Consider the following 41,584-nt stretch of genomic DNA (forward strand, 5'->3'; position numbering starts at 1 on the left):
GCTTGTCAGCGGGGTCCCCTGCGCGCCTCGATCCGGCGAGGCCGCTCGCAATGCGCGGCTGCGCCGCGCTGACGCTCGCTGAGCAGCGCGAACCGGGAAAGGTTCGCGCTGCCCCCTCGCCGGCTCTGCGGTGCTCGGCGCGCTCTAAAGGCCGTCTCCGCCCCCCCGCCACCCGATCCTTCCCCCGTGGTTGCCGCATTCGACTGATCAAAGACACTCCCGTGCAGCCAACTGCTTGAGCGTCGTCGCTTACGGCTCGACCCGCACCCACTCGGTCGCGCGGCCTTGGCCCTCCCGCTGAAGGCGGCCTTCTTCGCGGAGGCGGTGGAGGATGGTGCGCAATTGCTGCGGCTGGCGGTCCGGGAAGCGCTGGCGCAGCATGGCCATGGTGAAGCGCTCGGGCATTTCATGGAGGACTTCGCGGCGCACCGCCAGGGCCCAGCCGCCGCGCCCGCCGGCACCGCTTTGGTAGCGGCCGTAGGCTTCGGCGACCGCGGGCGGTGCCGGGTCCGCCAGCCGTGTGGCGACGGCTCGGAAGAGGCCGTGGCACCACTCGTTGGCCTGTTTGCGGTTGCCCGCGAAGACCACGGGCAGTTTTGGGTGCAGGGCCTGGATCTCGGCCACGACCCGGGCTGTGTGGGCGGCTGACCAGGGGGCGACCCGCTGCGGGTCGAGGAAGTCGCCGTAGGTGGCTTCGACCACCAGTGCGGGATGGGGATAGGTCGCCAGTTCCGCCAGCTGCTGGTGAAGGATCTGGATCTGGCCGAAGTCGGTCAGGAGGTTGTCGAAGGTCTTGCGCTCGACCACGGCCTGGATCTGCCCGTCACTCTCCAGCGCGTAGTCGCCGGCCGGGAGGCTCTCGCGTCGCGTTTCGGCACCCGGAAAGCGCCACGGGTAACGCTCGGCGCGGTCGATCAGGGCGGTGATCGGATAATCGCCGAAGAGCTGGGTTCGGCCGCGGGTCTTGTGGGCCCGGACGGCGCCCTGGGTGCGGAAGAAGATCTGTTCGTAGTGCCCGGGCTTGTTCTTGTACGGCTTGGTCAGGAACAGGAAGTCGCAGCGCCGGCGCTTCTGCCGGTCGAGCACCAGCGCGAGCTTCTTGCCGAAGCGATTGAGCGAAACCACGGGGACGTGCTCGAGCTCCTCGGGGGTCTCCTCCGGCGGGTCCTGCTCACGCAGGCAGAAGACGTGCCCCTGCGGGCCCGGCCAGCGATCCTTGGCGCGCAGGGCGAGGATGATCCCGTCGTGATCGCTCTCCAGGGTGATCCGGTACGGGAATTTCTCGCTCTGCGTCTGCTGTACGCGCCAGTAAGTGGCCATGTTGCAAGCATAGCGCGAGCGGGTGCGCGTCGACCATGGCGCGTCGGGGCATGCCCTTGGGCTGCTGAGGTCGGTTGGCCGGTCCCCCTGTGGCGTTCGAAGGTCGCCCCCTGACGCCGGTTGGCCGCTCCCCGGTGGCGGCCTTTAGAGCGCGCCGAGCACCGCAGAGCCGGCGAGGGGGCAGCGCGAACCTCTCTTGGTTCGCGCTGCTCAGCGAGCGTCAGCGCGGCGCAGCCGCGCATTGCGAGCGGCCTCGCCGGATCGAGGCGCGCAGGGGACCCAGCCGACCGGCGGGGCGCGATCTTCGGCCGCCACCGCGGACCGGCATCCCGACCGGGGAACAGCCACCTGACCGGGGAACAACCACCCAAGTTTTGCCACCCCACAGAGGACACTCCGGCGTATCGCGCTTGCCCACGGAGTGGACCGATCTCATAATCGTTCTTCATGGAAAAACGCTCAGAACAACGCTTTTCAGGGGCTGTAACCATCTTTCGTGGGCTACGGCTTCCTGAGCGTGCTACGCCAGTAGGCTATGCCGCGCTGATCGATGCATACGACCTGCAGGTCCCGTGGCCGCGAAAGCTTCGAGCTGCCGCCGAGCGCCACAGGGTCTACAGCGAGGGCGGCTGGGAACTGCTGACACCGCGCCACCGCCCGCCCGCGACCCTTGAAAGCCACCTGACCTTCGCGCTTAAGCACGAAGGTCTCGATCTCGCTGTGCTGAAGCGACTCTTCCAAACGGTCGGTCCGGAGCCAATCGCGGGATGGGTCCGCTCCAAGCCGACGGGGTCATATGCACGAAGGGTCTGGTTCCTTTACGAGTGGCTGCTCGGGAGCCGATTGCCGCTGAGCGAAGCCACGCGCGGGAACTACGTCCCCGCAGTGGATCCCACCCTGCAGTGGGCGGGCACGGGTAAGGTGTCGAAGCGTCATCGTGTGCGCAACAATCTCCCGGGGACCCCGTCGTTCTGCCCTCTCGTTTTCCACACGGATACACTCCGCGAGATGGTCGATCGCGACCTGGCCCTGCGGGCTCGCAAGGTACTGGATGAGGTGCCCCAGCATATCCTCTCGCGCACGGCGGCCTTCCTGCTCCTGAAGGACTCGCGCTCGAGCTACGCCATCGAAGGCGAGAAACCGCCGCAGGATCGTATCCAGCGCTGGGGCCGGGCCATCGGGGAGGCCGGGCGACACCCGATCGATATCGAGGAGCTGCTTCGCCTCCAGTCCCTTGTCATCGGCGATGCCCGGTTCGTGAAACTCGGTCTACGCACTGAGGGCGGTTTCGTCGGCACTCGAGAGCATCCCGGCTTACGCCCGCTGCCCGAGCACATCAGCGCGCGGCCGGAGGACTTGCCCGATCTGGTCTCCGGCATGATCGCATTCGATCAAGAAGCGGCCAGCGCGCTTGACCCGGTGATTGCTGCGGCCGTGCTCGCCTTCGGCTTTATCTACGCGCATCCGTTTGAGGACGGCAATGGGCGGATCCATCGCTACCTGATCCACCATATGCTCGCCGAGCGCGGTTTCAATCCGCCGGGGGTGGTGTTTCCTGTTTCGGCCGTCATGCTCGAAGAGATCGACCGTTACCGGCACGTCCTGGAAGACTACTCTCGGCGCTTGCTCCCGGTGGTTGACTGGCAGCCGACAGAGGGTGGCAACGTCGAGGTGCTCAACGATACCGCGGACTTTTACCGCTTCTTCGATGCAACCCCTCACGCAGAGTTTCTCTACCGCTGCGTGCATCGCACCATCGAGCGCGACCTGCCGGAAGAGGCGCGTTTCCTGCGCCGGTACGATTCCTTCTGCCGTCGCGCAGAACAGATCGTGGACATGCCGGATACGACGCTGGATCTGCTTTTCCGCTTTCTTCAGCAGAACGAGGGACAGCTCTCCAAACGAGCCCGCACCAGGGAGTTCGCGCAACTAACCGATGACGAGGCCGCCGCCGTGGAACGGATCTATCGCGACCTGTTCACGGCGTCCTAAACCCCGCCGAAAGGCGGGGCGCGATCTTCGGCCGCCACCGCGGACCGGCCTCCCGACCGGGACCTCCTGACCGGGTAGCGGCCGTAGCTCAACTGGCGGTCGCCAGCTCCTCCTCCGGCTCCTCCACCGGCGCCGACTCCGCCGACGAACCATTGCGGTAATGGACCAGCTTCCAGTACCCGAAGAAGTACGCCGGATGCACCCCGAGGCACTCAAAGCCCGGGCGCTGCGGCAGATCATCCAGCTCCATGTCCGTGCGGAACCCGAGCAGCTTCGACAACGGCCGAATCGTCTTCTCGAACCCACGAACCACCGGATGCTGCGAGGCGAAGTGATTGATGATGAAGATCTCGCCCCCGGGCCGGCAGACCCGACGGCACTCATCCACCAATCGATCCGGGTTCGGCACTACCGAGGCGACGTACATCGCCACCACCACATCGAACGAATCGTCCGGGAAATCCAGCGCCTCGGCATCCATCTCGTGGAGCGACTCCACGTGCTCCAGCCCCTGCTCTGCCACCCGGCGATGGGCGATATCGAGCATATCCGGGCTGACATCGACGCCGACGATGGAGACATCCCGCCGGTACTCCGGCAGCGAGATCCCCGTCCCGACCCCCACCTCGAGGATGCGCCGGTCCGGCTCGGCGTTGAGATACTGCATCGTGAACTTGCGCCCCGGCGCGAAGATGCGCCCGAAAAAGCCGTCGTAGTACCGCGCGTAGCGCCGGTACGCGTTGCGGATCGAAGAGAGATCCATGACTCCGCTCACCTCCAGGAAATCGGTTCGGGTATCGCCATCGCACCGGCTCAGGCCGTGGCGCGCAGCGCCTCCGCAAAGGTGTCCACCGCCCGGTCGACCTCCTCGCGGGTGACGATCAGCGGCGGCAGCCAGCGCACGATCTGCCCCTGCGGCCCGCAGCGGATCATCAGCACGTCACGCTCTTCCATGGCCTTGAGTACCCGCGCGGCGCGATCACCATCCGGGCGCCCCTGCTCGTCCACCAGCTCGGTGCCGTGCATCAGGCCCATGCCCTGGACGTGGGCGATGGCCGGCTCCTCGGCACACAGGGCGTCGAGCCGGCGGCGCAGATGCGCACCCTGGTCGCGGGCGTTCTCCACCAAGCCCTCTTCCTCGATGACCTCCAGCGTCGCCAGCGCGGCGGCGCAGGCGACCGCGTTGCCGCCGTAGGTGCCGCCCTGGGAGGCCGGCCAGCCGCGCTCCATGATCGCTTCCGGCGCGGCCACGGCCGAGAGCGGGAAGCCACTGGCCAGCCCCTTGGCCGTGACCACCACGTCGGGCTCCACGTCGAAGTGGCTGTGGGCCCAGAAGGCCCCGCTGCGCCCGTAGCCGCTCTGCACCTCATCGGCGATGAGCAGCATACCGTGGCGATCGGCCCGCTCACGCAGCCCCTGCATGAAGGTCCGCCCGGCCGGGATGTAGCCGGCCTCGCCCTGGATGGGCTCGACGAAGAAGGCCGCCGACTCCGCCGGGCTCGACTGCGTGGCCAGGATGTGGTCGAGCTCACGCAGGCAGAACTCGGCGGTCTCCTCGTCGTCCCAGCCGTAGCGCCGGGCATTCGGGAACGGCGCGAACACGGTGCCGCCCATCATCGGCTGCACGCCGGCGCGCAGGCCCACGCTCGAGGAGGTCATCGAAAGCGAGCCCATGGTACGTCCATGGAAGCCGCCCTGGAAGACGATGATGTTGGGCCGGCCGGTGGCCTGGCGGGCCAGGCGCAGGGCGGTCTCGCACGCCTCGGTGCCAGCATTGGAGAAGAAGATACGGTCGATCGCGCCGGGCATGATCTCGCCCAGGCGCTCGGCAAGACGGACCATAGGCGGGTGGCGGACGATGGCGTACTGGCCGTGGACCAGGGTGGCGGCCTGGCGCTGGGCCGCTTCGACCACCTTGGGGTGGCAGTGTCCGGTGGCGGTGACGCCGATGCCCGAGGTGAAATCGAGGTAGCGGCGCCCGTCGGTGCCGATGATGTAGGCACCCTCGCCGCGTTCGGCGACAACCTCGCTGGACTGCTTGAGCAGCGGGGAGATAGCTCCGGTCTTGTGCGCGTCGCTCATGGTGCGTGTCCTCCGCTCGGCCGTTCCCGGCCGTTGACTGCAGGGCCGCCGCAGCGACGGCCCCCTGTGGACCAAATTAGTACGCCGCGGGCGGTTCCGCGCTGCGCCCCGGCAGCTGAAGCAGGTCGATATGCGCGCCCTCTTCGGGAGTCTCGACGCCAAAGTCGCGGCTGCGCAGGGCCTCGGCGAGGCTGTCCATGGCGCCGGACTCGCCGTGAACCAGGGCCACCCGCGGCCCATTGGCGAAGTGCTCGGCCCAGGCGATCAGCTCCGAGCGCCCGGCGTGGGCGGAAAGCCCGCCGACGGTGTGCACGGTGGCGCCGACGCGCACCGGTTCGCCCCACAAGGTCAACTCCCTGGCGCCGTCGACCAGCGCGCGCCCGGGCGTGCCCTGGGCCTGGAAGCCGACCATGATCACGTTGCAGTTGCGCCGCCACAGGTTGTGCTTGAAGTGGTGGCGGATGCGCCCGCCGTTGCACATCCCTGAGCCGGCGATGATCAGCGCCCCGGACTGGACCCGGTTGATGGCCATGGAGTCTTCGGCCTGCGGGGTCAGGCGCAGGTTGGGCAACTGGAAGCGGTGGTTCTCCGGCTCGGCGTAGAAGGCGGCGGTCTCGGCGTCGTAGAGCTCCGGGAAGCGGGCGTAGACCTTGGTGGCCTCGATGGCCATGGGGCTATCGAGGAAGACGCTCCAGTCGCCCAGTTCCCACTCCTCGTAGTGCCGGGCGAGGATGTAGAGCAGCTCCTGGGTGCGCCCGACGGCAAACGCCGGCGCCAGGATGTTGCCGCGGGAGGCGCGGGCATTGCGGATGATCTCGCCGAGTTCGGCCCAGGTCTCCTCCCAGGAGCGGTGGTCCCGGTCGCCGTAGGTGCTCTCCATGACCAGCAGGTCGGCGTCGCCGACCTGTGCCGGGTCGCGGAGGATCGGCGCGCCGGCATGGCCGAGGTCGCCGGAGAAGACCACCTTGCGGCGCTCGCCGCCGGCCTCGAGCCACATCTCGACGATGGCCGAGCCGAGGATGTGCCCGGCATCGCGCAGGCGCACGGTGACGCCGGGCACCGGCTGCCACGGTTCGTCGTAGGCGTGGCCGACCAGGGCGTCGATGGCCTGCTCGGCATCCGCCACGGTGTAGGTGGGCTCCACCGGCTCGTCGTGGCGGCGGCGGCGTTTCTTGTTCTCGATGGCGGCGTCGCGCTCGGCGAGGAAGGCGGCGTCGCGCAGGAGGATGTCCACCAGCGCGGCCCCGGCGCTGTGGGTGTGGATTGGCCCCTGGTAGCCGGCGGCTCGTAGCAGCGGCAGGCGACCGCTGTGATCCAGATGGGCGTGGGTGAGGATCACGGCGTCGAGGCTGCCCGGATCGAAGGGGAACGGCGCTCGGTTGCGTGCCTCCTGCTTGCCCCCGCCCTGGATCAGGCCGCAGTCGATGAGCACGCGGTGGTCACCGACCTCGAGCAGCATGCAGGAACCGGTCACCTCGCGGGTGGCCCCGTGGAAGTGCAGTCGCATGGACTCAGCCTCCGTCTACGCGGACGGCGCTCCGGCCGTCCGGATGCGTTGCGCCACGGCGCGGCCGACGTCGGCGCAGCCGCGCCCGCTCATGCCGTGCTCGGCGATGTCGTCGGCCACGGCGCGGTGGAGCTGCACGGCGGCACGGGCAGCCTGCGGATCGACCTCACCCATCCATTCCAGCATAGCGGCGGCGGTCAGCAGCATGGCCGCCGGGTGGGCGCGGTCGCCACCGGCGATGTCCGGGGCGCTGCCGTGGGTGGGCTCGAAGAGCGGCGGCACGCTGCGGTCGGCGGGGTTGAGGTTGGCCGAGGGGGCAACGCCCATGCCGCCGGCGAGCACTGCGGCTAGGTCGGTGAGGATGTCGCCGTGGAGGTTGCTGGCCACGACCACGTCGAACTGCCACGGCTGGCTGACGAACTTCATGCAGCAGGCGTCGATGAGCTCGTGGTGGGTGGCGATCTCCGGGTAGTCGGCGGCGACCTCGGCGAAGACCTCGCTCCAGAGCTCGCCGGCGTATTGCACGGCGTTGCGTTTGGTGACCACGCAAACGGCGGCGTCCGCACCGCCGTCACCGGCCGCATAGCGCGGCGCGCGCAGCCCCTGACGGCGCTCCTCGGCCCGCCGGGTGGCCCGCTCGAAGGCGTGGCGGATGATGCGCTCGGTACCGGCGCGGGTGAAGACCTCGAGCTGGGTGGCGGTCTCGCGGGGGGTGCCGGCGGCCAGCCGGCCGCCCTGGTCGACGTATTCGCCTTCGCTGTTCTCGCGGATGACGAGCAGATCGGTGTGCAGGGCGCGCGGGTCGGACAGGGGCATGGGGGCGCCGGCCATGGGCACCGCCGGGCGCTCACAGGCCCAAAGATCGAGCCCCTTGCGCAGCTGCAGCAGCGGCGCCAGCGAGACGCCATCGGGCAGCAGGTAGCGCCCCGGATCGTCGGCAGGCCCGGGGTCCCCGAGGGCGCCGAGGAGCAATGCGTCGTAGCCGACCAGTTGCTCGCGCCAGTCGGCGGGCATCATCTCACCGTGAGCGCGGTGCCAGGCGTGGGCGGGCCAGCCCAGCTCGGTCAGCGCCAACCGGGGCCCGGGGAGGGCCTCCAGGGCGTGGCGGGTGGCGGCCATGACCTCCGGGCCAATCCCGTCGCCGGGCATCACGGCGACCTGCCAAGTCTCCTGGTTGCGTTCCATGGCGGCCCTCCCCGGGCGTTGCCGTCCGCTTCCGCTCAGGGCAGCAGATGCGCCACCGCGTCGCGCTCCTCGGCGAGCTCGGCGGCGGTGTCGTCCATGCGTGCGCGGCTGAACTCGTCCACGGACAGCCCCTGCACGATCTCGTAGTCCCCGCTCCGACAGGTCACCGGGAAGGAGTAGATGAGCCCGGGCTCGATGCCGTAACTGCCATCGGAGGGCACGGCCATGCTCGTCCACTCGCCCTCGGGCGTGCCCAGCGCCCACTCGCGCATGTGGTCGATGGCGGCACTGGCAGCGGAGGCGGCGCTGGAGGCCCCGCGAGCCTTGATGATCGCCGCGCCGCGCTGCTGCACGGTGGGGATGAACGTGTCCTTCACCCAGGCGTGATCAACCTGCTCGCCGGCCGGAGTCCCCTGGATGGTGCAGTGGCTGATATCCGGGTACTGCGTCGCCGAGTGGTTGCCCCACACGGCCAGGCCGTGGATCTCCGTGGAATGGCAGCCAACCTTGTTGGCGAGCTGCGCCAGCGCGCGGTTGTGGTCGAGGCGGGTCATGGCCGTGAAGTTGCGCGGGTCAAGATCCGGCGCGTTGCGCTGGGTGATCAGCGCGTTGGTGTTGGCCGGGTTGCCCACCGCGAGGACCTTCACGTCGCGCTTGGCCACGGCGTTCAGCGCCTGACCCTGGGCCGAGAAGATCGCCGCGTTGGCCTCGAGCAGATCCTTGCGCTCCATGCCGGGGCCGCGGGGCTTGGCGCCGACGAGCAGGACGTAGTCGGCCTCGCGAAAGGCCTCCTCGGCGCTGTCGGTGGCGACGATGCCGGCGACCAGCGGGAAGGCGCAGTCCTCGAGCTCCATCACGGTGCCCTGCAGCGCCTCTTGGGCCTGCGGGATCTCAAGCAGCTGGAGGATCACCGGCTGATCCTTGCCGAGCATCTCGCCGGCGGCGATGCGAAAGAGCAGGCTGTAGCCGATCTGGCCGGCCGCCCCGGTCACCGCGACTCGCACGGGTGTCTTCATGGCTCTCTCCTCGATCCGTTGTAATGCCCGCCGGGCCCTGCCTGCCGACCCGGGCCGGGGGGCCGATTGTAGCAGAGGCTAGCCGCGCGCCCGCCAGTCCAGCACCGCCCCGGGCCCCTGGGCCAGGCGCTGCGCCGCGGAGCCGCTGTTCACCGCCACTTCGACCAGGCCCAGCGCGTTGACGTACCAGAACGCCGTGCCTGCGGGGACGTCAGCGAACTTCGCCGCCCGCGCCAGGCGCTCGCCGCCGACAACGAGCTCCGCCTGGTCCGGCGCGGTCTCGCCACGCCGGCCACTGATCAGATTACCGAAGCCGTCGGTGTAGATCAGGGCGTCCCAGTCCCGCGGCCACCTGTGGCCGACCCAGGTCTCCACCGCCTCCGACCCACGCGGCGGCCGGTCCGTAACCGCCACCTCGGCGGCGGCATCGGCGAAAACGTCGCGGCCGTGGAACGTCGCCGGGGTGCCCGGCGGTGGCGGCGGCAGGCAGTACGCTTGGACATCCGCGAAGTCGCGCGCCGCGACAGCGAACAGCCCGTTGTCCGGACCGATCAGCCAGCGTCCGTCGGCGCGCAGGGCCAGCCCGCCGCGCTCCGTGCCGACACCGGGGTCGACCACGGCTAGCACCACCGCGTCCGGTGGCAGGTACTTGAGGTTGGCGGCAAGCAGGTAGGCGGCACAGTCCGGGCGGAAAGCCGGAGCGTCGTGCATCAGGTCAACGACCTCGGGGGCCGAGTCGAAGGCCTGGCGCAGCCGTGCATGGAGGTGGCCCACATAGGGCCCGAGGTGGGTGTAATCCGTGAACAGGAAGACGGCACCGGGGCGAGCACGCTGGTTCACCCCGGTGCGCAAGGCGTTACGCCTCGGCCGTTTCCTCGGCGTCCTCTTCCGACTCACGCCGGGCGGCGATCGCCTCTTCCCGGTCGACGAGTTGGACGAGGGCCATCGGCGCGCCGTCGCCCTTGCGGAAGCCACAGCGCAGGATGCGCATGTAGCCGCCCGGGCGCTCCTTGAAGTGCGGCCCCAGCTCCTCGAAGAGCTTGGTGACCATCTCCTTGTCGCGCAGCCGTGCAAAGGCCAGACGGCGGTTCGCCGTGGTGTCTTCCTTGGCCAGGGTGATCAGCGGCTCGGCGACACGCCGCAGCTCCTTCGCCTTGGGCACGGTGGTGCGGATCTCTTCCTCGCGGAAGAGCGCGGCGGCGAGGTTCTTGAACATCGCCTTGCGGTGCGAGTTGTCACGGTTGAGGTGACGTCCGGCTTTACGATGGCGCATGACGTTGATCCTTTGACAGTTTAGCCGGCGATACGGGCGCGGTCCCCGAGGGACGGCGGCGGCCAGTTATCGAGTTGCATGCCCAGCGACAGCCCGTGCTCGGCCAAGGTGTCCTTGATCTCGTTGAGCGACTTCTTGCCGAGGTTCGGCGTCTTGAGCAGCTCAACCTCGGTGCGCTGGACCAGGTCGCCGACGTAGTGGATGCTCTCCGCCTTGAGGCAGTTGGCCGAGCGGACGGTGAGCTCCAGGTCGTCGATCGGGCGCAGCAGGACGGGATCGATCTCCGGCTCCTCCTGCTCTTCGCCGGCCTCCAGCAGCCCGCCTTCGAGGTCGATGAAGACCGAAAGCTGATCACGCAGCAGGCTGGCGGCGAACTTGACCGCCTCCTCGGGCGTGACCACGCCGTTGGTCTCGACATCGAGGACCAGCTTGTCGAGGTCGGTACGCTGCTCGACACGCGCACTCTCGACCGCGTACGAGACGCGGCGCACCGGGCTGAAGCTCGCATCCAGGGCCAGGTGGCCGATGGTGCGGGTGTCCTCTTCTTCGCGCGCGGTGACCGGCAGGTAGCCACGCCCCCGCTCGATCTTCAGCGACGCCTTGAACGGCTGCTCGTGCGTGATCGTAGCGATGTGAAGATCCGGGTTCTTGATCTCCACGTCGTGGTCGGTGGCGATGTCCGCCGCCGTCACGGCGCCTGGCCCCTGCTTCTCGACGCTGAGCGTCACCGAGTCGCGCTCGTTGAGCCGCACGGCGAGATCCTTGAGGTTGAGCAGGATATCCACGGTGTCTTCGTGGATGCCCTCGACCGCCGTGTACTCGTGCTGGACGCCCTCGATCTCCACCTCGGTGACCGCGGTCCCGGGCATCGACGAGAGCAGCAGCCGCCGCAGGGCGTTGCCCAGCGTATGGCCAAAGCCCCGCTCCAGCGGCTCCAGGACGACCTTGGCACGGTTGTCCGAGAGCGGCTCGATCTCGACCGAGCGCGGCTTGAGAAAGTCCTTCAGGTACCCCTTCATGGACGACACCTTGCAGTTGCGGCTGTTACTTCGAGTACAGCTCGACGATCAGCGATTCGTTGATTTCCTGAGACAGATCGGCGCGGTCCGGGGCCTGCTTGAAGACGCCTTCCATCTTGGTGGCGTCGACGTCGACCCAGGGCGCCCAGCCGTTCTGCTGCGCCAGCTCGAGGGCGGCCTGAATGCGCAGCTGGCTCTTGGCCTTCTCCTTGACGGAGACGGTGTCGCCCGGCTTGACCTGGTACGACGGGATGTTAACCACCCGGCCGTTGACCAGGATGCCGCGGTGATTGACCAGCTGCCGCGCCTCCGCGCGGGTGCTGCCAAAACCCATCCGGTAGCAGACGTTGTCCAGGCGGCTCTCGAGCAGCTGCAGCAGCGCGGTGCCGGTGGCGTCCTTACGGCGGGCGGCTTCCTTGTAGTAGTTGCGGAACTGCCGCTCCATGATGCCGTACATGCGACGGACCTTCTGCTTCTCACGCAGCTGAAGGCCGTAGTCGGACATGCGGCCGCCGCGGCGCTGCCCGTGCTGCCCCGGGGGCTGCTCGAGCTTGCACTTGGTGTCGATGGACCGGACGCCGCTCTTCAGGAACAGGTCGGTTTTCTCGCGGCGCGCCAGTTTGCACTTGGGACCAATATACTTCGCCATGGCGAGCGCTTCCTCCTCAGACCCGCCGCTTCTTGGGCGGCCGGCAACCGTTGTGCGGGATGGGCGAAACGTCGGAAATGTTGGTGATCCGGTACCCGACCGCGTTGAGCGCACGCACGGCGGACTCGCGCCCGGGGCCAGGCCCCTTGACGCGAACCTCCAGGTTCTTGAGACCGTAATCCTGCGCGGCACGCGCGGCGGTCTCCGACGCCACCTGGGCAGCGAAGGGCGTGCTCTTGCGCGACCCCTTGAAGCCGCTGCCGCCGGCGCTCGCCCAGGACAACGCGTTGCCCTGCCGGTCGGTGATGGTGATCAGCGTGTTGTTGAAGGTCGCGTTGATGTGCGCGACACCATCACTGACTGTGCGCTTGACTTTCTTCTTGCCGCCACCGCGGCTGGATGCCTTCGCCATAGGTCTCTGTTCCCGTGTTCGCTCCGAACGCGGTGCCGATCCGGCCCACGCGTTGAATGTTGCCTACCCGATCAGCGGCTGGCGGGGCCCCGACGCGGACCCTTGCGCGTACGCGCGTTGGTCTGCGTCTGCTGCCCACGCACCGGCAGGCCGCGGCGGTGCCGCATGCCCCGGTAGCAGCCGAGGTCCATCAGGCGCTTGATGTCCATCGCCACCGAGCGGCGCAGATCGCCCTCGATAACGTAGTTGCCGACTTCCTGCCGCAGCGCCTCGACCTCGGCGTCATTGAGATCGCGGACGCGCCGGTCATGCGGCACGCCGGCCGCTTCACAGATGCTCAGGGCACGCGTGCGGCCGATCCCGTAGATCGAGGTCAGCGCGACCCACGCGTGCTTGTGTGTCGGTATGTTGATTCCTGCGATTCGGGCCATGGGGCCAACTCTCCCGTGATTCGCGCTTGTTGGGTGCCGGGTCGATCCGCCGGTGCTCGCCGGTCCGGATTCAGCCCTGGCGTTGCTTGTGCCGCGCCTCCGTGCAGATGACCCGCACGGTCCCGCGCCGCTTCACGATCTTGCAGTTGCGGCAAATCCGCTTGACCGATGCCCTGACTTTCATGGTCGTCTCTCCAATACTCCGAGCGCGGCCGCTCACGGGCGACCCAAAGGCGCGAAAGGATACCAGTCCGCGCGCCCGGATGCCACCCCGCAGCCAGTTTTATCGATTCAGCGCAGCATCCCGCCGCCAGGCCGGGTGTGCCCCTTGAGGTTGGCCTTCTTCATCAGCGGCTCGTACTGGTGCGAGACCAGGTGCGACTGCAGCTGCGCCATGAAGTCCATGACCACGATGACGCTGATCAGCAGCGAGGTGCCGCCGAAGTAGAACGGCACGTTCCAGTACAGGATCAGGAACTCCGGCATCAGGCAGACGGCGGTGATGTAGAGCGCACCGACGAAAGTGAGCCGGCTCTGCACCTGATCGATGTACCGGGAGGTCTGCTCGCCGGGACGGATCCCGGGGATGAACGCCCCCGACTTCTTCAGGTTGTCGGCGGTGTCCCGCGAGTTGAACACCAGCGCCGTGTAGAAGAAGCAGAAGAAGATGATCGCCGCGGCGTAAAGCGCCACATAGATCGGCTGCCCCGGCGAGAGCGTCGCGGCGATGTCGCCGATAAAGCCCAGCCCCTCGGCATCGCCGAACCACTGCCCGACCGTGGCCGGGAAGAGAATGATGCTCGAGGCGAAGATCGGCGGGATCACGCCCGCCATGTTCAGCTTCAGCGGCAGGTGGCTCTGCTGCGCGGCGTACATCTTGCGCCCTTGCTGGCGCTTGGCGTACTGCACGGTGATCCGCCGCTGCCCCCGCTCGATGAAGACAATGAACGCGGTCACCGCCGCGGCCATGATCAGCAGCAGCAGGATCGTCGCGGTACCCAGCTCGCCGGTACGCTGCAGTTCGAGCGTGCCACCCAGCGCGCCGGGCAGGCCGGCGACGATGCCGGCGAAGATGATGATCGAGATACCGTTGCCGATGCCCCGCTCGGTGATCTGCTCACCAAGCCACATCAAGAAGATCACGCCGGTGGCCAGGGTCACCGTGGAGATAAATACAAACGCCGGCCCGGGCATGGCGGCCACACCCTGCCCCTGCAGCGCGATACTGATGCCGATGCCCTGGAAGGTGGCCAGCCCGAGCGTGCCGTAGCGCGTGTACTGCGTGATCTTGCGCCGGCCGGCCTCCCCCTCCTTCTTCAGCCGCTCGAGCGACGGCACCACCGCCGTGAGCAGCTGCATGATGATCGCCGCCGAGATATAGGGCATGACGCCGAGGGCGAAGATGGAGAGTCGCTCCAACGCCCCGCCGGCGAACATGTTGAACATCTCCAGGATGGTGCCGCGCTGCTGCTCGACCATCTGCTCGAGCGCCGCCGGATCGATACCCGGGATCGTGATGTGGGTACCGATGCGGTAGATGATCAGCGCGAGCAGTACGAAAAGCAGACGCTGACGAACCTCGGTGAGACGTCCCATCCCACCGAGGGCCCCTGCGGCACCACCTGGACGTCCCAACTTAACCCTCCTCGACGACTTGGCCGCCGGCCGCCTCGATCGCCTTGCGGGCGCCCTGGGTCACCTTGACGCCACGCACGGTCACTGCGCGGTCGATGGTGCCCGAGGCGATAACCTTGACGTAGCGCATGTTCTTGCGCACGACGCCGGCCTTGTGCAGCGCCGAAAGGTCCACCGTATCACCGTCGACGCGGGCGATCTCGTGGAGGCGAACCTCCGCGGTACGCAGGCTTTTCTGCGAGGAGAAGCCGTACTTCGGCACCCGGCGCTGCAGCGGCATCTGGCCGCCTTCGAAGCCGACCTTGTGGAAGCCGCCACTGCGGCTGTGCTGACCCTTGTGACCGCGACCGGCCGTCTTGCCCAGGCCGCTGCCCGCACCGCGTCCGGCGCGCTTGGCCTCCGGCCGGCTGCCCGGGCTCGGCGACAGTTGATTGAGCCGCATTTACGCCTCCTGAACTTCCAGCATATAGGACACCTTCCGGATCATTCCGCGATTCTCCGGGGTGTCGTCGACCAGGACGGTCTGGTGCATCCGGCGCAGGCCGAGGCCGCGCACGCACTGGCGGTGCTTCTGCAGCCGGCCGTGGACGCTGCGCCGCAGCGTTACCTGGAGCTTCTTCTGGTTAGCCATGATCAGCCCGTAATCTCTTCGACACTCTTGCCCCGCCGGGCAGCGACTGCCTCGGGGGAGTCCATCGAGGCCAGCCCGTCGACCGTGGCGCGCACCACGTTGATCGGGTTGCGCGAGCCGACCGACTTGGCCAGCACGTCCTGCACGCCGAGCACCTCGAAGACCGCGCGCATGGCGCCGCCGGCGATAATGCCGGTACCCGGCGAGGCCGGCTTCATGAAGACCTTGCTCGACCCGTGGAAGTGGGTCACCGGGTAGCGCAGGGTCGGGCCATCCAGCGGCACGGTGCGCATCCCGCCGCGCGCCCGCTCCATTGCCTTCTGGATCGCTGCGGGGACCTCGCGGGCTTTGCCGTAACCGAACCCGACTCGCCCCTCGCCGTCACCGACCACGGTCAGCGCCGTGAAGCCGAACTGGCGGCCGCCCTGGACCACCTTCGCCACGCGGTTGATCGTGATCAGCTTTTCGCGGAGCCCGTCCGCGCCGGTTTGTTCACCGTTCGCCATAGCTTCTTAGCCCCTAGCCTAAAACTTCAGTCCGGCTTCACGCGCGGCCTCGGCCAGCGCCTGCACGCGGCCGTGGTACTGGTAGCCGGCACGATCGAATGCCACCTGCTCGACGCCGGCCGCCTTGGCGCGCTCGGCGATCAGCCGGCCCACCTCTTGGGCGGCGCTCACGTTGCCGGTCCCCTCGCTGCGCTGACGCAGGGAGGGCTCCACCGTGGAAGCAGCCGCCAGGGTCTTCGCGCCGTCCGGCTGCTGCACCTGTGCGTAGATATGGCGCGGCGTGCGGTGGACCGAGAGCCGGTAGGCACCGGCGTCGCGGATGCGCCCGCGGCTCTTGCGCGCGCGCCGCATGCGTGCTGTGTTCTTGTCCATCTTCGTCCCCACCGCCTACTTCTTCTTGGCTTCTTTGAGGACCACCCGCTCGTCGGCGTAGCGTACACCCTTGCCCTTGTAGGGCTCCGGCGGGCGATAGCCTCGGATCTGGGCGGCCACCTGGCCAACCTGCTGCTTGTCGGCGCCCTTGACCACGACCTCCGTCTGCGAGGGGCACTCGATCGTTACGCCCTCGGGGATCTCGTGGTACACCGGGTGCGAGAACCCGAGCGTGAGGTGCAGGGTGTTGCCCTGGACCTGCGCCCGGTACCCGACGCCCTTGAGTTCGAGGCGACGCTCGAATCCCTCGCTGACGCCGATCACCATGTTGCTCACCAGGGCCCGCGTCGTACCGGTCAGCGCCACCGCGCGGGTGCTCTGCTGCCGGGGCTCGAAGGTGAGCGTGCCGTCCTCCTGATTCAGAGAAACCAGGCGGTGGCAGCGCCACGCCATCTGGCCCTTGGGGCCCTTGACCTGAATGTCGTTACCCTGGAGCGTCACCTCCACGCCGGAGGGGACCTCCACGGGTGCCTTTGCGACTCTCGACATGATTGCCCGTCCTGTCTAGAAGACCCAGCAGAGTACCTCGCCGCCGTGCCCCTGCGCGCGGGCCTGACCATCGCTCATCACGCCCTTGGACGTGGAGATAATGGCGGTGCCCAGCCCGTTGCGCACGCGCGGCAGCTCGTCACGACCGCGGTAGACCCGCAGACCCGGCCGGCTGTAACGCTGGATTTCGCGGATTGCCGGCTGACCCTCGTGGTACCGGAGCGTGACCTCCAGGACCGGCTTTTTCTCTTCCCCGACCTCGCGGTAACCCTCGATGTAGCCCTCCTCTTGGAGGACGGCGGCAATCGCCCGCTTGAGCTTCGAGGACGGCATACGCACGTCCGCCTTCTCGGCGTGGTGCGCGTTCCGTACCCGGGTCAGCATGTCGGCAATGGGATCGGTCATGCTCATCGTCTATCCCCTTACCAGCTCGAGAGGGTCAGGCCCGGGATCTCGCCGTTCATGGCCGCCCGACGCAGCTCATTGCGGGCCAGCCCGAACTTGCGGTAATACCCCCGCGGCCGGCCCGACTTGGCGCAGCGGTTACGCTGGCGCACGGGGCTGGCGTTGCGCGGGATCTGCTGTAGCTTGAGCTGCGCTTCGAAGCGCTCCTCGACGCTCGACTCAGGGCTGTCGATGATCGCCTTGAGCCGCTCGCGCTTGGCAGCGTACTTCTGTGCCAGCTTGCGGCGCTTTCGGTCGCGCTCAACCATGGAGTTCTTGGCCATCTGCGCTGCTCCTCTGGACGTTAGGTCCGGAAGGGGAAGCCGAACCCTTCGAGCAGGGCCTTCCCTTCCGCGTCGGTGCGAGCGGTGGTGGACACCGTGATGTCCATGCCGCGCACCCGATCGATTTCGTCGTAGTCGATCTCCGGGAAGATCAGCTGCTCCCGGATACCGAGGTTGTAGTTACCGCGCCCGTCAAACGACCGCGGCGAGAACCCACGGAAGTCGCGGACCCGCGGGGCCGCCACGTGGATGAAGCGCTCGAGGAACTCGTACATCCGCTCGCGGCGCAGCGTGACCTTGCAGCCGATCGGCCAGCCCTCACGGATCTTGAAGCCCGCCACGGACTTGCGCGCCCGCGTGACGATCGGCTTCTGCCCGCTGATCTTGGCCAGGTCCTCCTGCGCGGCCTCCAGGATCTTCTTATCCTTGGTGGCCTCACCCAGCCCCATGTTGATCACGATCTTCTGCAGCTGGGGCACCTGCATCACGTTCTGGTACCCGAATCGCTCCTGCAGGGCCGGAGTGACCTCTTCCTGATAAAGCTTTCGCAACGTCGCCATTCCAGCCCCCTCAGGCGTCAATCAGCTGCTGGTTGGACTTGAAATAACGCACCTTGCGATCCCCCTCCCAGCGGACGCCGACGCGATCGGCCTGCTCCGTCTCGGGGTTGTAGATCGCCACATTCGAGATGTGGATCGGTGCCTCTTTCTCGATAATCCCGCCGGTGGTGCCCTGCATCGGGTTCCCGCGCGTGTGCCGCTTGACCATGTTGACGTTCTCGACGACAACGCGGTCCTTGTCGGGGATCACCCGGGACACCCGGCCACGACGCCCCTTGTCTTTTCCGGCGATGACGATGACCTCGTCGCCCGTACGAATCTTGCGCATGATGACCTCGCCTACAGTACTTCGGGCGCCAGGGAAATGATCCGCATGAAGCGCTCGTTGCGCAGCTCACGGGTCACCGGGCCAAAGACACGCGTGCCGATCGGCTGCAGATTGTTGTTCAGCAGCACCGCCGCGTTGCCGTCAAAACGGATCTTCGACCCGTCGGCCCGGCGCACGCCTCGCTTGCTGCGGACGACTACAGCGTTGTAGACCTCGCCCTTTTTGACGCGCCCCCGCGGGATCGCGTCCTTGACGCTGACCTTGACGATATCACCAATCCCCGCATAGCGGCGCTTGGAGCCGCCCAGCACCTTGATGCACTGCACCTGCCGGGCGCCGCTGTTGTCCGCCGCTTTGAGGAGGCTTTCCATCTGGATCATGACGCTTCACCCGCTCTTGTTCTTGCTCGCCCCCTTGCGGGGCACTTCCGCGCGCTTAGCTCGCGGCCCGCTCCAGCACCTTCACCAGCCGCCAGGTCTTGTTCTTCGACAGCGGACGGCACTCCTGGATGGAGACCCAGTCGCCTTCGCGCCCCTCGTTTTGCTCATCGTGGGCGTGGAGCTTGGTCGACCGCCGGATGAACTTGCCGTACAGCGGGTGCTTCACGCGGCGCTCGACCAGCACGGTGAGGGTCTTGTCCATCTTGTTGCTGACCACGCGCCCGTTCACGGTGCGGGTGTTTTTCTCTTCACTCATGCCTGCCGCTCCGCACGCTTACGCTCGTTGAGCACGGTCTTGATGCGCGCGACGTCGCGGCGCACCTTGCCGAGCTGATCGGTCCGGGCCAGCTGACCGCTGGCCTTCTGCATCCGCAGATTGAACTGTTCCTTGCGGCGCTCGAGCAGCTCGTTCTCGAGTTCCTCGGTTTTCTTTTCGCGCAGCTCGCTCGCCTTCATCACATCACCGTCCGGTTCACGAAGGTGGTCTTCACCGGCAGCTTCGCCGCCGCGCGCCGGAAGGCCTCGCGGGCGACTTCCTCGGACACGCCCTCGATCTCATAGAGGACGCGACCGGGCGCGATCGGCTCGCACCAGTGATCCACGTTGCCCTTGCCCTTGCCCATCCGGACCTCGAGCGGCTTTTCAGTGACCGGCTTATCCGGGAAGACCCGGATCCAGATCTTGCCGCCCCGGCGGATGTAGCGGTTGATCGCACGCCGCGCGGCCTCGATCTGCCGCGAGGTGATGGGTCCGCGAGTGGTTGCCTTGAGGCCGAACTCGCCGAAGCTCACGCGATCACCGCGGGTCGCGAGGCCCGAGCAGCGGCCCTTTTGCTTCTTGCGGTACTTGGTCCGTTTCGGCTGTAACATCGCTTACGCGCTCCCGTCCGCTCAGCCCTGGGCAGCCGCGGCGCGCTTGACGCGCTCGGCAGGGGCCCCTTCGTTGTCGGTGTCGATGATCTCGCCCTTGAAGATCCAGACCTTTACACCGATGACGCCGTACGTGGTCATCGCCTCCGCAAAGCCGTAGTCGATGTCCGCACGGAGGGTGTGCAGCGGCACGCGGCCCTCGCGATACCACTCGGTCCGGGCGATCTCGGAGCCGTTCAGCCGCCCCGAAACCTGCACCTTGATCCCCTGGGCGCCGACGCGCTGGGCGTTGCCGACAGCCCGCTTGAGGGCCCGCCGGAACATGACGCGGCGCTCCAGCTGCCCGGCGATGCCCTCGGCCACCAGGTTGGCGTCGGCTTCCGGCTTGCGGATCTCCTCGATATTGATGTGCACCGGCACGCCCATCCGGGCCGCCACCTCACCGCGAAGCCGATCGATGTCCTCACCCTTCTTGCCGATCACGATGCCCGGGCGGGCGGTATGGATCGTAACCAGGGCGTTCTTCGCCGGGCGCTCGATCTGGATGCGACTCACGGAGGCGTTCTTCAGGCGCTCACGAATGAACTCCCGCACCTCCAGGTCGGTGTTGAGGTACTTGCCGAAGTTCGCGCTATCGGCGTACCACATGGAACGCCAGTCTTCGGTGACGCCCAGCCTAAACCCCGTGGGATGGGTCTTGTTTCCCATGCCGGCCTCTCTCGCTTGATCCGCTTCAGTCCTCGGCGACCGCCACGGTAATGTGGCTGGTCCGCTTGAGGATTCGGTTGGCACGCCCTTTGGCGCGCGGCTGAATTCGCTTCATCGTCGGGCCCTCATCGACCATGATCCGCGCTACGCGCAGCTCGTCGATGTCGGCACCATCATTGTGCTCTGCGTTCGCAACCGCCGACTCGAGCACCTTACGCACGATCTCCGCGGCCTTGCGCGGGCTGTACTCGAGGGTCCGCAGCGCGTCGTCCACCGGCAGCCCGCGAATCTGATCGGCAACAAGCCGGGCCTTTTGCGGCGAGACACGCGAGAAACGCAGTTTTGCTTGGGTCTCCATGGCGCGCTCCCGTTATCGCTTCGACTTCTTGTCCGCGGCGTGGCCGCGGAAGGTACGCGTCGCCGCAAACTCGCCCAGCTTGTGGCCAACCATGTTCTCGTTGATCAGCACGGGAACATGCTGGCGCCCGTTGTGGATGGCGATGGTGAGCCCGACCATATCCGGCATCACCACCGAGCGACGCGACCAGGTCTTGATCGGCCGCTTGCTGTTGTTGGCATTCGCCTCTTCCACCTTCTTCAGCAGGTGGTGGTCGATGAACGGCCCTTTCTTGGTCGAGCGTGGCACGATTCTTTACCCCTCAACGCTTCCGTCGGCGCACGATGTACTTATCGGTGCGCTTGTTCTTGCGGGTCTTATGCCCCTTGGTAGGCATACCCCACGGCGAGACCGGGTGACGCCCGCCTGCGGTGCGGCCCTCGCCGCCGCCGTGCGGGTGATCAACCGGGTTCATGGCGACACCACGGACGGTCGGACGCACGCCCAGGTGGCGCTTGGCGCCCGCCTTGCCGAGGTTGCGCAGGCTGTGCTCGGCGTTGCCAACCTCGCCCACCGTCGCCATGCAGTCGGCGGGAACGCGGCGCATCTCGCCTGAGCGAAGGCGCAGGGTCGCCATACCGCTTTCGCGGGCGACGATCTGCACGCTGGCACCGGCTGAGCGGGCGAGCTGCGCCCCCTTACCGGGCTTGAGCTCGACGCAGTGCACCTGCGTACCGACCGGGATGTTGCGCAGCGGCAGGGCGTTGCCCGGCTTGATGGCGGCGTCGCGCCCGCTCTGGATCGGCGAGCCAGGTTCAACGCCACGAGGCGCGATAATATACCTTCTCTCGCCGTCTTGATAAAGGACCAGAGCGATATTCGCGGAACGATTCGGGTCGTACTCGAGTCGTTCGACCTTGCCCGGCACCCCGGTTTTGTTCCGCTTGAAGTCAATCAGGCGGTAGCGCTGCTTGTGACCACCGCCACGATGGCGCGTGGTGATGCGGCCGTCGCTGTTGCGCCCGCCGGACTTGGTCTTTTGCACCACCAGGGGCTCATAAGGCCCACCCTGGTGCAGCCGGGCGTCTTTCGTCTTGACGACGAAGCGCCGGCCCGGAGACGTCGGCTTGCTCTTGACTAGTGCCATGACTGGCTCTCCTTACTCCCCACCGAGGAAGTCGATGTCCTGTCCCTCGGCGAGGGTGACGTATGCCTTCTTCCAATCCCGGCGGCGGCCACGGATCATGCCGAAGCGCTTGCGCTTGCCCTTGGCGTTGACCGTGCGCACGCCGGTGACTTGCACATCGAACAGCTTTTCGACGGCGGCCTTGATTTCCTTCTTGTTGGCGTCGGGCGCCACCTGGAAGACCACCTGGCCGGCGCCGTCGGCGATGACCGTGCTCTTCTCGGAGATGTGCGGGCCACGAAGCACGGTATAGAGTCTTTCCTGGTTCATGACAGCCACTCCTCGACACGGCGGATGGCGGACTCGGTGATCACCACCCGCTCGGCGCCGACCAAGCTCGCCGGATCGACGCCGGCGGCGTCAACCACGCCCAGGCGCGGCAGGTTACGGGCGGCAAGTGCGAGGTTGGTATCGATCTCGTCGACCACGATCAACCCCTCGCTCACGCCGAGCCCGTCCAGGCGCGCCTTGAGCGCCTGGGTCTTGGGCGCGTCGACCGTCAGCTGCTGGACGACCACCAGGCGGTCCTGGCGGGCCAGCTCGGACAGGATCGAGCGCATGGCGCCCCGGTACATCTTGCGGTTGACCTTCTGCGAGAAGTCCCGCGGTTTAGCCGCGAAGGTCTGGCCGCCGCCGCGCCACAGCGGGCTGCGGATGGTGCCGGCACGCGCGTTGCCCGTGCCTTTCTGACGCCAGGGCTTCTTGCCACCGCCGGCGACCTCGCTGCGCGTCTTCTGTGCCTTGGTCCCGGCACGCGCCCCGGCGAGGTGGGCGGTAACCACCTGGTGGACGAGCGATTCGCGGAACGGCGCGTCGAAGGTCTGATCCGAGACCTCGAGCTGGCCTGCCGCTTCGCCCTTTTCGTTACTGAGCTTGAGCTCCATGGCTCCCCCTGTCACCTCTTACGCCTTGCTCGCCGGACGGACGATCAGGTCGCTGCCGACGGCCCCGGGGACAGCACCCCGGATGAGCAGCAGGTTGCGCTCGCTATCCACGCGCACGACCTCCAGGTTCTGGACGGTGGCGCGCCGATTGCCCATCTGCCCGGCCATCTTCTTGCCCTTGAACACGCGCCCGGGGCTCTGGCACTGGCCGATGGAGCCCGGGACCCGGTGCGACTTCGAGTTGCCGTGGGTGTTGCGCTGGGCCCGGAAGTTATGTCGACGCACCGTACCCGCGAAGCCCCGGCCCTTGCTGGTGCCAGTGACGTCGACCTTCTGGCCGGCCTCGAAGCTGCCCACTTCGATGGAGGCACCGGCCTCCGGCAGCTCCTCGTCCGTGGCGCGCTGGCCCTTGTCCAGCCGGAACTCCCACACGCCGCGGCCGGCCTCGACCCCGGCGCGGGCGAAATGCCCCGCCTCGGGCTTGCGCACGCGCTGCGGCTTGCGCCGGCCGGCGGTCACCTGCACGGCGCGGTAGCCGTCACTCTCCTCGGTCTTCACCTGGGTGACGCGATTCGGGTCCGCCTCGACGACGGTCACCGGGATCGAGCCCCCTTCTTCGGTAAAAACACGCGTCATGCCGCGCTTGCGACCGACGATTCCAATTGCCATCGTCCGCGTCTCCTCAAAATCTCTCTGCCCGGATCTAGCTCACCGGGAACGAATAGACTCCGGCGGGCGCACGGCGCGCAGCCCCTGCGGGGCGGCCCGCCGCTTGCCGGCCGGAGCGCCGGTCACCGCCGGTCGTTGTCGATACGGCGGCTCGACGTGTCAGTAGAGCTTGATCTGAACGTCGACACCGGCGGCCAGGTCGAGCTTCATCAGCGCGTCGACCGTCTTGTCCGTCGGGTCGATGATGTCCATCAGCCGCTTGTGGGTGCGGATCTCGTACTGGTCCCGCGCGTCCTTATTGACGTGCGGCGAGGTCAGCACGGTAAACCGCTCCTTCTTGACCGGAAGCGGGATGGGGCCACAGACGTGGGCCCCGGTCCGCTTCGCGGTATCCACGATTTCCCGGGCGGACTGATCGATCAGACGGTGATCGAACGCCTTCAGCCGGATCCGGATACGCTGGTTCTGTGTTGCCGCTGCGGTCGCCATGGCTACTTTACTCGATGATCTTGGAGACGACGCCGGCGCCGACGGTGCGGCCGCCCTCGCGGATCGCGAAGCGCAGGCCGTCCTCCATGGCGATCGGGGCGATCAGCTGAACCGTCATCTTGACGTTATCGCCCGGCATCACCATCTCGGTGCCCTCCGGCAGCGTCACCGTACCCGTGACGTCCGTCGTCCGGAAGTAGAACTGCGGACGGTAGCCGTTGAAAAACGGCGTGTGCCGGCCACCCTCGTCCTTGCTCAGGACGTACACCTCGGCCTCGAAGTGCGTGTGCGGCGTGATCGACTTCGGCTTGCACAGCACCTGGCCACGCTCGACGTCGTCGCGCTTGATCCCGCGCAGCAGCGCACCGATGTTGTCACCCGCCTCGCCCTGGTCGAGCAGCTTGCGGAACATCTCGACGCCGGTGCAGGTCGTCTTGCGCGTCTCGGTGATGCCGACGATCTCGACCTCTTCACCGACCTTGATCACACCGCGCTCGACCCGGCCGGTGACCACCGTGCCGCGACCCGAGATGGAGAAGACGTCCTCGATCGGCATCAGGAAGTCGCCGTCAACCGGACGCTCCGGCTGCGGGATGTGCTCGTCCATGGCCTCGACGAGCTTGATGATCGCCGGACGCCCCATCTCCGAGTCGTCGCCCTCGAGCGCCTTCAGCGCCGAGCCGGTGACCACCGGGATGTTGTCACCGTCGAAGTCGTAGTCGCTCAGCAGCTCGCGGACCTCCATCTCGACGAGCTCGAGCAGCTCGGCGTCGTCGACCATGTCGGCCTTGTTCAGGAAGACCACGATCGCCGGGACACCGACCTGACGGGCGAGCAGGATGTGCTCACGCGTCTGCGGCATCGGGCCGTCGGCGGCGGAGACCACCAGGATCGAGCCGTCCATCTGCGCCGCGCCGGTGATCATGTTCTTCACGTAGTCGGCGTGACCCGGGCAGTCGACGTGGGCGTAGTGGCGGCTCTCCGACTCGTACTCCACGTGCGCGGTGGCGATCGTGATGCCGCGAGCACGCTCCTCCGGCGCGTTGTCGATCTGATCGAACGCGCGGGCGTCGCCGCCGTGAGCTTCCGCCAGGACCTTGGTCAGGGCCGCAGTCAGCGTCGTCTTGCCATGGTCCACGTGACCGATGGTGCCGACGTTGATGTGCGGCTTCTTACGCTCAAACTTTTCCTTGGACACGCCACACCTCGTTTATCTTGTACGGTCTCTCGTCTGAAACTGAACGGCGACGTACGCTTACGACGCCTTCTTGATCACTTCATCGGCGATGCTCGCCGGCGCCTCGTGATACTCCTCGAACTCCATCACGTAGGAGGCACGCCCCTGGGTGTTGGAGCGCAGGTCCGTCGCGTAGCCGAACATCTCCTTCAGCGGCACCTGGGCACGGATCTGCTTGCCGTTGGGGATGTCCTCCATCTTCTGCACGGTGCCACGCCGACGGTTGAGGTCACCGACCACGTCGCCCATGTACTCCTCCGGCGTGACCACCTCGACCTTCATCACGGGCTCGAGCAGAACCGGATCCGCCTTCATGAACCCTTCGCGAAAGGCCATGGAGCCGGCGATCTTGAACGCCATCTCCGAGGAGTCGACATCGTGGTAGGAGCCGTCGTAGAGCTCCACGGCCACGTCGACCACCGGGTAGCCGGCGAGCACGCCCTCTTCCATGACCTCGCGACAGCCGTGGTCGACCGACGGCACGTACTCCTTGGGCACCACGCCGCCGACGATCTTGCTCTCGAAGTTGTAGCCGTCGCCACGCTCCTGCGGCTTCATGCGGATGTGCACGTGACCGTACTGGCCGCGGCCACCGGACTGGCGCACGAACTTGCCTTCCTGCTCGACCTGCTTACGGATGGTCTCGCGGTAGGCGACCTGCGGCGCGCCGACGTTGGCCTCGACCTTGAACTCCCGCTTGAGGCGGTCGACGATGATATCCAGGTGCAGCTCACCCATGCCGGAGATGATGGTCTGCCCGGACTCCTCGTCGGTGCGCACGCGGAAGGACGGATCCTCCTGCGCCAGCCGGCCGAGGGCCTGGCCCATCTTCTCTTGATCACTGCGCGTCTTCGGCTCGACGGCAACGGCGATCACCGGCTCGGGGAACTCCATGCGCTCGAGCGTGACCTTGTTGCTCGGATCGCACAGGGTGTCACCGGTGGTGACATCCTTCAGGCCGACAGCGGCGGCGATGTCGCCGGCGCGGACCTCCTTGATCTCCTCGCGCTGGTTGGAGTGCATCTGCAGCAGACGGCCGATGCGCTCCTTCTTGCCCTTGACCGGGTTGAAGACCGCGTCGCCGGAGCTTAGCACGCCGGAGTAGACGCGGAAGAACGTGAGGTTGCCGACGTACGGATCGTTGGCGATCTTGAACGCCAGCGCCGCGAAGGGCTGATCGTCGCTGGACTCGCGGGTGACCACGGTCTCTTCGTCATCGAGCACACCCTCGATGGCCGGGACCTCGTTGGGCGCCGGCAGGAATTCGATGACGGCGTCGAGCAGCGTCTGAACGCCCTTGTTCTTGAACGCCGAGCCGCACATGCACAGCACGATCTCGGTGTTCAGGGTGCGCTGGCGCAAGCCACGCTTGATGTCGTCGTGGGACAGTTCCCCTTCGTTGAGGTACTTGTCCATCAGCTCTTCGTCCGCCTCGGCGGCGGCCTCGACCATCTCCTCGCGGGCGGCCTCGGCGTCGGCCCTGAGCTCTTCCGGGATCTCCCGCTCGGAGTAGGTCATGCCCTGCTCGTCGCGGTCCCAGTAGATGGCGGACATGCGCAGCAGGTCGATGATGCCCTCGAACTGGTCCTCGGCGCCAATGGGCAGCTGGATCGGCACCGCCTGGGAACCGAGCCGCTCGCGGATCTGGCTGACCACACGCGAGAAGTCGGCGCCAGCGCGGTCCATCTTGTTGACGAACGCCATGCGCGGCACGCCGTACTTGTTGGCCTGGCGCCAGACCGTCTCGGACTGCGGCTCCACGCCACCGACGGCACAGAACACGGCGACGGCGCCGTCGAGCACCCGCAGCGAGCGCTCCACCTCGATGGTGAAGTCGACGTGACCCGGGGTGTCGATGATGTTGATCCGGGTCTCGGGGTACTGCTGGTCCATGCCGCGCCAGAAGCAGGTGGTCGCGGCGGACGTAATGGTGATGCCACGCTCCTGTTCCTGGGACATCCAGTCCATGGTCGCCGCACCGTCATGGGTCTCACCCATCTTGTGCGAGACACCGGTGTAAAACAGGATGCGCTCGGTGGTGGTGGTCTTGCCGGCATCGATGTGAGCGGCGATGCCGATGTTCCGATAGCGCTCGATGGGTGTCTTGCGTGCCACGGTGGAATACCCCGTTTTGAAGCGTGTTTCTGCGTTTACCAGCGGTAGTGCGAGAAGGCCTTGTTGGCCTCGGCCATGCGGTGCGTGTCTTCACGCTTTTTCACGGCCGTCCCGCGACTCTCCGCCGCCTCAAGCATCTCGTTGGCCATGCGCGCGGCCATGGTCTTCTCGCCGCGCTTGCGGGCCGCCTCGAGCAGCCAGCGCATGGCGAGGGTCTGGCGCCGCTCGGGGCGGACCTCGACCGGGACCTGATACGTAGCGCCACCGACGCGCCGGGACTTGACCTCGACCCGCGGCTTGACGTTCTCGAGCGCGGTCTCCATGACCTCGATCGGATCGTCGTGCTTGGCGCCGATGCGCTCCAGGGCCCCGTAGAGGATTCGCTCGGCCACCGAGCGCTTGCCGTCGCTCATGACCATGTTGACGAATTTGGTCAGGACCTCACTCCCGTACTTGGGATCGGGCAGGACCTTGCGCTTGGGTACTTCTCGTCTCCTAGGCATGACTGAGTCCCGTTACTTCTTCTTCGGGCGCTTGGCGCCGTACTTGGAACGACCCTGCCGGCGCTTGTCGACACCCGCCGTATCCGCGGCACCGCGGACGACGTGGTAGCGCACACCAGGCAGGTCCTTGACACGCCCGCCACGAATGAGGACGACCGAGTGCTCCTGGAGGTTGTGACCCTCACCACCGATGTAGGAGGCCACCTCGTAACCGTTGGTCAGACGCACACGCGCCACCTTCCGCAGCGCGGAGTTCGGCTTCTTCGGCGTGGTGGTGTAGACGCGAGTGCATACGCCGCGCTTCTGAGGACTCGCCTCCAGCGCCGGCACACTGCTCTTCGCGGTGCGCTTGGTGCGACCTTTGCGCACCAACTGGTTCACTGTCGCCATAGGGTTTTGCGCTCCGTACCGACCCAAAAACGACAGGCCGGATGGCCGGCCTGTCGAAGACGCGGCATTCTAGGGTGATCCCGCGCCCTTGTCAATGACACGCCCCGGGACCACCCCGGGGCGCACGGCTTGCGTTGCGGTTGCTCGGGGCTATTCGGCCTCGGGCCCGGCCTCCTCGCCGGAGGGACCGGAGGAATCCGCGCCTTCGCCCTGACCGAGCGAGGCGAAGACCTCCTCGGCCTGCTGCTCCGGCGTCGCCACCGGACCGGGGGCCTCCTGGCGCCGCGCGGCGTGGTAGGCGAATCCGGTGCCCGCCGGGATGAGCCGGCCGACGATGACGTTCTCCTTCAGGCCACGCAGGTCGTCTCGGATGCCGCGGGTCGCCGCCTCGGTGAGCACCCGGGTGGTCTCCTGGAAGGAGGCCGCCGAGATGAACGACTCGGTGGACAGCGACGCCTTGGTGATGCCCAGCAGCGACGGCTCCCATTGGGCCGGCTGCTTGCTCTGCGCCTCGAGCCGCTCGTTCTCTTCGAGCAGCTTGGCCCGGTCGACCTGCTCGCCCTTGAGGTAGAGCGAATCGCCCGGGTCGGAGACGATGGTCTTGCGCAGCATCTGGCGGACGATCACCTCGATGTGCTTGTCGTTGATGCCCACGCCCTGGAGGCGGAAGACGTCCTGGATCTCCTGGACGATGTACTCGGCAAGCTTGGTCACGCCGAGCAGCCGCAGGATGTCGTGGGGGTTGGGCTCGCCATCGGCGATGGTCTCGCCCTTCTCCACGTGCTCGCCCTCGAAGACGGTGACGTTCCGCCACTTGGGGATGAGCTCCTCGTGGGTCTCGCCGTCGGCCTTGGTGATGATCAGCCGCTGCTTGCCCTTGGTCTCCTTGCCGAAGCCGACGGTGCCGGAGGCCTCGGCGAGGATCGCCGGCTCCTTGGGCTTACGCGCCTCGAACAGGTCGGCCACCCGCGGCAGACCGCCGGTGATGTCACGGGTCTTGGACGCCTCCTGCGGGATGCGCGCCAGGGCGTCACCCACGCGGACTTCGGCGTTGTCCTCCAGCGAGACAATGGCACCAGCCGGCAGGTAGTAGTGGGCCGGGATCTGCGTGCCGGCGATGTTCAAGTCGTTGCCGTCGCCGTCGACGAGCTTGATCATCGGGCGCAGGTCCTTGTAGGCGACCCGCTCCTCGGTGACCTTGCCGTTGGCGTCGGTGACCTGGCGCTTGTGCTCGCCGGTCCCGCGACTCTTCGGATCGGTGACCACGAGGCTCGACAGGCCGGTGACCTCGTCGACCTCACGCTGCACGGTGACCCCCTCGACGAAGTCGTGGAAGCGGACGTACCCGTCCACCTCGGTGACGATCGGGTGGGTGTGGGGGTCCCAGTTGGCCACCACCTGGCCGGCCTCGACGGGATCCTCGTCGCCGACGCTCAGCACGGCGCCGTAGGGGATCTTGTAGCGCTCGCGCTCGCGGCCGTACTCGTCCATGACGGTGAGCTCGCCGGAGCGAGAGACGGCCACATAGCTGCCGGAGTGGTGCTGCACGGTCTTGATGTTGTGCAGCCGCGCCTTGCCGGTATTGCGCACCTCCACCTGGGAGACGGCGGCCGCCCGCGAGGCGGCACCGCCGATGTGGAAGGTGCGCATGGTCAGCTGCGTGCCAGGCTCGCCGATGGACTGCGCGGCGATGACGCCGACGGCCTCGCCGATGTTGACGCCATGGCCACGGGCCAGGTCACGGCCGTAGCACTTGGCGCAGACGCCGTGGCGGGTCTCGCAGGTGACCGCAGAGCGGACCTTGATCTCGTCCACACCCATACGCTCAAGGCGCTCGACCCAGTCCTCGTCGAGCAACGTGCCGGCCTCGACGGCGATCTCGGTGCTGCCGGGCACCGCCACGTCCTCGGCCACGACGCGGCCGAGCACCCGCTCGGCGAGGGTCTCGACGACGTCCCCGCCCTCGATGATCGGGGTCTGCACGAGGCCATCGGTGGTGCCGCAGTCTTCCTCGGTGACCACCAGGTCCTGCGAGACGTCCACCAGGCGGCGGGTCAGGTAGCCGGAGTTGGCCGTCTTGAGCGCCGTATCGGCCAGGCCCTTCCGGGCGCCGTGGGTGGAGATGAAGTACTGCAGGACGTTGAGGCCCTCGCGGAAGTTGGCCGTGATCGGCGTCTCGATGATCGAACCGTCGGGTTTGGCCATCAGGCCGCGCATGCCGGCGAGCTGGCGGATCTGCGCGGCCGAGCCACGGGCACCGGAGTCCGCCATGATGAAGATGGAGTTCAGGGACTTCTGCTCGGTCTCGTTGCCCTCGGCATCGATGACCGTCTCCTTGCCCATCTTCTCCATCATGGCGCCGGCGACCTGGTCGTTGGTGTGCGCCCAGATGTCGACGACCTTGTTGTAACGCTCGCCGCTGGTAACGAGCCCGGAGGCGTACTGGTCCTCGATCTCGCGGACCTCCTCCTCGGCCGAGCGCAGGGCCTCCTCCTTGTCCGTAGGCACCTCCATGTCGTCAACGCCGATGGAGACGCCGGCCTTGGTGGAGTAGAAGAAGCCTGTGTACATCAGCTGGTCGGCGAAGATGACCGTGCCCTTGAGGCCGACGCGGCGGTAGCAAGCGTTAACCAGCCCGGAGATGCCCTTCTTGTCGAGCTCGCGGTCGACGGCCTCGAAGGGCAGGCCGTCAGGGACGATGTCGAACAGCAGGGCACGCCCGATGGTGGTCTGCCGGCGTTGAACGCGCTCGACCAGCTCGCCGGTGTCGTCGAAGACGCGCTCGCGGACGCGCACCTCGATCCGCGCACCGAGTTCGGCGGCGCCGGTCTGGTAGGCGCGGTGGACCTCTTCGACACCGGACAGCCGCATCCCCTCACCGCGGGCGTTCACGCGCTCGCGGGTCATGTAGTAGATGCCCAGCACCACGTCCTGGGAGGGGACGATGATCGGCTCACCCGAGGCCGGCGAGAGGATGTTGTTGGTGGACATCATCATCGCCCGCGACTCGAGCTGCGCCTCGAGCGACAGCGGCACGTGCACCGCCATCTGGTCGCCGTCGAAGTCGGCGTTGTAGGCGGTGCATACCAGCGGGTGGAGCTGGATGGCCTTGCCCTCGATGAGCACCGGCTCGAAGGCCTGGATGCCGAGGCGGTGGAGCGTCGGTGCGCGGTTGAGCAGCACCGGGTGCTCGCGGATGACCTCGTCGAGGATGTCCCAGACCTCGCCGGTCTCGCGCTCGACCATCTTCTTGGCCGCCTTGATGGTGGTGGCCAGGCCGCGGCGCTGCAGCTTGGAGAAGATGAACGGCTTGAACAGCTCCAGCGCCATGCGCTTGGGCAGGCCACACTGGTGCAGGCGCAGCGTCGGGCCGACCACGATCACGGAACGGCCGGAGTAGTCGACGCGCTTGCCCAGCAGGTTCTGCCGGAAGCGCCCCTGCTTGCCCTTGATCATGTCGGCCAGGGACTTGAGCGGGCGCTTGTTGGTGCCGGTGATCGCCCGGCCGCGGCGGCCGTTGTCGAGCAGGGCGTCGACGGACTCCTGGAGCATGCGCTTCTCGTTGCGCACGATGATGTCCGGTGCGGCCAGCTCCAACAGCCGCTTGAGGCGGTTGTTGCGGTTGATCACCCGCCGGTACAGATCGTTGAGATCCGAGGTGGCGAAGCGACCGCCGTCGAGCGGCACCAGCGGGCGCAGGTCCGGCGGCAGGACCGGCAGGACGGTCATGATCAGCCACTCGGGCTTGTTGCCGGACTCGAGGAACGCCTCGAGCAGCTTGAGCCGCTTGGACAGGCGCTTGATCTTGGACTCGGAACCGGTGGCCTCGATGTCGTCACGCAGCCGGCGCGCCTCGGCCTCCAGGTCCATGCCCTTGAGGATCTCGAGCACCGCCTCGGCACCCATGCGGGCGTCGAACTCGTCGCCGTGCTCCTCGACGGCCTCGAGGTACTGCTCGTCGGTCAGCAACTGCCCCTGCTCGAGCGGGGTCATGCCGGGCTCAATGACGATGTACGCCTCGAAGTAGAGCACCCGCTCGACGTCGCGCAGGGTCATGTCCAGCAGCAGGCCGATGCGCGACGGCAGGCTCTTGAGGAACCAGATGTGGGCCACCGGGCTGGCCAGGTCGATATGCCCCATGCGCTCGCGGCGCACCTTGGCGACGGTCACCTCGACACCGCACTTCTCGCAGACCACGCCCCGGTGCTTGAGCCGCTTGTACTTGCCGCACAGGCACTCGTAGTCCTTCACCGGGCCGAAGATCTTGGCGCAGAAGAGCCCGTCGCGCTCCGGCTTGAAGGTGCGGTAGTTGATGGTCTCCGGCTTCTTGACCTCGCCGTAGGACCAGGAACGGATCATCTCGGGCGATGCCAGCCCGATACGGATCGCGTCGAAGTCCTCCAGCTGAGCACCCGGCTGCTTGAAAAGGTTGAGAAGATCTCTCATGTCTGCTGCCCGCTCGCGCGTTGATCTCAGGTCGCCGCCGCTAGCCCGGCGGCTCGGACCCCGGGGCATCGGCCCCGGGCATCTGAATCGGTACGCCAGCGCTCAGGCGACGTCCGGCCACGGCCCCCGAAGGTCACCGCGGCCGCCGCACGCCCGGCGCTGAGCGCCGCTGTCAGTCGTCCCTCTCCAGTTCGATGTTGATGCCCAGGGAACGGATCTCCTTGACCAGGACGTTAAACGACTCCGGCATACCGGCCTCCATGCGGTGGTCCCCGTCGACGATGTTCTTGTACATCTTGGTCCGGCCACTGACGTCGTCGGACTTGACGGTGAGCATCTCCTGCAGGGTGTACGCCGCACCGTAAGCCTCCAGGGCCCAGACCTCCATCTCGCCGAAGCGCTGACCACCGAACTGCGCCTTGCCGCCCAGCGGCTGCTGGGTGACCAGCGAGTACGGCCCGGTGGCGCGGGCGTGAACCTTGTCGTCGACCAGGTGGTTGAGCTTGAGCATGTACATGTAGCCCACCGTCACCGGCCGGTCGAAGGCATCGCCGGTGCGCCCGTCGTAGAGCGTGGTCTGACCCGACTCGGGCAGGCCGGCGAGCTTCAGCCAGCGCTTGATCTCCGCCTCGTTGGCGCCGTCGAACACCGGCGAGGCCACGGGCACGCCGCCGCTCAGGTTGCGGCAGAGCTCATGGAGTTCGGCCTCCGTGAGCGTCTCGAGTTCCTCCTTGCGCCCGGAGGCGTTGTAGATCTCGGAGAGGTAGCCGCGCAGCTCCTCGGCCTGGGCCTGCTGCTCGAGCATCTGCCCGATCTGGTGGCCGAGCCCACGTGCCGCCCAACCGAGGTGGGTCTCGAGCACCTGCCCGACGTTCATCCGCGACGGGACACCGAGCGGCGACAGGACGACCTCCACCGGCGTGCCGTCGTCCATGAAGGGCATGTCCTCTTCGGGGACGATCATGGAGATCACGCCCTTGTTGCCGTGGCGGCCGGCGAACTTGTCGCCGGGCTGCAGGCGGCGCTTGACGGCCAGATGGACCTTGACGGTCTTGAGCACGCCCGGAGAGAGGTCGTCACCGGCCGTGATCTTCTCCTTCTTCTCCTGGAAGCGACGCTCGAAGCGGTCGTTCTGGGTCTCCAGCTGGTGGCGCACGGCCTCGAGCTGCTGGTTGACCTCCTCGTCGCGCATGCGGATCTCGAACCAGCGCTCACGCGGCAGGTCCTGCAGATACGCCTCGGTGACCTCGGCGCCGCTGCCCAGCCCCTTGGGACCGCCCTCGGCAACCTTGCCGACGAGCAGCTTCTCGAGCCGGGCGTAGGCGTCGTCCTCGAAGATGCGCTTCTCGTCGTCGAGGTCCTTGCGCACCCGGGCAATCTCCTCGCGCTCGATGGCGCGGGCGCGCTCGTCCTTCTCGACGCCGTCGCGGGTGAAGACCTGGACGTCGATGACGGTGCCGTCCATGCCGGTGGGCACACGCAGCGAGGTGTCCTTCACGTCGGAGGCCTTCTCACCGAAGATCGCCCGCAGCAGCTTCTCCTCCGGCGTCAGCTGGGTCTCGCCCTTGGGCGTGACCTTGCCGACGAGGATGTCACCGGCCTTGACCTCCGCACCGATGTAGACGATGCCCGACTCATCGAGGCGGGAAAGGGCCGACTCGGAGACGTTGGGGATGTCGGCGGTGATCTCCTCACTGCCGAGCTTGGTGTCCCGGGCGACGCAGGTCAGCTCCTCGATGTGGACGGAGGTGTAGCGATCCTCCTTGACCAGCTTCTCGGAGATGAGGATCGAGTCCTCGAAGTTGTAGCCATTCCACGGCATGAAGGCGACGAGCATGTTCTGGCCCAGGGCCAGCTCGCCCATGTCCGTGGACGGCCCGTCCGCCAGGGCGTCGCCCCGGGCGACGTGATCGCCGACGTGTACCAGCGGCTTCTGGCTGAAGCAGGTGTTCTGGTTGGAACGGGTGTACTTGGTCAGGCTGTAGATGTCGACGCCCGGCTCGCCCGGGGTGGTCTCGTCGTCGTCGACGCGCACGACGATCCGGCTCGAGTCGACCTGCTCGACGACGCCGCCGCGCTCGGCGGTGACGATGACGCCGGAGTCACGGGCGACGGTGCGCTCCATGCCGGTGCCCACCAGCGGCTTGTCGGCACGCAGCGTCGGCACGGCCTGGCGCTGCATGTTCGCACCCATCAGCGCGCGGTTGGCGTCGTCGTGCTCGAGGAACGGCACCAGCGAGGCGGCCACCGACACGATCTGGCGCGGCGAGACGTCCATGTACTGGACGCGGTCCGCCGTGGCCATGGTGAACTCGTTCTGGTGACGGCACGAGATCAGGTCGTCGGCAAGGTGGCCGTTCTCGTCCACGCGGGCGTTGGCCTGCGCGATGACGTAGCGCGACTCCTCGATCGCCGAGAGGTACTCCACCTGATCGGTGACCTGACCGTCGACGATTTTGCGGTAGGCGGTCTCGAGAAAGCCGTAGCGGTTGGCCTGGGCGTAGACGGCCAGCGAGTTGATCAGGCCGATGTTCGGCCCCTCCGGCGTCTCGATCGGGCAGACGCGACCGTAGTGGGTCGGGTGCACGTCACGGACCTCGAAGCCCGCCCGCTCGCGGGTCAGGCCGCCGGGGCCCAGTGCCGAGATGCGCCGTTTGTGGGTCACCTCGGAGAGCGGGTTGTTCTGGTCCATGAACTGCGACAGCTGCGAGGAGCCGAAGAACTCCTTGATGGCCGCGGCCACCGGCTTCGCGTTGATCAGCTCCTGGGGCATCAGCCCCTCGCTCTCAGCCAGGGAGAGGCGCTCCTTGACGGCACGCTCGACGCGCACCAAGCCGACTCGGAAGACATTCTCGGCCATCTCACCGACGGAGCGCACGCGGCGGTTGCCCAGGTGGTCGATGTCGTCGACCTGGCCGTTGCCGTTGCGGATGTCGATCAGCTCGCGGAGCACGTCGAGGATATCGGAGCTCTCGCCGTAACGCTCGAGCAGGTCAGCGGCGTCCTTGTCCTCGTTGCCGAGGCCCGCGAAGTACTTGCCGTCGAAGAGGATGCCCGGGCCACGGACCTCGTCGCGGCCGACGCGCAGGTTGAACTTCATCCGCCCCACCGGCGACAGATCGTAGCGGTCGCTGGTGAAGAACAGGGTGTGGAAGAGGTTCTCCGCGGCGTCCTTGGTCGGCGGCTCGCCGGGACGCATCATGCGGTAGATCTCGACCAGCGCCTCCATCTGGCTGCGGGTGGCGTCGGCGGCCAGGGTGGTGGACATGTACGGGCCGCGGTCGAGGTCGTTGACGAACAGCGTCTCGATCTCGCGGATGCCGGCGTCGAAGAACGACTGGGTGATCTCCGGCGTCAGCGTAGCGTTGGCCTCGGCGAGGAGCTCGCCGGTGGCCGGGTCGACGACGTCGTGGGCGAGGATCTTGCCGGTGAGGTAGTCCTCGGGCACCTCGAGCTGCTCGACGCCGGACTTCTGCAGCTGCTTGACGTGCCGCGCAGTGACCCGCCGGCCCGACTCGACGATGGTCTCGCCGCCGGCGACGATATCGAAGCTGGCGGTCTCGCCGCGCAGGCGCTCAGGCACCAGATCGAGCACGACCTTGTTGCCGCTGCCCAGGTGGAAGCGGTCGGTATCGAAGAAGGCGTAGAGCATCTCCTCGGGCGTGTAGCCGAGGGCACGCAGCAGGATCGTCGCCGGCAGCTTTCGCCGGCGGTCGATGCGCACGTAGATCGTGTCCTTGGGGTCGAACTCGAAGTCGAGCCAAGAGCCGCGGTACGGGATGACGCGCGCCGAGAAGAGCAGCTTGCCGGAGGAGTGGCTCTTGCCCTTGTCGTGGTCGAAGAAGACACCCGGCGAGCGGTGGAGCTGGTTGACGATCACGCGCTCGGTGCCGTTGACCACGAAGGTGCCGGTGGAGGTCATCAGGGGCATCTCGCCCATGTAGACCTCCTGCTCCTTGATGTCCTTGACGCCGCCGCCCTCCTTGTCATAGAGCGCCAGACGCACCAGCATGCGCAGCGGCGCGGCGTAGGTCAGCCCACGGCTCTGGCACTCCTTGACGTCGAACGGCGGGTCGCCGATGCGGTACGAGACGTACTGCAGTTCGGCGTTCCCGGAGTGGCTCTGGATCGGGAAGACCGACCGGAACGCGCCCTCGAGGCCTACCTCGGTGTCGCGCTCGTCTTCGCTGACCTCGTCCTGCAGGAACTGCCGGTACGAGTCGACCTGGGTCGCCAGCAGGTAGGGGACATCGAGGATATTCGGGAGCTTCCCGAAGTCCTTGCGGATGCGCTTCTTCTCGGTGAACGAATAGGCCATCGGGCTTCCTCAGCGCTTGAGCAGCTTCTCGAACCAGACCGCGGATTCCCGCGGACAGCGTTGCCAAAGGGACCGCTCCGGGCGTAACGTTGCCTTGTCAGGCGCCCCGAAGGGTCTCTGCGTTATTCGGTGATGCAGTATCAACAGGCGAAGGCCGGCGGCCTCCCGGCCGCCAGCCCGCGCTTACATCCGCTTGGACGGTTGCTCGGTCCAGCTCACTTGAGCTCGACGCTCGCCCCCGCCTCTTCCAGCTTGGCCTTGATGTCGTCGGCCTCTTCCTTGGAGGCGCCTTCCTTGATCGGCGCGGGGCAGCCCTCGACGACCTCCTTCGCCTCCTTCAGGCCCAGGCCGGTCACGCCGCGCACGGCCTTGATGACGCCGACCTTGTTGTCGCCGTGGGAGCTGAGGATCACGTCGAACTCGGTCTGCTCCTCGGCGGCGGCGCCCTCGTCGCCGCCACCACCGCCGGCAGCGGGCGCAGCGGCCACGGCCGCGGCCGCGGTGACGCCGAACTTCTCTTCCATCGCCTCGATGAGCTCCACGACCTCCATGACGCTCATGTTGGCAATGGACTCAAGGATCTCGTCTTTCGAAGCGGCCATCTGTGTCTCTCCTATTCAGTAATCAGCGAGTGGACCCCTGCGGGTCCGGTGGCGTATGGCCAGGTCAGGCAGCCTGCTTGGCGTCGCGCACGGCGGCCAGGGTCCGCACCAGCTTGCCCGGCACCTCGTTGGTGGTGGTGGCGAGCTTCTGGACCGGGGCACGCATGGTCGCCATGAGCTTCGACAGGGCCTCATCGCGGGTCGGCAGGCTGGCCAGCCGCTCGAGGTGCTCGGCACCGTACAGCGTGCCGCCGAACGCCACGTTGCGCACGACCAGCGCCTCGTTCTTCTTGCGGTAGTCGCGCACCAGACGCGCCGCCGCACCCGGGTCGTCCTGCGAGAACGCCAGCAGGAGCGGCCCGTAGAAGCCCTCGGTCATGCATTCAAAGTCGGTGCCGGCCACTGCCCGCCGGGCCAGGGTGTTCTTGACCACGCGGAGGTAGACGCCCTGCTCACGCGCCTGGGCGCGCAGCTCGTCCATCTCCCCGGCAGTCAGGCCCCGGTACTCGGCGGAGACCGCGGTCAGGGCCTCTTGGGCCACCGCAGCCACCTCCTGCACCATCGCCTTTTTCTGCTCCAGACTCAGTCCCATCGTCTGTCTCCTGGGAAGGTTGATCTCCTCGGAAGTCGCCTCCCGGGAGCCGATGGTGCGCACCCCGTGGTTGGGATACGCGAATCGACTCTCTCGAGTCGGCTTCACGGTGGCGAAGTGCAGGCTCCTCGCTTGCGCCACCGTCTACGCAGGCGGGTCTCCCCTTTAAGCCCCGCAGGGCACCGGCGGTCTCGGACGGCTGTCGCTGTCAGACAGCCGGGCCGGCCTCCGTGCCGGCCAGGTCCGGCGGGCCGCAGCACGGCCCGCCAAGGTTCCGGATCACACTCCGAGGGTGCCCTTATCGACGCGGACACCGGCGCCCATGGTCGAGGACACGGTGACCTGCTTGATGTAGACACCCTTGGAGGTGCTCGGCTTGAGCTTGTTCAGGTCGGCCAGCAGCGCGTCCAGGTTCTCGCGCAGGGCCTGGTCGTCGAAGTTGGCGCGCCCGATCGCGGAGTGGATCACGCCCCCCCGATCGGTGCGGTAGCGCACCTGCCCGGCCTTGGCGTTGCGCACGGCGCCTGCGACGTCGGCGGAGACGGTGCCGGTCTTCGGGTTGGGCATCAGCCCGCGCGGGCCGAGGACCGGACCGAGCTTGCCGACCACCCCCATGGCGTCCGGCGAGGCGATCACCACGTCGTAGTCGAGCTCGCCGCCCTGCATGCGCTCGGCCAAGTCGTCCATGCCGACGGCGTCGGCACCCTCGGCCTGCGCGGCGTCGGCGTTCTCGCCCTGGGCGAAGACGGCCACGCGCATCGACTTACCGGTACCGTTGGGCAGCACCGTGGAGCCGCGGACGATCTGATCCGACTTGCGAGGATCGACGCCGAGGTTAACCGCAACGTCGATGCTCTCGGGGAAGCGCGCCGTGGCCAGCTCCTTCACCAGAGCCAGCGCCTCGTCCACCGGATAGGCTTGGCTGCGGTCCACGCGCTCGCGAATCTGCTTCTGCCGCTTGGTCAGCTTGGCCATGGCTTAGACCCCCTCCACGTCGATGCCCATGCTCCGCGCGGTACCGGCGATGGAGCGCACCGCCGCGTCCATGTCGGAGGCGTTCAGGTCCGGCCACTTGGTCCGGGCGATCTCCTCGAGCTGATCGCGCTGGACGGTGCCGACCTTCTTGGTGTTCGGCGTGCCCGAGCCGCCCTTGGCGCCAATGGCCTTGAGCAGCAGGATCGCGGCCGGCGGGGTCTTGGTAACAAAGGTAAAGCTGCGATCGGAGTAGACCGTGATCACCACCGGGATCGGCAGGCCGGCCTCCATCTCCTGGGTCTGGGCGTTGAACGCCTTGCAGAACTCCATGATGTTCAGGCCGTGCTGACCGAGAGCGGGACCCACCGGCGGGCTCGGGTTGGCCTGCCCGGCAGGGACCTGCAGCTTGATATAAGCTTCGATCTTCTTCGCCATGCTTGCGTGCTCCTGTCACGGGTGCGAACGCCGGGTGAGGGCTCCCCGTGGGGTGAGACGCGCCGGTCGGCGCGTCGCGGTTACGTTTTCTCGACTTGGCTAAACTCGAGCTCGACGGGCGTGGAGCGGCCGAAGATCAGCACCGCAACACGCAGGCGGCTCTTCTCGTAGTTGACCTCTTCCACGGCGCCGTTGAAGTCGGTGAAGGGACCGTCGGTGACCCGCACGATCTCGCCGACCTCGAAAAGAACCTTGGGGCGAGGCTTCTCCGCGCCCTCCCGGACCCGGCTAAGGATCTGCTCGGCCTCGCGATCGGAGATGGGCGCGGGGCGATCGGGCCGCCCGCCAATAAAGCCCATGACCCGAGGCACCTCTTTAACCAGGTGCCAGGTGTCGTCGTCGAGCTCCATTTGCACGAGGACGTAGCCCGGGAAGAACTTGCGCTCACTCTTGCGCTTCTGCCCCTCGCGCATCTCGACGACTTCCTCGGTGGGCACGAGGATCTCACCGAACTTGTCCTCCATGCCCGCGCGCCGTATGCGCTCCTGAAGGGAACGCTGGACCTGCTTTTCAAAGCCCGAGTAGGCGTGGATTACATACCAGCGCAGTGCCATGGATCAGCCTCCGTGGCCGGTGATCATGCCGACCAGCCAAAGCAGGAGCAGGTCCATCAGCCAGAGGAAGATCGCCACGATGATCACCACCGCGGCGACAATCAGCGTGGTCTGCAGGGTCTCCTGCCGGGTAGGCCAGACGACCTTGCGCACCTCCTGCTTGGCCCCCTGGGCGAACGACCAGACGTTCCGCCCCTGCGCGGTGGTGGCAAGGATGGCGACGGATACGCCGACGACGGCCAGCAGGCCGGCGACCCGATAGAGGAGCGGCTCGTCACCGAAGACGTAGAACCCGGCCACGGCCCCGAGCGCGAGAGCGATGGCTACGACCCACTTAACGACGTCAAGCGGGGATTTCGCAGTCTCTGCCTTTGACTTCATGGACCCTGCTACCGAAGCGGTCCGGCGAGCCATGCCCGCCGGACCGCGTCGTGAAGTTGGCAGGCCAGGAGGGACTCGAACCCCCAACCTGCGGTTTTGGAGACCGCTGCTCTGCCAATTGAGCTACTGGCCTGGTGTTTGATGACCTGAGGGTGCGGAGTTATACCACCCACACCCCCGGTCTGGCAAGATCAGTCGATGATCTTGGAGACGACGCCGGCGCCGACGGTGCGGCCGCCCTCGCGGATCGCGAAGCGCAGGCCGTCCTCCATGGCGATCGGGGCGATCAGCTGAACCGTCATCTTGACGTTATCGCCCGGCATCACCATCTCGGTGCCCTCCGGCAGCGTCACCGTACCCGTGACGTCCGTCGTCCGGAAGTAGAACTGCGGACGGTAACCGTTGAAAAACGGCGTGTGCCGGCCACCCTCGTCCTTGCTCAGGACGTACACCTCGGCCTCGAAGTGCGTGTGCGGCGTGATCGACTTCGGCTTGCACAGCACCTGGCCACGCTCGACGTCGTCGCGCTTGATCCCGCGCAGCAGCGCACCGATGTTGTCACCCGCCTCGCCCTGGTCGAGCAGCTTGCGGAACATCTCGACGCCGGTGCAGGTCGTCTTGCGCGTCTCGGTGATGCCGACGATCTCGACCTCTTCACCGACCTTGATCACACCGCGCTCGACCCGGCCGGTGACCACCGTGCCGCGACCCGAGATGGAGAAGACGTCCTCGATCGGCATCAGGAAGTCGCCGTCAACCGGACGCTCCGGCTGCGGGATGTGCTCGTCCATGGCCTCGACGAGCTTGATGATCGCCGGACGCCCCATCTCCGAGTCGTCCCCCTCGAGCGCCTTCAGTGCCGAGCCGGTGACCACCGGGATGTTGTCACCGTCGAAGTCGTAGTCGCTCAGCAGCTCGCGGACCTCCATCTCGACGAGCTCGAGCAACTCGGCGTCGTCGACCATGTCGGCCTTATTCAGGAAGACCACGATCGCCGGGACACCGACCTGACGGGCGAGCAGGATGTGCTCACGCGTCTGCGGCATCGGGCCGTCGGCGGCGGAGACCACCAGGATCGAGCCGTCCATCTGCGCCGCGCCGGTGATCATGTTCTTCACGTAGTCGGCGTGACCCGGGCAGTCGACGTGGGCGTAGTGGCGGCTCTCCGACTCGTACTCCACGTGCGCGGTGGCGATCGT

Annotated in this window: 49 protein-coding genes and 1 tRNA gene; 1 reads left to right on the plus strand and 49 read right to left on the minus strand. The window is 67.2% G+C overall.

What is annotated here, in order from left to right:
• Nucleotides 1–249: 249 nt before the first annotated feature.
• Nucleotides 250–1,320 (minus strand): ERCC4 domain-containing protein, encoded by a 1,071-nt coding sequence (locus CCR79_RS04350; RefSeq protein ID WP_201169153.1) that lies wholly within the window; start codon nucleotides 1,318–1,320, stop codon nucleotides 250–252.
• Between the two features lie 447 nt (nucleotides 1,321–1,767).
• On the opposite strand from CCR79_RS04350, the gene CCR79_RS04355 reads away from it, so the two are divergent.
• The gene (locus tag CCR79_RS04355) at nucleotides 1,768–3,312 is read left to right on the plus strand and encodes a Fic family protein (RefSeq protein WP_201169156.1); all 1,545 of its coding nucleotides are present in this window, start codon (nucleotides 1,768–1,770) and stop codon (nucleotides 3,310–3,312) included.
• Nucleotides 3,313–3,400: 88 nt separating this feature from the next.
• Here CCR79_RS04355 and CCR79_RS04360 read toward each other — a convergent pair whose 3' ends face one another.
• The 48 genes from CCR79_RS04360 to tuf (CCR79_RS04595) form a co-directional block, all read right to left on the minus strand.
• Nucleotides 3,401–4,075, minus strand: a complete 675-nt coding sequence (locus CCR79_RS04360; protein ID WP_201169159.1) for a class I SAM-dependent methyltransferase — start codon at nucleotides 4,073–4,075, stop codon at nucleotides 3,401–3,403.
• Nucleotides 4,076–4,125: 50 nt separating this feature from the next.
• A complete protein-coding gene (locus CCR79_RS04365; RefSeq protein ID WP_201169162.1) occupies nucleotides 4,126–5,394 on the minus strand; it encodes an aspartate aminotransferase family protein in 1,269 nt (422 codons plus the stop codon).
• Nucleotides 5,395–5,470: 76 nt separating this feature from the next.
• The gene (locus CCR79_RS04370) at nucleotides 5,471–6,901 is read right to left on the minus strand and encodes an MBL fold metallo-hydrolase RNA specificity domain-containing protein (RefSeq protein WP_201169165.1); all 1,431 of its coding nucleotides are present in this window, start codon (nucleotides 6,899–6,901) and stop codon (nucleotides 5,471–5,473) included.
• A 15-nt stretch (nucleotides 6,902–6,916) separates the two neighbouring features.
• The gene (locus CCR79_RS04375; protein ID WP_201169168.1) at nucleotides 6,917–8,086 is read right to left on the minus strand and encodes an isocitrate/isopropylmalate dehydrogenase family protein; all 1,170 of its coding nucleotides are present in this window, start codon (nucleotides 8,084–8,086) and stop codon (nucleotides 6,917–6,919) included.
• A 35-nt stretch (nucleotides 8,087–8,121) separates the two neighbouring features.
• Nucleotides 8,122–9,102 carry a malate dehydrogenase gene (locus CCR79_RS04380; RefSeq protein WP_201169170.1) on the minus strand — a complete coding sequence of 327 codons (981 nt, stop codon included), beginning with the start codon at nucleotides 9,100–9,102 and terminating at the stop codon, nucleotides 8,122–8,124.
• A 78-nt stretch (nucleotides 9,103–9,180) separates the two neighbouring features.
• A complete protein-coding gene (locus CCR79_RS04385; RefSeq protein ID WP_201169172.1) occupies nucleotides 9,181–9,942 on the minus strand; it encodes an SAM-dependent chlorinase/fluorinase in 762 nt (253 codons plus the stop codon).
• Between the two features lie 16 nt (nucleotides 9,943–9,958).
• Nucleotides 9,959–10,375 (minus strand): 50S ribosomal protein L17, encoded by a 417-nt coding sequence (rplQ, locus tag CCR79_RS04390; protein WP_201169174.1) that lies wholly within the window; start codon nucleotides 10,373–10,375, stop codon nucleotides 9,959–9,961.
• 20 nt (nucleotides 10,376–10,395) lie between these two features.
• Nucleotides 10,396–11,394 carry a DNA-directed RNA polymerase subunit alpha gene (locus tag CCR79_RS04395; RefSeq protein WP_201169176.1) on the minus strand — a complete coding sequence of 333 codons (999 nt, stop codon included), beginning with the start codon at nucleotides 11,392–11,394 and terminating at the stop codon, nucleotides 10,396–10,398.
• Between the two features lie 25 nt (nucleotides 11,395–11,419).
• Nucleotides 11,420–12,043 carry a 30S ribosomal protein S4 gene (rpsD, locus tag CCR79_RS04400; RefSeq protein ID WP_201169178.1) on the minus strand — a complete coding sequence of 208 codons (624 nt, stop codon included), beginning with the start codon at nucleotides 12,041–12,043 and terminating at the stop codon, nucleotides 11,420–11,422.
• Nucleotides 12,044–12,059: 16 nt separating this feature from the next.
• Nucleotides 12,060–12,455 (minus strand): 30S ribosomal protein S11, encoded by a 396-nt coding sequence (gene rpsK / locus CCR79_RS04405; RefSeq protein ID WP_201169181.1) that lies wholly within the window; start codon nucleotides 12,453–12,455, stop codon nucleotides 12,060–12,062.
• A gap of 71 nt (nucleotides 12,456–12,526) precedes the next feature.
• Nucleotides 12,527–12,886: a 30S ribosomal protein S13 gene (gene rpsM, locus CCR79_RS04410; protein WP_201169184.1), complete on the minus strand. Its 360-nt coding sequence runs from the start codon at nucleotides 12,884–12,886 to the stop codon at nucleotides 12,527–12,529.
• A gap of 70 nt (nucleotides 12,887–12,956) precedes the next feature.
• Nucleotides 12,957–13,070, minus strand: coding sequence for a 50S ribosomal protein L36 (gene rpmJ, locus CCR79_RS04415; protein WP_201169187.1), 114 nt, complete (start codon nucleotides 13,068–13,070; stop codon nucleotides 12,957–12,959).
• A 107-nt stretch (nucleotides 13,071–13,177) separates the two neighbouring features.
• Nucleotides 13,178–14,482 (minus strand): preprotein translocase subunit SecY, encoded by a 1,305-nt coding sequence (gene secY / locus CCR79_RS04420; protein ID WP_201169190.1) that lies wholly within the window; start codon nucleotides 14,480–14,482, stop codon nucleotides 13,178–13,180.
• Between the two features lie 40 nt (nucleotides 14,483–14,522).
• Nucleotides 14,523–14,963 (minus strand): 50S ribosomal protein L15, encoded by a 441-nt coding sequence (gene rplO, locus CCR79_RS04425; protein WP_201169193.1) that lies wholly within the window; start codon nucleotides 14,961–14,963, stop codon nucleotides 14,523–14,525.
• Nucleotides 14,964–15,152, minus strand: coding sequence for a 50S ribosomal protein L30 (gene rpmD, locus CCR79_RS04430; RefSeq protein WP_011813639.1), 189 nt, complete (start codon nucleotides 15,150–15,152; stop codon nucleotides 14,964–14,966).
• 2 nt (nucleotides 15,153–15,154) lie between these two features.
• Complete coding sequence (rpsE, locus tag CCR79_RS04435; protein ID WP_011813640.1) at nucleotides 15,155–15,658, minus strand: 30S ribosomal protein S5; 504 nt, start codon at nucleotides 15,656–15,658, stop codon at nucleotides 15,155–15,157.
• Nucleotides 15,659–15,676: 18 nt separating this feature from the next.
• Nucleotides 15,677–16,030, minus strand: a complete 354-nt coding sequence (gene rplR, locus CCR79_RS04440) for a 50S ribosomal protein L18 (RefSeq protein ID WP_201169196.1) — start codon at nucleotides 16,028–16,030, stop codon at nucleotides 15,677–15,679.
• A 15-nt stretch (nucleotides 16,031–16,045) separates the two neighbouring features.
• Entirely contained in the window at nucleotides 16,046–16,579 is a 534-nt protein-coding gene (gene rplF, locus CCR79_RS04445; protein ID WP_201169199.1) for a 50S ribosomal protein L6, read from the minus strand.
• A gap of 15 nt (nucleotides 16,580–16,594) precedes the next feature.
• Nucleotides 16,595–16,990 (minus strand): 30S ribosomal protein S8, encoded by a 396-nt coding sequence (gene rpsH, locus CCR79_RS04450; RefSeq protein WP_011813643.1) that lies wholly within the window; start codon nucleotides 16,988–16,990, stop codon nucleotides 16,595–16,597.
• An 11-nt stretch (nucleotides 16,991–17,001) separates the two neighbouring features.
• Nucleotides 17,002–17,307, minus strand: a complete 306-nt coding sequence (gene rpsN / locus CCR79_RS04455; protein ID WP_201169201.1) for a 30S ribosomal protein S14 — start codon at nucleotides 17,305–17,307, stop codon at nucleotides 17,002–17,004.
• Between the two features lie 20 nt (nucleotides 17,308–17,327).
• Complete coding sequence (gene rplE / locus CCR79_RS04460) at nucleotides 17,328–17,867, minus strand: 50S ribosomal protein L5 (RefSeq protein WP_201169204.1); 540 nt, start codon at nucleotides 17,865–17,867, stop codon at nucleotides 17,328–17,330.
• A gap of 10 nt (nucleotides 17,868–17,877) precedes the next feature.
• Nucleotides 17,878–18,195 carry a 50S ribosomal protein L24 gene (gene rplX / locus CCR79_RS04465; RefSeq protein WP_201169206.1) on the minus strand — a complete coding sequence of 106 codons (318 nt, stop codon included), beginning with the start codon at nucleotides 18,193–18,195 and terminating at the stop codon, nucleotides 17,878–17,880.
• 11 nt (nucleotides 18,196–18,206) lie between these two features.
• Nucleotides 18,207–18,575 (minus strand): 50S ribosomal protein L14, encoded by a 369-nt coding sequence (rplN, locus tag CCR79_RS04470; protein ID WP_201169208.1) that lies wholly within the window; start codon nucleotides 18,573–18,575, stop codon nucleotides 18,207–18,209.
• A 55-nt stretch (nucleotides 18,576–18,630) separates the two neighbouring features.
• Nucleotides 18,631–18,891 (minus strand): 30S ribosomal protein S17, encoded by a 261-nt coding sequence (rpsQ, locus tag CCR79_RS04475; RefSeq protein ID WP_201169211.1) that lies wholly within the window; start codon nucleotides 18,889–18,891, stop codon nucleotides 18,631–18,633.
• Nucleotides 18,888–19,091, minus strand: a complete 204-nt coding sequence (rpmC, locus tag CCR79_RS04480; protein WP_011813649.1) for a 50S ribosomal protein L29 — start codon at nucleotides 19,089–19,091, stop codon at nucleotides 18,888–18,890. The genes rpsQ and rpmC overlap by 4 nt, the downstream gene beginning before the upstream one ends.
• The gene (rplP, locus tag CCR79_RS04485; protein ID WP_201169213.1) at nucleotides 19,091–19,504 is read right to left on the minus strand and encodes a 50S ribosomal protein L16; all 414 of its coding nucleotides are present in this window, start codon (nucleotides 19,502–19,504) and stop codon (nucleotides 19,091–19,093) included. Before rplP ends, rpmC begins: the two co-directional genes overlap by 1 nt.
• 21 nt (nucleotides 19,505–19,525) lie before the next feature.
• Nucleotides 19,526–20,212: a 30S ribosomal protein S3 gene (gene rpsC / locus CCR79_RS04490; RefSeq protein WP_201169217.1), complete on the minus strand. Its 687-nt coding sequence runs from the start codon at nucleotides 20,210–20,212 to the stop codon at nucleotides 19,526–19,528.
• A gap of 25 nt (nucleotides 20,213–20,237) precedes the next feature.
• A complete protein-coding gene (rplV, locus tag CCR79_RS04495; protein WP_201169229.1) occupies nucleotides 20,238–20,570 on the minus strand; it encodes a 50S ribosomal protein L22 in 333 nt (110 codons plus the stop codon).
• Between the two features lie 12 nt (nucleotides 20,571–20,582).
• Nucleotides 20,583–20,858, minus strand: coding sequence for a 30S ribosomal protein S19 (gene rpsS, locus CCR79_RS04500; RefSeq protein WP_201169231.1), 276 nt, complete (start codon nucleotides 20,856–20,858; stop codon nucleotides 20,583–20,585).
• A gap of 13 nt (nucleotides 20,859–20,871) precedes the next feature.
• Entirely contained in the window at nucleotides 20,872–21,696 is an 825-nt protein-coding gene (rplB, locus tag CCR79_RS04505) for a 50S ribosomal protein L2 (RefSeq protein WP_201169233.1), read from the minus strand.
• 12 nt (nucleotides 21,697–21,708) lie between these two features.
• Nucleotides 21,709–22,005 carry a 50S ribosomal protein L23 gene (gene rplW, locus CCR79_RS04510; RefSeq protein ID WP_011813655.1) on the minus strand — a complete coding sequence of 99 codons (297 nt, stop codon included), beginning with the start codon at nucleotides 22,003–22,005 and terminating at the stop codon, nucleotides 21,709–21,711.
• Entirely contained in the window at nucleotides 22,002–22,619 is a 618-nt protein-coding gene (gene rplD / locus CCR79_RS04515; protein ID WP_201169235.1) for a 50S ribosomal protein L4, read from the minus strand. Before rplD ends, rplW begins: the two co-directional genes overlap by 4 nt.
• An 18-nt stretch (nucleotides 22,620–22,637) precedes the next feature.
• On the minus strand, nucleotides 22,638–23,288 hold the full coding sequence (gene rplC, locus CCR79_RS04520) for a 50S ribosomal protein L3 (protein ID WP_201169236.1): 651 nt from the start codon (nucleotides 23,286–23,288) through the stop codon (nucleotides 22,638–22,640).
• Nucleotides 23,289–23,447: 159 nt separating this feature from the next.
• Nucleotides 23,448–23,777: a 30S ribosomal protein S10 gene (rpsJ, locus tag CCR79_RS04525; protein ID WP_011813658.1), complete on the minus strand. Its 330-nt coding sequence runs from the start codon at nucleotides 23,775–23,777 to the stop codon at nucleotides 23,448–23,450.
• 7 nt (nucleotides 23,778–23,784) lie between these two features.
• Nucleotides 23,785–24,975, minus strand: coding sequence for an elongation factor Tu (tuf, locus tag CCR79_RS04530; protein WP_201169237.1), 1,191 nt, complete (start codon nucleotides 24,973–24,975; stop codon nucleotides 23,785–23,787).
• Nucleotides 24,976–25,032: 57 nt separating this feature from the next.
• The gene (gene fusA / locus CCR79_RS04535) at nucleotides 25,033–27,129 is read right to left on the minus strand and encodes an elongation factor G (RefSeq protein ID WP_201169238.1); all 2,097 of its coding nucleotides are present in this window, start codon (nucleotides 27,127–27,129) and stop codon (nucleotides 25,033–25,035) included.
• Nucleotides 27,130–27,164: 35 nt separating this feature from the next.
• Nucleotides 27,165–27,632, minus strand: coding sequence for a 30S ribosomal protein S7 (rpsG, locus tag CCR79_RS04540; protein WP_201169241.1), 468 nt, complete (start codon nucleotides 27,630–27,632; stop codon nucleotides 27,165–27,167).
• A 12-nt stretch (nucleotides 27,633–27,644) separates the two neighbouring features.
• Nucleotides 27,645–28,022, minus strand: coding sequence for a 30S ribosomal protein S12 (gene rpsL / locus CCR79_RS04545; RefSeq protein WP_201169243.1), 378 nt, complete (start codon nucleotides 28,020–28,022; stop codon nucleotides 27,645–27,647).
• A gap of 150 nt (nucleotides 28,023–28,172) precedes the next feature.
• Nucleotides 28,173–32,468: a DNA-directed RNA polymerase subunit beta' gene (gene rpoC / locus CCR79_RS04550; RefSeq protein ID WP_201169245.1), complete on the minus strand. Its 4,296-nt coding sequence runs from the start codon at nucleotides 32,466–32,468 to the stop codon at nucleotides 28,173–28,175.
• 172 nt (nucleotides 32,469–32,640) lie between these two features.
• Nucleotides 32,641–36,786: a DNA-directed RNA polymerase subunit beta gene (gene rpoB / locus CCR79_RS04555; protein ID WP_201169247.1), complete on the minus strand. Its 4,146-nt coding sequence runs from the start codon at nucleotides 36,784–36,786 to the stop codon at nucleotides 32,641–32,643.
• Between the two features lie 215 nt (nucleotides 36,787–37,001).
• Nucleotides 37,002–37,388 carry a 50S ribosomal protein L7/L12 gene (rplL, locus tag CCR79_RS04560; RefSeq protein ID WP_201169248.1) on the minus strand — a complete coding sequence of 129 codons (387 nt, stop codon included), beginning with the start codon at nucleotides 37,386–37,388 and terminating at the stop codon, nucleotides 37,002–37,004.
• 64 nt (nucleotides 37,389–37,452) lie between these two features.
• A complete protein-coding gene (rplJ, locus tag CCR79_RS04565) occupies nucleotides 37,453–37,980 on the minus strand; it encodes a 50S ribosomal protein L10 (protein ID WP_201169249.1) in 528 nt (175 codons plus the stop codon).
• Between the two features lie 279 nt (nucleotides 37,981–38,259).
• Nucleotides 38,260–38,955, minus strand: a complete 696-nt coding sequence (gene rplA, locus CCR79_RS04570; protein ID WP_201169250.1) for a 50S ribosomal protein L1 — start codon at nucleotides 38,953–38,955, stop codon at nucleotides 38,260–38,262.
• A 3-nt stretch (nucleotides 38,956–38,958) separates the two neighbouring features.
• On the minus strand, nucleotides 38,959–39,390 hold the full coding sequence (rplK, locus tag CCR79_RS04575) for a 50S ribosomal protein L11 (RefSeq protein WP_201169251.1): 432 nt from the start codon (nucleotides 39,388–39,390) through the stop codon (nucleotides 38,959–38,961).
• Nucleotides 39,391–39,470: 80 nt separating this feature from the next.
• Nucleotides 39,471–40,004, minus strand: a complete 534-nt coding sequence (nusG, locus tag CCR79_RS04580; RefSeq protein WP_011813669.1) for a transcription termination/antitermination protein NusG — start codon at nucleotides 40,002–40,004, stop codon at nucleotides 39,471–39,473.
• A 3-nt stretch (nucleotides 40,005–40,007) separates the two neighbouring features.
• Nucleotides 40,008–40,385, minus strand: coding sequence for a preprotein translocase subunit SecE (gene secE, locus CCR79_RS04585; RefSeq protein WP_201169253.1), 378 nt, complete (start codon nucleotides 40,383–40,385; stop codon nucleotides 40,008–40,010).
• Between the two features lie 57 nt (nucleotides 40,386–40,442).
• Nucleotides 40,443–40,518 (minus strand) — tRNA-Trp (locus CCR79_RS04590).
• 58 nt (nucleotides 40,519–40,576) lie between these two features.
• Nucleotides 40,577–41,584: elongation factor Tu (gene tuf, locus CCR79_RS04595; protein WP_201169255.1), on the minus strand; the 1,008-nt coding region annotated here is incomplete at its 5' end.

The organism is Halorhodospira halophila (assembly GCF_016653405.1).
Lineage (GTDB): Bacteria > Pseudomonadota > Gammaproteobacteria > Nitrococcales > Halorhodospiraceae > Halorhodospira > Halorhodospira halophila_A.

Bases quoted from the DNA above. Each gene is read 5' to 3' on its own strand.
- CCR79_RS04350 (WP_201169153.1), bottom strand. From the start codon at position 1,320: ATGGCCACTTACTGGCGCGTACAGCAGACGCAGAGCGAGAAATTCCCG.
- CCR79_RS04355 (WP_201169156.1), top strand. From the start codon at position 1,768: ATGGAAAAACGCTCAGAACAACGCTTTTCAGGGGCTGTAACCATCTTT.
- CCR79_RS04360 (WP_201169159.1), bottom strand. From the start codon at position 4,075: ATGGATCTCTCTTCGATCCGCAACGCGTACCGGCGCTACGCGCGGTAC.
- CCR79_RS04365 (WP_201169162.1), bottom strand. From the start codon at position 5,394: ATGAGCGACGCGCACAAGACCGGAGCTATCTCCCCGCTGCTCAAGCAG.
- CCR79_RS04370 (WP_201169165.1), bottom strand. From the start codon at position 6,901: ATGCGACTGCACTTCCACGGGGCCACCCGCGAGGTGACCGGTTCCTGC.
- CCR79_RS04375 (WP_201169168.1), bottom strand. From the start codon at position 8,086: ATGGAACGCAACCAGGAGACTTGGCAGGTCGCCGTGATGCCCGGCGAC.
- CCR79_RS04380 (WP_201169170.1), bottom strand. From the start codon at position 9,102: ATGAAGACACCCGTGCGAGTCGCGGTGACCGGGGCGGCCGGCCAGATC.
- rplQ (WP_201169174.1), bottom strand. From the start codon at position 10,375: ATGCGCCATCGTAAAGCCGGACGTCACCTCAACCGTGACAACTCGCAC.
- CCR79_RS04395 (WP_201169176.1), bottom strand. From the start codon at position 11,394: ATGAAGGGGTACCTGAAGGACTTTCTCAAGCCGCGCTCGGTCGAGATC.
- rpsD (WP_201169178.1), bottom strand. From the start codon at position 12,043: ATGGCGAAGTATATTGGTCCCAAGTGCAAACTGGCGCGCCGCGAGAAA.
- rpsK (WP_201169181.1), bottom strand. From the start codon at position 12,455: ATGGCGAAGGCATCCAGCCGCGGTGGCGGCAAGAAGAAAGTCAAGCGC.
- rpsM (WP_201169184.1), bottom strand. From the start codon at position 12,886: ATGGCCCGAATCGCAGGAATCAACATACCGACACACAAGCACGCGTGG.
- rpmJ (WP_201169187.1), bottom strand. From the start codon at position 13,070: ATGAAAGTCAGGGCATCGGTCAAGCGGATTTGCCGCAACTGCAAGATC.
- secY (WP_201169190.1), bottom strand. From the start codon at position 14,482: ATGGGACGTCTCACCGAGGTTCGTCAGCGTCTGCTTTTCGTACTGCTC.
- rplO (WP_201169193.1), bottom strand. From the start codon at position 14,963: ATGCGGCTCAATCAACTGTCGCCGAGCCCGGGCAGCCGGCCGGAGGCC.
- rpmD (WP_011813639.1), bottom strand. From the start codon at position 15,152: ATGGCTAACCAGAAGAAGCTCCAGGTAACGCTGCGGCGCAGCGTCCAC.
- rpsE (WP_011813640.1), bottom strand. From the start codon at position 15,658: ATGGCGAACGGTGAACAAACCGGCGCGGACGGGCTCCGCGAAAAGCTG.
- rplR (WP_201169196.1), bottom strand. From the start codon at position 16,030: ATGGACAAGAACACAGCACGCATGCGGCGCGCGCGCAAGAGCCGCGGG.
- rplF (WP_201169199.1), bottom strand. From the start codon at position 16,579: ATGTCGAGAGTCGCAAAGGCACCCGTGGAGGTCCCCTCCGGCGTGGAG.
- rpsH (WP_011813643.1), bottom strand. From the start codon at position 16,990: ATGAGCATGACCGATCCCATTGCCGACATGCTGACCCGGGTACGGAAC.
- rpsN (WP_201169201.1), bottom strand. From the start codon at position 17,307: ATGGCCAAGAACTCCATGGTTGAGCGCGACCGAAAGCGCCGCAAGCTG.
- rplE (WP_201169204.1), bottom strand. From the start codon at position 17,867: ATGGCGACGTTGCGAAAGCTTTATCAGGAAGAGGTCACTCCGGCCCTG.
- rplX (WP_201169206.1), bottom strand. From the start codon at position 18,195: ATGCGCAAGATTCGTACGGGCGACGAGGTCATCGTCATCGCCGGAAAA.
- rplN (WP_201169208.1), bottom strand. From the start codon at position 18,575: ATGATCCAGATGGAAAGCCTCCTCAAAGCGGCGGACAACAGCGGCGCC.
- rpsQ (WP_201169211.1), bottom strand. From the start codon at position 18,891: ATGAGTGAAGAGAAAAACACCCGCACCGTGAACGGGCGCGTGGTCAGC.
- rpmC (WP_011813649.1), bottom strand. From the start codon at position 19,091: ATGAAGGCGAGCGAGCTGCGCGAAAAGAAAACCGAGGAACTCGAGAAC.
- rplP (WP_201169213.1), bottom strand. From the start codon at position 19,504: ATGTTACAGCCGAAACGGACCAAGTACCGCAAGAAGCAAAAGGGCCGC.
- rpsC (WP_201169217.1), bottom strand. From the start codon at position 20,212: ATGGGAAACAAGACCCATCCCACGGGGTTTAGGCTGGGCGTCACCGAA.
- rplV (WP_201169229.1), bottom strand. From the start codon at position 20,570: ATGGAGACCCAAGCAAAACTGCGTTTCTCGCGTGTCTCGCCGCAAAAG.
- rplB (WP_201169233.1), bottom strand. From the start codon at position 21,696: ATGGCACTAGTCAAGAGCAAGCCGACGTCTCCGGGCCGGCGCTTCGTC.
- rplW (WP_011813655.1), bottom strand. From the start codon at position 22,005: ATGAACCAGGAAAGACTCTATACCGTGCTTCGTGGCCCGCACATCTCC.
- rplD (WP_201169235.1), bottom strand. From the start codon at position 22,619: ATGGAGCTCAAGCTCAGTAACGAAAAGGGCGAAGCGGCAGGCCAGCTC.
- rplC (WP_201169236.1), bottom strand. From the start codon at position 23,288: ATGGCAATTGGAATCGTCGGTCGCAAGCGCGGCATGACGCGTGTTTTT.
- rpsJ (WP_011813658.1), bottom strand. From the start codon at position 23,777: ATGGCGACCGCAGCGGCAACACAGAACCAGCGTATCCGGATCCGGCTG.
- rpsG (WP_201169241.1), bottom strand. From the start codon at position 27,632: ATGCCTAGGAGACGAGAAGTACCCAAGCGCAAGGTCCTGCCCGATCCC.
- rpsL (WP_201169243.1), bottom strand. From the start codon at position 28,022: ATGGCGACAGTGAACCAGTTGGTGCGCAAAGGTCGCACCAAGCGCACC.
- rpoC (WP_201169245.1), bottom strand. From the start codon at position 32,468: ATGAGAGATCTTCTCAACCTTTTCAAGCAGCCGGGTGCTCAGCTGGAG.
- rpoB (WP_201169247.1), bottom strand. From the start codon at position 36,786: ATGGCCTATTCGTTCACCGAGAAGAAGCGCATCCGCAAGGACTTCGGG.
- rplL (WP_201169248.1), bottom strand. From the start codon at position 37,388: ATGGCCGCTTCGAAAGACGAGATCCTTGAGTCCATTGCCAACATGAGC.
- rplJ (WP_201169249.1), bottom strand. From the start codon at position 37,980: ATGGGACTGAGTCTGGAGCAGAAAAAGGCGATGGTGCAGGAGGTGGCT.
- rplA (WP_201169250.1), bottom strand. From the start codon at position 38,955: ATGGCCAAGCTGACCAAGCGGCAGAAGCAGATTCGCGAGCGCGTGGAC.
- rplK (WP_201169251.1), bottom strand. From the start codon at position 39,390: ATGGCGAAGAAGATCGAAGCTTATATCAAGCTGCAGGTCCCTGCCGGG.
- nusG (WP_011813669.1), bottom strand. From the start codon at position 40,004: ATGGCACTGCGCTGGTATGTAATCCACGCCTACTCGGGCTTTGAAAAG.
- secE (WP_201169253.1), bottom strand. From the start codon at position 40,385: ATGAAGTCAAAGGCAGAGACTGCGAAATCCCCGCTTGACGTCGTTAAG.